General features: G+C 65.3%; 50 protein-coding genes, 1 other RNA gene and 1 pseudogene (1 of these 52 only partly in view). 19 read left to right on the top strand and 33 right to left on the bottom strand.

The genetic code is table 11. The features are described from left to right. Nucleotides 1-46 precede the first annotated feature (46 nt). Both AC1VNY_RS23460 and AC1VNY_RS23465 read left to right on the top strand, forming a co-directional pair. Complete coding sequence (locus tag AC1VNY_RS23460; RefSeq protein WP_225643686.1) at nt 47-970, top strand: ABC transporter ATP-binding protein; 924 nt, start codon at nt 47-49, stop codon at nt 968-970. Continuing rightward, nucleotides 967-1728 carry an ABC transporter permease gene (locus AC1VNY_RS23465; RefSeq protein ID WP_028342160.1) on the top strand — a complete coding sequence of 254 codons (762 nt, stop codon included), beginning with the start codon at nt 967-969 and terminating at the stop codon, nt 1726-1728. Before AC1VNY_RS23460 ends, AC1VNY_RS23465 begins: the two co-directional genes overlap by 4 nt. A gap of 109 nt (nt 1729-1837) precedes the next feature. On the opposite strand, the gene AC1VNY_RS23470 is transcribed toward AC1VNY_RS23465, so the two are convergent. Beyond that, nucleotides 1838-2167: a hypothetical protein gene (locus AC1VNY_RS23470; RefSeq protein ID WP_304496414.1), complete on the bottom strand. Its 330-nt coding sequence runs from the start codon at nt 2165-2167 to the stop codon at nt 1838-1840. A 302-nt stretch (nt 2168-2469) separates the two neighbouring features. On the opposite strand from AC1VNY_RS23470, the gene AC1VNY_RS23475 reads away from it, so the two are divergent. Further along, nucleotides 2470-3267: a L,D-transpeptidase gene (locus AC1VNY_RS23475; protein WP_482406956.1), complete on the top strand. Its 798-nt coding sequence runs from the start codon at nt 2470-2472 to the stop codon at nt 3265-3267. A 315-nt stretch (nt 3268-3582) separates the two neighbouring features. Further along, a complete protein-coding gene (locus AC1VNY_RS23480) occupies nt 3583-4431 on the top strand; it encodes an alpha/beta fold hydrolase (protein WP_482406957.1) in 849 nt (282 codons plus the stop codon). Between the two features lie 110 nt (nt 4432-4541). Here AC1VNY_RS23480 and AC1VNY_RS23485 read toward each other — a convergent pair whose 3' ends face one another. After that, on the bottom strand, nt 4542-5099 hold the full coding sequence (locus tag AC1VNY_RS23485; protein ID WP_482406958.1) for a DUF308 domain-containing protein: 558 nt from the start codon (nt 5097-5099) through the stop codon (nt 4542-4544). 133 nt (nt 5100-5232) lie between these two features. Between AC1VNY_RS23485 and AC1VNY_RS23490 the strand changes: the two genes are divergently transcribed. Beyond that, nucleotides 5233-5820: a TetR/AcrR family transcriptional regulator gene (locus tag AC1VNY_RS23490; RefSeq protein WP_482406959.1), complete on the top strand. Its 588-nt coding sequence runs from the start codon at nt 5233-5235 to the stop codon at nt 5818-5820. Nucleotides 5821-5866: 46 nt separating this feature from the next. On the opposite strand, the gene AC1VNY_RS23495 is transcribed toward AC1VNY_RS23490, so the two are convergent. Next, nucleotides 5867-8131 carry a spermidine synthase gene (locus tag AC1VNY_RS23495; RefSeq protein WP_482406960.1) on the bottom strand — a complete coding sequence of 755 codons (2265 nt, stop codon included), beginning with the start codon at nt 8129-8131 and terminating at the stop codon, nt 5867-5869. Between the two features lie 179 nt (nt 8132-8310). On the opposite strand from AC1VNY_RS23495, the gene AC1VNY_RS23500 reads away from it, so the two are divergent. Beyond that, nucleotides 8311-9912, top strand: coding sequence for a phytoene desaturase family protein (locus tag AC1VNY_RS23500; RefSeq protein ID WP_482406961.1), 1602 nt, complete (start codon nt 8311-8313; stop codon nt 9910-9912). Between the two features lie 275 nt (nt 9913-10187). On the opposite strand, the gene AC1VNY_RS23505 is transcribed toward AC1VNY_RS23500, so the two are convergent. Then, nucleotides 10188-10352 carry a Flp family type IVb pilin gene (locus AC1VNY_RS23505; RefSeq protein WP_016841571.1) on the bottom strand — a complete coding sequence of 55 codons (165 nt, stop codon included), beginning with the start codon at nt 10350-10352 and terminating at the stop codon, nt 10188-10190. A gap of 170 nt (nt 10353-10522) precedes the next feature. Between AC1VNY_RS23505 and AC1VNY_RS23510 the strand changes: the two genes are divergently transcribed. Together AC1VNY_RS23510 and AC1VNY_RS23515 are read left to right on the top strand one after the other, a co-directional pair. Further along, nucleotides 10523-11407: a 50S ribosomal protein L11 methyltransferase gene (locus AC1VNY_RS23510; RefSeq protein WP_482406962.1), complete on the top strand. Its 885-nt coding sequence runs from the start codon at nt 10523-10525 to the stop codon at nt 11405-11407. Further along, nucleotides 11404-11910: a hypothetical protein gene (locus AC1VNY_RS23515; RefSeq protein ID WP_482406963.1), complete on the top strand. Its 507-nt coding sequence runs from the start codon at nt 11404-11406 to the stop codon at nt 11908-11910. The genes AC1VNY_RS23510 and AC1VNY_RS23515 overlap by 4 nt, the downstream gene beginning before the upstream one ends. 18 nt (nt 11911-11928) lie before the next feature. On the opposite strand, the gene AC1VNY_RS23520 is transcribed toward AC1VNY_RS23515, so the two are convergent. Next, complete coding sequence (locus tag AC1VNY_RS23520; protein ID WP_069277987.1) at nt 11929-12114, bottom strand: hypothetical protein; 186 nt, start codon at nt 12112-12114, stop codon at nt 11929-11931. A 191-nt stretch (nt 12115-12305) separates the two neighbouring features. Here AC1VNY_RS23520 and AC1VNY_RS23525 point away from each other — a divergent pair, with 191 nt between their 5' ends. Together AC1VNY_RS23525 and AC1VNY_RS23530 are read left to right on the top strand one after the other, a co-directional pair. Beyond that, entirely contained in the window at nt 12306-14135 is a 1830-nt protein-coding gene (locus tag AC1VNY_RS23525; RefSeq protein WP_482407006.1) for an aminopeptidase P family protein, read from the top strand. 300 nt (nt 14136-14435) lie between these two features. After that, nucleotides 14436-15713, top strand: a complete 1278-nt coding sequence (locus tag AC1VNY_RS23530; protein ID WP_482406964.1) for a multidrug effflux MFS transporter — start codon at nt 14436-14438, stop codon at nt 15711-15713. 154 nt (nt 15714-15867) lie between these two features. Here AC1VNY_RS23530 and ligA read toward each other — a convergent pair whose 3' ends face one another. The 10 genes and pseudogenes from ligA to murB form a co-directional block, all read right to left on the bottom strand. Then, nucleotides 15868-18015 carry an NAD-dependent DNA ligase LigA gene (gene ligA, locus AC1VNY_RS23535; protein WP_482406965.1) on the bottom strand — a complete coding sequence of 716 codons (2148 nt, stop codon included), beginning with the start codon at nt 18013-18015 and terminating at the stop codon, nt 15868-15870. Nucleotides 18016-18022: 7 nt separating this feature from the next. Then, nucleotides 18023-19693 carry a DNA repair protein RecN gene (recN, locus tag AC1VNY_RS23540; protein WP_482406966.1) on the bottom strand — a complete coding sequence of 557 codons (1671 nt, stop codon included), beginning with the start codon at nt 19691-19693 and terminating at the stop codon, nt 18023-18025. A 13-nt stretch (nt 19694-19706) separates the two neighbouring features. Then, a complete protein-coding gene (locus tag AC1VNY_RS23545) occupies nt 19707-20615 on the bottom strand; it encodes an outer membrane protein assembly factor BamD (RefSeq protein ID WP_028332540.1) in 909 nt (302 codons plus the stop codon). A gap of 259 nt (nt 20616-20874) precedes the next feature. Continuing rightward, nucleotides 20875-21837, bottom strand: coding sequence for a UDP-3-O-acyl-N-acetylglucosamine deacetylase (lpxC, locus tag AC1VNY_RS23550; protein WP_028342176.1), 963 nt, complete (start codon nt 21835-21837; stop codon nt 20875-20877). Nucleotides 21838-22187: 350 nt separating this feature from the next. Then, the gene (gene ftsZ / locus AC1VNY_RS23555; protein WP_482406967.1) at nt 22188-23981 is read right to left on the bottom strand and encodes a cell division protein FtsZ; all 1794 of its coding nucleotides are present in this window, start codon (nt 23979-23981) and stop codon (nt 22188-22190) included. Nucleotides 23982-24070: 89 nt separating this feature from the next. Beyond that, nucleotides 24071-25387 (bottom strand): cell division protein FtsA, encoded by a 1317-nt coding sequence (gene ftsA, locus AC1VNY_RS23560; RefSeq protein WP_028332543.1) that lies wholly within the window; start codon nt 25385-25387, stop codon nt 24071-24073. Continuing rightward, complete coding sequence (locus AC1VNY_RS23565; RefSeq protein WP_482406968.1) at nt 25384-26394, bottom strand: cell division protein FtsQ/DivIB; 1011 nt, start codon at nt 26392-26394, stop codon at nt 25384-25386. Before AC1VNY_RS23565 ends, ftsA begins: the two co-directional genes overlap by 4 nt. Next, nucleotides 26334-26628 (bottom strand): annotated as a pseudogene (locus tag AC1VNY_RS23570) (D-alanine--D-alanine ligase); the annotation flags it as partial. The pseudogene AC1VNY_RS23570 and the gene AC1VNY_RS23565, both read right to left, overlap by 61 nt. A gap of 98 nt (nt 26629-26726) precedes the next feature. Further along, nucleotides 26727-27713 (bottom strand): D-alanine--D-alanine ligase family protein, encoded by a 987-nt coding sequence (locus AC1VNY_RS23575; RefSeq protein WP_212053753.1) that lies wholly within the window; start codon nt 27711-27713, stop codon nt 26727-26729. Then, nucleotides 27713-28630, bottom strand: coding sequence for a UDP-N-acetylmuramate dehydrogenase (gene murB / locus AC1VNY_RS23580; RefSeq protein WP_482406969.1), 918 nt, complete (start codon nt 28628-28630; stop codon nt 27713-27715). Before murB ends, AC1VNY_RS23575 begins: the two co-directional genes overlap by 1 nt. 20 nt (nt 28631-28650) lie before the next feature. Here murB and AC1VNY_RS23585 point away from each other — a divergent pair, with 20 nt between their 5' ends. Next, nucleotides 28651-28986 carry a GIY-YIG nuclease family protein gene (locus tag AC1VNY_RS23585; RefSeq protein WP_253609924.1) on the top strand — a complete coding sequence of 112 codons (336 nt, stop codon included), beginning with the start codon at nt 28651-28653 and terminating at the stop codon, nt 28984-28986. A gap of 56 nt (nt 28987-29042) precedes the next feature. Here AC1VNY_RS23585 and murC read toward each other — a convergent pair whose 3' ends face one another. The 11 genes from murC to rsmH form a co-directional block, all read right to left on the bottom strand. Next, on the bottom strand, nt 29043-30446 hold the full coding sequence (murC, locus tag AC1VNY_RS23590; protein ID WP_482406970.1) for a UDP-N-acetylmuramate--L-alanine ligase: 1404 nt from the start codon (nt 30444-30446) through the stop codon (nt 29043-29045). 228 nt (nt 30447-30674) lie between these two features. Beyond that, nucleotides 30675-31514 (bottom strand): class I SAM-dependent methyltransferase, encoded by an 840-nt coding sequence (locus AC1VNY_RS23595; RefSeq protein ID WP_482406971.1) that lies wholly within the window; start codon nt 31512-31514, stop codon nt 30675-30677. 37 nt (nt 31515-31551) lie between these two features. Beyond that, a complete protein-coding gene (gene murG, locus AC1VNY_RS23600; RefSeq protein ID WP_482406972.1) occupies nt 31552-32652 on the bottom strand; it encodes an undecaprenyldiphospho-muramoylpentapeptide beta-N-acetylglucosaminyltransferase in 1101 nt (366 codons plus the stop codon). A 35-nt stretch (nt 32653-32687) separates the two neighbouring features. Continuing rightward, nucleotides 32688-33839: a putative lipid II flippase FtsW gene (gene ftsW, locus AC1VNY_RS23605; RefSeq protein WP_028342184.1), complete on the bottom strand. Its 1152-nt coding sequence runs from the start codon at nt 33837-33839 to the stop codon at nt 32688-32690. A 470-nt stretch (nt 33840-34309) separates the two neighbouring features. Beyond that, the gene (gene murD, locus AC1VNY_RS23610; RefSeq protein ID WP_482406973.1) at nt 34310-35710 is read right to left on the bottom strand and encodes a UDP-N-acetylmuramoyl-L-alanine--D-glutamate ligase; all 1401 of its coding nucleotides are present in this window, start codon (nt 35708-35710) and stop codon (nt 34310-34312) included. An 8-nt stretch (nt 35711-35718) separates the two neighbouring features. After that, nucleotides 35719-36825, bottom strand: coding sequence for a phospho-N-acetylmuramoyl-pentapeptide-transferase (gene mraY, locus AC1VNY_RS23615; RefSeq protein WP_016846578.1), 1107 nt, complete (start codon nt 36823-36825; stop codon nt 35719-35721). Between the two features lie 10 nt (nt 36826-36835). Beyond that, nucleotides 36836-38269, bottom strand: a complete 1434-nt coding sequence (locus AC1VNY_RS23620; protein WP_482406974.1) for a UDP-N-acetylmuramoylalanyl-D-glutamyl-2,6-diaminopimelate--D-alanyl-D-alanine ligase — start codon at nt 38267-38269, stop codon at nt 36836-36838. Further along, nucleotides 38266-39723 (bottom strand): UDP-N-acetylmuramoyl-L-alanyl-D-glutamate--2,6-diaminopimelate ligase, encoded by a 1458-nt coding sequence (locus AC1VNY_RS23625; RefSeq protein WP_482406975.1) that lies wholly within the window; start codon nt 39721-39723, stop codon nt 38266-38268. The genes AC1VNY_RS23620 and AC1VNY_RS23625 overlap by 4 nt, the downstream gene beginning before the upstream one ends. Before the next feature lie 123 nt (nt 39724-39846). Beyond that, on the bottom strand, nt 39847-41604 hold the full coding sequence (locus AC1VNY_RS23630; protein ID WP_050385389.1) for a peptidoglycan D,D-transpeptidase FtsI family protein: 1758 nt from the start codon (nt 41602-41604) through the stop codon (nt 39847-39849). A gap of 11 nt (nt 41605-41615) precedes the next feature. After that, nucleotides 41616-42065: a cell division protein FtsL gene (ftsL, locus tag AC1VNY_RS23635; RefSeq protein WP_253625833.1), complete on the bottom strand. Its 450-nt coding sequence runs from the start codon at nt 42063-42065 to the stop codon at nt 41616-41618. Nucleotides 42066-42067: 2 nt separating this feature from the next. Continuing rightward, nucleotides 42068-43063, bottom strand: a complete 996-nt coding sequence (gene rsmH / locus AC1VNY_RS23640) for a 16S rRNA (cytosine(1402)-N(4))-methyltransferase RsmH (RefSeq protein WP_482406976.1) — start codon at nt 43061-43063, stop codon at nt 42068-42070. A 580-nt stretch (nt 43064-43643) separates the two neighbouring features. On the opposite strand from rsmH, the gene AC1VNY_RS23645 reads away from it, so the two are divergent. Beyond that, entirely contained in the window at nt 43644-44510 is an 867-nt protein-coding gene (locus AC1VNY_RS23645) for an N-acetylmuramoyl-L-alanine amidase (RefSeq protein WP_304496442.1), read from the top strand. Between the two features lie 120 nt (nt 44511-44630). After that, nucleotides 44631-44861, top strand: a complete 231-nt coding sequence (locus AC1VNY_RS23650) for a hypothetical protein (protein WP_038383083.1) — start codon at nt 44631-44633, stop codon at nt 44859-44861. 80 nt (nt 44862-44941) lie between these two features. Here the strand turns inward: AC1VNY_RS23650 and AC1VNY_RS23655 are convergent, their stop codons facing one another. Further along, nucleotides 44942-46177 carry an RNA polymerase sigma factor gene (locus AC1VNY_RS23655; protein ID WP_038383091.1) on the bottom strand — a complete coding sequence of 412 codons (1236 nt, stop codon included), beginning with the start codon at nt 46175-46177 and terminating at the stop codon, nt 44942-44944. Between the two features lie 69 nt (nt 46178-46246). Beyond that, nucleotides 46247-46606 (bottom strand): YciI family protein, encoded by a 360-nt coding sequence (locus AC1VNY_RS23660; RefSeq protein WP_028332558.1) that lies wholly within the window; start codon nt 46604-46606, stop codon nt 46247-46249. Between the two features lie 233 nt (nt 46607-46839). Between AC1VNY_RS23660 and AC1VNY_RS23665 the strand changes: the two genes are divergently transcribed. Together AC1VNY_RS23665 and AC1VNY_RS23670 are read left to right on the top strand one after the other, a co-directional pair. Then, complete coding sequence (locus tag AC1VNY_RS23665; RefSeq protein WP_157787882.1) at nt 46840-46995, top strand: hypothetical protein; 156 nt, start codon at nt 46840-46842, stop codon at nt 46993-46995. Between the two features lie 7 nt (nt 46996-47002). Next, nucleotides 47003-47203, top strand: a complete 201-nt coding sequence (locus AC1VNY_RS23670) for a hypothetical protein (RefSeq protein ID WP_038383082.1) — start codon at nt 47003-47005, stop codon at nt 47201-47203. 20 nt (nt 47204-47223) lie between these two features. On the opposite strand, the gene AC1VNY_RS23675 is transcribed toward AC1VNY_RS23670, so the two are convergent. Both AC1VNY_RS23675 and AC1VNY_RS23680 read right to left on the bottom strand, forming a co-directional pair. After that, nucleotides 47224-47658, bottom strand: coding sequence for a PAS domain S-box protein (locus AC1VNY_RS23675; protein ID WP_482406977.1), 435 nt, complete (start codon nt 47656-47658; stop codon nt 47224-47226). A gap of 105 nt (nt 47659-47763) precedes the next feature. Then, nucleotides 47764-48663 (bottom strand): LysR family transcriptional regulator, encoded by a 900-nt coding sequence (locus tag AC1VNY_RS23680; protein ID WP_482406978.1) that lies wholly within the window; start codon nt 48661-48663, stop codon nt 47764-47766. A 146-nt stretch (nt 48664-48809) separates the two neighbouring features. Here AC1VNY_RS23680 and rnpB point away from each other — a divergent pair. Continuing rightward, nucleotides 48810-49224: RNase P RNA component class A (rnpB, locus tag AC1VNY_RS23685), an RNA gene on the top strand. Between the two features lie 171 nt (nt 49225-49395). Here the strand turns inward: rnpB and AC1VNY_RS23690 are convergent. Both AC1VNY_RS23690 and AC1VNY_RS23695 read right to left on the bottom strand, forming a co-directional pair. Further along, nucleotides 49396-50847, bottom strand: coding sequence for a GntP family permease (locus tag AC1VNY_RS23690; protein WP_482406979.1), 1452 nt, complete (start codon nt 50845-50847; stop codon nt 49396-49398). 4 nt (nt 50848-50851) lie between these two features. After that, nucleotides 50852-51871: a patatin-like phospholipase family protein gene (locus AC1VNY_RS23695; RefSeq protein ID WP_026193140.1), complete on the bottom strand. Its 1020-nt coding sequence runs from the start codon at nt 51869-51871 to the stop codon at nt 50852-50854. Nucleotides 51872-52098: 227 nt separating this feature from the next. On the opposite strand from AC1VNY_RS23695, the gene AC1VNY_RS23700 reads away from it, so the two are divergent. The 3 genes from AC1VNY_RS23700 to AC1VNY_RS23710 all read left to right on the top strand — a co-directional run bounded on the left by AC1VNY_RS23700 (nt 52099) and on the right by AC1VNY_RS23710 (nt 55739). Continuing rightward, nucleotides 52099-52278, top strand: a complete 180-nt coding sequence (locus AC1VNY_RS23700; protein WP_016840044.1) for a hypothetical protein — start codon at nt 52099-52101, stop codon at nt 52276-52278. 171 nt (nt 52279-52449) lie between these two features. Next, entirely contained in the window at nt 52450-52977 is a 528-nt protein-coding gene (locus tag AC1VNY_RS23705; RefSeq protein ID WP_482406980.1) for a hypothetical protein, read from the top strand. A gap of 254 nt (nt 52978-53231) precedes the next feature. Then, nucleotides 53232-55739 carry an arylsulfatase gene (locus tag AC1VNY_RS23710; protein ID WP_482406981.1) on the top strand — a complete coding sequence of 836 codons (2508 nt, stop codon included), beginning with the start codon at nt 53232-53234 and terminating at the stop codon, nt 55737-55739. A 215-nt stretch (nt 55740-55954) separates the two neighbouring features. Here the strand turns inward: AC1VNY_RS23710 and AC1VNY_RS23715 are convergent, their stop codons facing one another. After that, nucleotides 55955-56064: the 3' end of a GlsB/YeaQ/YmgE family stress response membrane protein gene (locus AC1VNY_RS23715; protein WP_461192068.1), read on the bottom strand. The gene runs 154 nt beyond the window's last position; the window shows 110 of its 264 coding nt (coding positions 155-264); its start codon lies off the right edge, out of view; the stop codon is at nt 55955-55957.

Here is a 56064-nt window from a genome sequence, read left to right on the forward strand (position 1 = left end):
GGCCCCAATCCGCGCGCACCCCCTCCCTCACGCTCACCGACTCTTCATGTCGCCGATCATCTCCGTTTCCAATCTTTCGAAAACCTATGGCTCCGGCTTCAAGGCGCTGAAGGGCATCAATCTCGATATCGTCAAGGGCGAGATCTTCGCGCTGCTCGGGCCGAACGGCGCCGGCAAGACCACGCTGATAAGCATTATTTGCGGCATCGCCAATCCGAGCGAGGGCCGCATCACGATCGGCGGGCACGACATCATCGCCGACTATCGCGCGGCGCGGTCGATGATCGGGCTGGTTCCGCAGGAACTGCACACCGACGCGTTCGAGTCGGTATGGGCGACCGTCAGCTTCAGCCGCGGCCTGTTCGGCAAGCCGAAGAACCCCGCCCATATCGAGAAGGTGCTGCGCGACCTGTCGCTGTGGGACAAGAAGGACGACAAGATCATCACGCTGTCCGGCGGCATGAAGCGCCGCGTGATGATCGCCAAGGCGCTATCGCACGAGCCGCAGATCCTGTTCCTCGACGAGCCGACCGCCGGGGTCGACGTCGAATTGCGCAAGGGCATGTGGGAGGTGGTCCGCACGCTGCAGGCTTCCGGCGTCACCATCATCCTGACCACGCACTACATCGAGGAAGCCGAGGAGATGGCCGACCGCATCGGCGTCATCAACAAGGGCGAGATCATCCTGATCGAGGACAAGGCGACCTTGATGCAGAAGCTCGGCAAGAAGGAGCTGACGCTGCAATTGCAGAACAAGCTCGAGGCCATTCCCGATGTTCTGTCTGCCTACAATCTCGAATTGTCCGACGATGGCCGCACCGTGACCTATGACTACGATACCAAGGGCGATCGCACCGGCATCACCAGCCTGCTCAATGATCTCCGCAATGCCGGCATCCGCATCTCGGACCTCGATACCAGGCAGTCGTCGCTCGAGGATATCTTCGTCAGCCTCGTGAGGGCGCCATGAACTACCGCGCAATCCGGGCCATCTATCTGTTCGAAATGGCGCGCACCTGGCGCACGCTGCTGCAGAGCATCGTCTCGCCCGTGGTGTCGACCTCGCTGTATTTCGTGGTGTTCGGCGCCGCGATCGGCTCGCGCATCACCGAGGTCGAGGGCGTCAGCTACGGCACCTTCATCGTACCGGGACTCGTGATGCTGTCGGTGCTGACCCAGAGCATCTCCAACGCCTCGTTCGGCATCTACTTCCCGAAATTCGTCGGCACGATCTACGAGATCCTGTCGGCGCCGATCTCCTATTTCGAGATCGTCATCGGCTATGTCGGCGCCGCCGCCACCAAGTCGATCATCCTCGGCCTGATCATCCTGGCGACGGCCGGGCTTTTCGTACCCTTGCATATCCAGCATCCGGTGTGGATGCTGACGTTCCTGGTGCTGACGGCGGTCACCTTCAGCCTGTTCGGCTTCATCATCGGCATCTGGGCCGACGGCTTCGAGAAGCTGCAGATGATCCCGATGCTGGTGGTAACACCGCTGACCTTCCTCGGCGGCAGCTTCTATTCGGTAAACATGCTGCCGTCGGGCTGGCGCACCATCACGCTGCTCAATCCCGTGGTCTATCTGATCTCCGGCTTCCGCTGGAGCTTCTACGAGATCGCCGATGTCAGCGTGCCGCTGAGCCTCGGCATGACCGTGGGATTCCTCGTGGCCTGCATGGCCATCGTGGCGTGGATCTTCAGGACCGGCTACCGGCTGAAGAACTGAATAAGCTTCAGTAGCCCGGATGGAGCGAAGCGCAATCCGGGACCTTATCGCCAAGCCTGCAGAACCCGGATTTCGCTTCGCTCCATCCGGGCTACAGGTTCTTCAACGATCAATAGCAATGGAAATGGCCGTGGCGGTAATAGCCGCGGCAGCGGTGGCCACGGCGGTAGCCGCGATCCGGGATGCCGAACACGCCCTTGACCGCGCCCATGGCGCCACCAACGCCGGCGCCGACGGCACCGCCAACCACGCCGCCGACCGGGCCTGCGACCCGGTTGCCCTCATAGGCGCCCTCATGAGCGCCGCGGACGATGCCCTGGGCATGGCCGGCATGGGGGACTGCGACCAGCGTCAAAGCGAGGGCTGCGGCCGCAAGCAGGAGCCGCGCGGAGAGGCCGGCTGAGACGACGGCCGCGGTCTTCACCTTGGTGTTGTTCATCTGGATTCCTTGATGCGCGGCGCGAACGCGCCGCCGAGCGGGGATTGTGAAACGCCCATGCGGCCAAATGGTTGCGTGCCGGAGACCAATTGGGGCCGCCGTCGCGGCCTGCTCGCGAAAAAGTCAGCCCGCCGTGACAGGCAGGCCCGGCTTCGGCCTTGTTTGCGCCGCGCGCGGGATTAACCATGGCGATTGATCACGGCCTTGGCCCGCCACTGGAACCAAGTTCGGATTCCGTGCATATTGATTGCCGGGGACGGAGAGCCGCGGCTTCGCGAGCAGGCCTGGAGGCCAAAGGTAAAATGCGTTCGTTCCTCATTGCGTTCACTTCCGTGATGCTCTTCACCGCCGGCGCCGCACAGGCCAAGGTCGATATCACCATCGACAAGGACAACCAGCAGATGACCGTCGCGGTCGACGGCGTCGCGCGCTATCACTGGCCGGTCTCGACCGGCATCCCGTCGCGCGAAACGCCGAACGGCAGCTTCCGCGCCTTCCGCATGGAAGAGGATCACTATTCCAAGGAATTCGACGACGCACCGATGCCGCACTCGATCTTCTTCACCAAGATCGGGCACGCGATTCACGGCACCGACTCGGTGAACCGCCTCGGCTCGCCGGCCTCGCATGGCTGCGTGCGGCTGTCGCGCGACAACGCAACGACGCTCTACGCGCTGGTCCAGAAGGAAGGCGTGCTCAACACCACCGTGACGCTCACCGGCTCGTCGCAGGTCGCGCTGGCGCGCAATCCGCGTGGACGCAACGGCACCGCGGTCGCCCGCCGCGCGCCGCAGCAATATGACGAGCAGTACGGCACCGCCGCCGCTGGCGACCCGGTCGTGCTGACGCCGCAGCCGCGTGACTATCCGGCGCAGGCCCGCGCCGATGACGGCTACATCTATCCGGCCGACGGCAGCTCGACCGATCGCCGCTATCCGGCACCGCCGTCAAGTCGCCGCGTCTACGATGCGCAGGCCTATGGCCAGCAGCAGCAGCAGTACTACGGCAATCAGGGCTACGCGCCGGCGCCGCAGGGCTACTACCAGCCGCGCCCCGCCTATCAGCCGCGCGGCTTCTACGGCAACACCTATCAGGACTAGAGCGTTTTCGAACGAAGTGGGCGCCGGTTCGCGCGAAGAAAACGCATCAAAAATCTGTCGCACGTTCCTGGTCCACTGACGGCGCCGCAGGCAGCGCGCCGTCAGTTCACGCTCCCCTCACCCGCTTGTGACCGTCGCAAAACGCCCACGTCATCGTGCGCCGGGGCCCGTCGTCGCGTCGTCATCTGATTGTAAAACTAGCCCGATATTCGGCGGCACAAGCGCCCGCCTGGCCCCTGGAGGCCGATTCACGCGACATGCCCGATGAAACCAGGGCGAGAAGCGCGGGTCACGTAGGCAAGATCAGAGGTCGACATGAAACGGGGCATCATTGTCCTTTGCCTGTGCATCGTGGCGATGGCCGCTTATTTCACGACGGACAGATGGGCCATCCGTCACACGACGCTGACGTTCCACGACGTTCTGCGCGACGACCGCAACGTCACGGTCGAGGTTGCGGTGCGCCGCGACCAGCAAATGCAGGCGATGGCCGAGATGATCGAGCTGCCGGTCGCGATCCTGAGCCACGGCAACACCGTCAAGAACACCGAGTACTCGTTCCTCACCAATTTGTTCGCGTCGCGCGGCTACCTCGTGGTCAGCATTCAGCATGATCTCGACACCGACGCGCCGATGGTCACCAAGGTCGGCGAGGAATATGTCGGGCGACGCATGCAGTACAATCGCGGCGTCTTCAACATCATGTATGCGATGGACGAGCTCAAGAAGCTCTATCCGAACGCAAACTATCGCCAGCTGACATTGATCGGCCATTCCAACGGCGGCGACATCTCGATGTTCTTCGCCAAGCAGCATCCCGACCTGGTCAAGAAGGTCGTCACGCTGGACAATCTGCGCGTCCCCTTCATCACCGACGGCAGGATCAAGATCCTCTCGTTCCGCTCCAGGGATCCGGTGTTCAAGGCCGATCCGGGCGTCGTGCCCGACGACGAGACCTGCGCGAGACTCGGCATCAAGGTGGTCAGAACCGAATTCCAGCACAACGATCTCAGCGACCGCGGCCCGGACAGCGCGAAGTCGTCGATCCAGGCCGGCGTGGAGCAATTCCTCGACGAGGACGCCGGCGAGAGCACGCCGACGATGCCGCTGCTCGCCGCCTCGACGCCCGCTTCCGCGAGTGCGGCGCCGCCAGAGAACAAATAATCGCGTCGCGGCTGAAGGCGAGCTCGCGCTCTCCGGTGCTGCCGGACAGCGCTTGGAGCCCGCTCCGTTCCGATTGAATCGGAACGGAGCTCCAGATTGTTGCTTTGGCTCTAAGCGCGCGCGTGGCGATAGCCGGTGGCAACGAGCCAGATTGCGGAAAGCAGGAAATAGAACGCGCCGAAGCCCGCATAGGGAGCGACGTCGAGAATGGTCGGCGCAACGGTGCCGATGGACTGGCTGATCATGTAGCCGCCCGCGAGTGCCGACTGCGCGCCGCTCAGGATCATCGCCCATTGCGCGCCATAATGACGCCAGCGCCTGACGCCCGTGTACAATTGCAGCATGCCCGCGAGGATCGCCCAAACCCCGAACACGGCCAGGACGGCATAGTTGCTGTGGCCGAGCGCCACGATCACGGCGAGCGTCGTGATCGTGCTGACCGCGACATTCAGGGCCTGGGACGGGTTGGCCTTCAGGCCGCCATTGACCCGGGCGTCAGCCAGATTGGCGATGCCGTCCCACGCCGGGTAGATCACGAGCAGAACCGCGGCAGGGCCGGCTAGGCCGCTGAACAGAACGGCGGCAGCGACCCAGGCGACCGAGAAGATGGCGCGCCCTAGATAATATGATCGCAGCCAGGCGGATTGGGTCGAAAGGTGGCTTTGCATTGACAGGCTCCTTGTTGTCTTCCTACTAGTAGGTAGATGACAAGTCCGAGTCAATCTGGCCCTCCGACGTCGTGTGAGGAGAGGAAAGCCTTGATTTGTCTCTGGAATTTACCTACTGGAAGGTAGGCATGACGTGAACGTGATGATCTCGACTTCTGAAAAAATTCTCGATGTCGCACAGCCCCTCGTCGTCGCCGGGGGCTATAACGGATTCAGCTATGCTGACATCTCGGATGCCATCGGCATCCGGAAGGCGAGCATCCACCATCACTTCCCGACCAAGGCCGAGCTGGTCTCGGTGCTGGTAGATCGCTACCGGCAACAGACCGAGCTGGGCCTGAAGTCGCTTCAGGAGCAGTTCGCAAGCCCGGCCGAGCAACTACAGGCTTACGTGAACTTCTGGCAGGCGTGCATCGGCGATGCCTCGCTACCATTCTGCGTCTGCGCGATGCTTGCCGGCGAGATGCCGATGTTGCCGAACGAGGTCGCATCGCGCGTCCGCGCCCATTTCCATCATCTTGCGGGATGGCTCACCTCGGTGCTGCAGGCCGGTGCGGAACAGCATCTGGTCCGGCTGGACCAGCGGCCGCACGAGGAGGCCCAGATGCTGATGGCATCGGTTCATGGGGCAATGCTCTCGGCGAGGGCTTTCGACGATCCCGGAATGTTTGCCGCGATCGTCAAGCCCCAGCTCGCCAGACTTCTGGTAGCTGATCGCTAGAGAATGATCGCGCGGAAGCCGCCGCGACTGGCTCGGCTTGCAGGTCCTATTGCTCGCCGTCGCGCAGGCGGCGGTACACCGCGCCCAGCACGTTCGAATAGTCGTCGGTCCAGACCCGCTGCTTCTCGTCGGCTTCGGTCTCGGTCCAGACATCAGACGATGCGAGCTTGCCGACGTCCTCCTCCTCGCGCGCGGACACCACGACCGAGGTCGAGAAGATGTACTCGTTATCGCGGCCGGAATCCTCGCTGTAGACCCAGCTCTTCATGTCGTTGGCGTCTGCGATGCCGACCACGACGCTGGCAAGCTCGAGATGGCGGTTGGAGACGTGCATCACGACCGCGCCCTGCGGCGCCAGCTTCTCCTTGTAGATCGCCATCGCCTCCTCGGTCGCGAGATGGATCGGGATCGCGTCCGACGAATAGGCGTCGACGATGATCAGATCGTAGACGCCGTCCGGCTCCTTGGCGAAGGTCAGCCGCGCGTCGCCGATGACAGGCTTGAGGTTCGGCTCGCAGTTCTGGATGTAGGTGAAGTATTTCGGATCGCGCGCGGTATCGACCATCGACTGGTCGATCTCGAAGAAGCGCCAGTCCTCGCCGGGGGCCGACGCGCAGGTCAGCGTCCCTGAACCTAGCCCGATCACCGCCACCTTCAGCGGCGCGCCCTTGCGCTCGCGGATCGCGGTAATCGCCCGCCCGATGCCGCCGTCCTTGTGATAATAGCTGATCGGCTCGGGCGTTCCGGCGACCGGCGTGCCGTCATCGTTCTTGAACTTCTCGGCGCCATGGATCGTGGTGCCGTGCATCAGCACGTGATACTGCCCGTTCGGCGTCACCACGATCTTGTGCACGCCGAAGAAGCTGCGGACGGTTTCGACGCGGCCGTCGTCGGATGGATAGGCGCGCAGCACCACCAACGCGACCACGACGGTGGCGAAGATCTTCCAGCGATTGGCGTTCAGCGCGAGCGCGAGCAGCGCCGAGAGCACGCCGACCGCGCCGATCACCCAGACCCGGTGCACGTCGAACCAGTTGAAGATGTCGCCGGCCGAATAGCTCGGCGCGATCAGCGCCACCGCCAGCACCGCGAGGAACGGCCAGTACCAGGCGCTCCAGCGCGGCAGCCGCTCCGCGCCGCCGGGCGGACGGCACAGCGCCGCGAGCGCCAGCAGGATCGGATATTCGGCAACCCACGAGAAAGTAAAAGGCGCAATGAGCCCCGCGAACAGGCCGCCGACCATGCCGCCGAACGACAGCGCGACGTAGAAGCCGGTGAGATATTTCGCCGCCGGGCGGGTGCGCGCAAGCTCGCCATGACAGGCCATCGCGATGATGAAGAAGCAGAGCTGATGGCCGCCGAGCGTGAGCAGCAGGTTCTGCTCGCCGCCGACCGCAAGCAGGATCACGACGCCGGCGATCGCCAGTGGCTGCGCCAGCAGCATCCATTTGTGCGGCAATAGCGGCCGCGACTGGAACACCAGCACCCAGGTCAAGAGATACAGCGACAGCGGCAGCACCCACAGCAAGGGCGCGGCGGCGACGTCGGTCGAGATATGCGCCGTCACCGCGATCAAGAGGCCGGACGGCACCGCGGCGAGGAAGATCCAGCGCGCCCGCAGCGGCCAGGACGGCGCCGGCGCATTGGCGTCATCGACCTGCATGTTGAGTTCGGCGGCATTGGCCGGCGACCGCAACAGCAGCACGCCGCACCCCGCGATCAGCACGATCAGGAGACCATAGCCGCCGGTCCAGATCAGGTTCTGGGTGCGCAGCGTGAACATCGGCTCGAGCAGCACCGGATAGGACAAGAGCGCCAGGAAGCTGCCGATGTTCGAGGATGCGTAGAGGAAATACGGATCGGGACCGTTGGGATGTCCGGTGCGCACGAACCAGGCCTGCAGCAACGGATTGTTGGCGGCGAGCGCAAAGAACGGCAGGCCGATCGAAACCGCGAACAGGCCGAGCAGCCAGACCGCATAGCCGGAGGTCGGCGGCTCGCCCCAGCCGCTCCTGATCGCCAGCGGCAAGGTCACGAGCGCGACGACGAGCAGCACCAGATGCACCACGACCGGCACGATGCGGCCGTTCAGCTTCATCAGGAGATGCGCATAGGCGTAGCCGCCGAGCAGCAGCGACTGGAAGAACACCATCGCCACCGACCACACCGCCGGCGAGCCGCCGAGCCGCGGCAGCACCATCTTGGTGAACAGCGGTTGCACCGAGAACAGCAACAGGGCACTGACGAAGATCGCGGCGGTGTAGACAACCAGCACCAGCCGGTTGCGCGAGGCGGTCGGCTCAGACGTCATGAAAGCTCCGGCATGGACCCGGCGGGCGCCGGAGGCGGACGGTCCGGTGGCATCCCACCGGAGGATTTCAGTTGAGCATACGGCACTATCACGGACAAGAAACGGCGGTCACGCGGACTTGACGACGCGGCGCTGCGGCGCCACAGCACATGCTCTAATCACTGCTTCTTGAAGCGGACATGAACGAAACTGACGTCGTCATCATCGGTGCGGGGCACAACGGCCTCACCTGCGCGGCCTATCTTGCGATGGCCGGGCTGCGGGTGAAGGTCGTGGAACGCCGCAAGGTGGTCGGCGGCGCCGCGGTCACCGAAGAATTTTGCCCGGGCTTCCGCAACTCCGTCGCCGCCTACACGGTGAGCCTGCTCAATCCGCAGATCATGTCTGACCTGAAACTTGCCGATCACGGCCTCAGGATCGTCGAGCGGCGCGCGCAGAACTTCCTTCCCGCGCCCGACGGCAGTTATCTTTTGACCGGCGAAGGCCGGACCCGGGAGTCGGTCGCAAAGCTCAACCGGCAGGACGCGGCCGCAATCGACGCGTTCTCAGGGGAACTCGAAGCCATCGCCGACGTGCTGCGGCAATTCGTGCTGCGCGCGCCGCCGAACGTCGTCGAGGGCTTTGGCATCGCCGCGGTCAGCGAAGCCTTCAACGCGCTCGGCACCGCCAACATCCTGCGCCGGCTGTCGCTGGAACAGCAGCGCAACCTGCTCGACCTGTTCACGCGATCGGCCGGCGAGATGCTCGACGAGCGTTTCGAGAACGACCTCGTCAAGGCGCTGTTCGGCTTCGATGCCATCGTCGGCAACTATGCCAGCCCCTACGCGGCGGGCTCGGCCTATGTGATGCTGCATCATGCGTTCGGCGAAGTGAACGGCAAGAAGGGCGTCTGGGGCCACGCGATCGGCGGCATGGGCGCGATCACGCAGGCGATGGCGCGTGCCGCGCGCAGCCATGGTGTCGAGATCGAAACCGATGCGCCCGTCCGCGAGGTGATCGTCGAGAAGGAGCGCGCTGTCGGCGTCATCCTCGACGATGGCAAGACCGTGCGCGCCAAATACGTCGTCTCGAACGTCAATCCGAAGCTGCTGTACACGCGTCTGGTGCCGGGAGGCGCATTGGCGCCCGAGTTTCGCGCGCGCATCTCACGATGGCAGAACGGGTCCGGCACGTTCAGGATGAATGTGGCGCTCAGCGCCCTGCCCTCGTTCACCGCACTACCCGGCCGAGGGGATCACCTCACGGCGGGCATCATCATCGCCCCGAGCCTCGGCTACATGGATCGCGCCTGGCACGATGCGCGCGAATTCGGCTGGAGCCGCGCGCCGGTCGTCGAGGTGCTGATCCCCTCGACACTCGACGACAGCCTGAGCCCGCCGGGTCAGCATGTCGCGAGCCTGTTCTGCCAGCACGTCGCGCCGCAACTGCCCGACGGCAGATCGTGGGACGATCATCGCGACGAGGTCGCCGATCTGATGATCGCAACGGTCGACCAATATGCCCCCGGGTTCGCAGGCAGCGTGATCGGCCGCCAGGTCCTGTCGCCGCTCGACCTCGAGCGGCAGTTCGGCCTGCTCGGCGGCGACATCTTTCACGGCGCGCTGACTTTGAACCAATTGTTCTCGGCGCGACCGATGCTCGGCCATGCCGACTATCGCGGACCTCTGAAGGGCCTCTACCATTGCGGCTCCGGCGCCCATCCCGGCGGCGGCGTCACCGGCGCTCCCGGCCACAATGCCGCGCGGGCGATTTTGGCCGACCATCGGGCGCTATTCACGTAGAGCGGATGAGACACCACGCGGCACGCTCATCGCGCGGCAAGCTGTGGACAGGCGTGTTGAGAAGCTGTGGGTCTGCGGTGGACAGAGACCTTATCTCGACACGGGATAACCGGTGGACGCCGCTGTGGACCGGCTGTGCGACGGACGCTGACAATCCCTGGAGAACGCGGTTGATGTCTGGTCGACGAGCTGGGTGTGGCTCTGTGGACAACCGGTCAAAAAGAAAACACCGGGCGTCGCCGCCCGGTGCTTCCCTGAGAACGCCGTTCGAGAGATTACTTCAGCGAGCCGCTGATCGAGTTGAAGGTCCCGCTCAGTGCCGTGCCGACGCCATTCACCGCAGCGATGATGGCGATGGCGATACCGGTTGCGATCAGTCCGTATTCGATGGCGGTCGCGCCGGATTCATTCCGCAAAAACTTAACGATAAAAGCCTTCATTGCAGCCCTGCCCTTGGTTGTGATGCCTTGGAACGAAGGGTGTTCCCAGTTCCGCCACCGTACTAGTACGGCAACATCTAAGGTTGTCTGAACCGGGAACCTCTCAATTCTCGCGATATTCGAATGAATCCGGCTTGAAATTTTAACAAAAATCGCGCTACCGGCCTCCGATGACCCCGTCCACACACCGCGCCAGCGTCACCCTTCCAGATGAATCGACCGCAAAGCGCGTGGTAGACGCGCTTTCCGAGCTGTTTTTCGAGGATCAGGCGGCGTTTGCGGCCTTCGAGCGGCCGGATGGCCGCTGGGACGTCACCGTCCATTTTGCCGAGCTGCCGGACCAAAATTTACTGCGCGAGCTGGTCGGCCAAGTGGTGCGGCAGGATGTCGCATCGACTTTAGTTTTTGATACCGTGGAGGCGAAGGACTGGGTCAAGGCCAGCCTGGAGGATCTCGTCCCGGTCGCGGCCGGCCGCTTTATCGTCCACGGCCAGCATGACCGGCACCGGATACCCCCCAACAAGCTCGGGATCGAGATCGAGGCGGCGCTGGCCTTCGGCACCGGCCATCACGGCACCACGCGCGGCTGCCTGCTGCTGCTCGACCACGTGTTGAAGGCGTATCAGCCCCGCCGCGTGCTGGATCTCGGTACCGGGACCGGCGTGCTGGCGATCGCCGCCGCCAAGGCGCTGCACGGCAAGGTGCTGGCGAGCGACATCGACCCGCCGTCGGTCAGGGTCGCCGAGGAGAATGCCCGGTTGAACGGAACAGGCGATCTGGTGGACGTGATCCGCGCCACCGGCTTTGCGTCGCCGCGCTTTGCCGAGGACGGTCCGTTCGACCTGGTGCTTGCCAACATCCTCGCCAATCCGCTGCGGCAGCTGGCCGGCCCGATGGCGCGCCACCTCGCCTCGTCGGCGCAGGTCATTCTCTCGGGCCTGCTGACGCACCAGGCGCCGGCGGTCATCGCCGCCTACCGTGCCCGCGGGCTGGTGCCGCTGCGGCATCTGAAGATCGAGGGCTGGAGCAGCCTGCTGCTGCGTTCCGTGAAGTGACCGCGACCGGCAGACAGTGCGGCGACTGCACGCTCTGCTGCAAGGTGATGGCGATCGAGGAACTGGCCAAGCCCGCCAACACGTGGTGCCCGCATTGCAAACCGGGGCGCGGCTGCCGGACCTATCCGGGCAGGCCGGCGGAATGCCGCTCGTTCAGCTGCGTCTGGCTGGCGAACGAGCTGCTCGAGGAGCACTGGAAGCCTTCCAGGTCGAAGCTCGTCCTGACCACGTCGGAAGATGGTCTTGAGGTCAGATGCGATCCGGGCTTCCCCGACGCCTGGCGCAGGGAGCCGTTTCGCAACGAGCTCAGGGAATGGGCGATCTCCGGCGAGACGCTCGATATGACCGTCGTCGTGATCGCCGGCCAGCGCATGACGCTGCTGACGCCCGATCGCGAATTCGATCTCGGCATCGTCGGCCCCGATGAGCGGATCGTGCGCGAGCTCGAGGACGGCAAGGTCGTCAATGTGACCGTGGCCAAGGCGTCGGATCTGGAACGGTAGCCGCGATCCGTGGATTAGCTATTCGGGTGCAGGAGAATCGCTGCGGATGGTCTCGACCTTGTCCTGGCCAGCCGCACGCCTGGCTCGCGCCTCGACCAGACGGTCCAGCATCTGGACGATGACGCCGCGCTGCTTCTGTTCGACCGGCGCAATCGGGCCGCGGCGGACCGGCGGCGAGATCTTCTCAAACGTGAATGCAGGCATCGTGCATCTCCTCACCGTTGAGTTGAGACACTCCTGGACACTCCCCGTACGCTTGACCGTTGACGTGCAGTGGACATCGTCCGGTCAATTCCACTATGCCATATTCAAGCATAAGTTATGCCAAAAATATGGTCATGCTTGACCGCGCTCGAGCGAAGGTCATGCTTCCATCCGAAGAGAGTACGACGGCGATGTTCGAAGCCCATTTCCAGACGTTCGAAGAGCCCGAAGGCGGCGTGGCGCTGACTGCACGCTTGAGCGCGCTGCGCGAGGAACTGGCGCGGCGCAAGCTGACCGGGTTCGTGATTCCGCGCGCCGACCAGCAGCAGAATGAATATGTCGCAGCCTCCGAGGAACGGCTCGCCTGGCTGACCGGCTTCACAGGATCGGCCGGGCTTGCGATCGTGCTGAGCAAGGAGGCCGCCCTGTTCGTCGACGGCCGCTACACGCTGCAGGCCGGCAAGCAGGTCGACCGCAAGGCCTGGCAGGTCGAGCCGCTGGTCGAGCCGCCGCCGGAGCACTGGCTGACCCGGCATCTGGCGGCCGGCGACCGCCTGGGATTTGACCCCTGGCTGCACACTTCTGCGGCAGCCGAACGGCTGGCGGCGGCCTGCGCCAAGGCCGGCGCGGAACTGGTCGCCGTCGACAGCAATCCGGTTGATGCGATCTGGCACGAGCGGCCGGCACCGCCGCTCGGCCCGGTCACGATCCACGGCGCGCAGTTTTCCGGGGAGATCGAAGCCGACAAGCTCAAGCGTATCCGCCTCGAGATCAACAAGCTCGGCGTCGACGCGCTGGTGCTGTCCGACAGCCACGCGGTGGCCTGGACCTTCAACATCCGCGGCGCCGACGTCTCGCATACGCCGCTGCCGCTGTCTTATGCGCTGGTGCCGAAGGAAGGCCGGCCGCTGGTGTTCATCGATCAGCGCAAGCTGTCCAACTCGACGCGCGACCATCTCGAGCAATCCGCCGATGTCGAGCAGCCGGCGGCGCTGGCGGCAAAACTCACCGAGCTCGCCAAGCGCGGCGCCTCGATCGCGCTCGACAGCGCGACCGCAGCCGACGCCTTGAGCCGCCTGATCGCGGGTGCCGGCGGCAAGCCGGTGCGCGGCAGCGATCCGGTCAGCCTCTTGAAGGCGGTCAAGAACATCACCGAGATCGAGGGCACGCGCACGGCGCATCAGCGCGACGCGGTCGCGCTCGTGCGTTTCCTCGCCTGGATCGACCGCGAGGCGCCCTCCGGCAGCCTCACCGAGATCGACACCGTCGAGGCGCTGGAGACGTTCCGCCGCCAGACCGGCGCGCTGAAGGACGTCTCGTTCCCGACCATCGCCGGCACCGGGCCGAACGGCGCCATCGTGCACTACCGCGTGACGCGCAAGAGCAACCGCCGCATCGAGCCCGGCGACCTCCTGCTGATCGATTCCGGCGCGCAATATGAGGACGGCACCACCGACGTCACCCGCACCATCGCGATCGGCAAGCCGACCGACGAGATGCGCGACCGCTTCACCCGCGTACTGCGCGGCCATATCGCGATCGCCCGCGCGATCTTCCCCGACGGCACCACCGGCGCGCAGCTCGACACGCTGGCGCGGCAATACCTCTGGCAGGCCGGGATCGATTTCGAGCACGGCACCGGCCACGGCGTCGGCAGCTATCTCAGCGTCCATGAAGGGCCGGCGCGGATTTCCAAGCTCGGCTCCACGCCGCTCAAGCGCGGCATGATCCTGTCGAACGAGCCCGGCTACTACAAGACCGACGCCTACGGCATAAGGATCGAGAACCTCGAGCTCGTGATCGGCACCGACATTGCCGGCGCCGAGAAGCCGATCAATGCATTCGAGACGCTCACGCTGGCGCCGATCGATCACCGTCTGATCGAGGTCGGCTTGCTGAGCCCGGACGAACTGGCCTGGCTCAACGACTACCACGCCCGCGTCGCGCATGTGGTGCGCCCGCATCTCGACGACAACGCCACCAAGCTGTGGCTGGACGAGGCGACGGCGGCGCTGAGGTAGCGGCGCGCTCCAGGCATCCGCACACTCGACGTCGTCTCCACACTCGGTGTCATCCCCCGCGAAAGCGGGAGATTCAGTACGCCGCGGCCTCTCCTTCTCATACTGATCTCTCTGGAATATTGGGTCCCCCGCTTTCGCGGAGGACGACAGCGGAATTCGCGGCTGACGACAGCTGTCTTATTGCGCGAGACGAAACATCGTCGCTGCGTCTCCTGAAATCGCATGGGCGTATGCCGAAACGCCCGTATTCCGCGCGGACGGGCACGCTACAGTCTTTCCACAATGCTGGATCGGACCTGAATGCACGGCGTGATGGGCAAGCCGCCCGGCGCGGCTAAAGACAACATCGCGACATCGAAGGTCATGCTGCTGATGCTCGTCGTGATGACGGGCGTGGCGCCGATCTCACTCTACATGCTGGTGCCGGCGCTACCGGTGCTGGCGACCACATTCGGCCGCGACATCGGGGTCGCGCAGATGACCGTGTCGCTCTACATGGTCGGCATCGCGCTTTCACAGCTGATCATGGGGCCGCTGTCCGACAGGTTCGGCCGCCGGCCGGTGCTGCTCGCGGGCCTCGGCCTGATGGTCGTGGCCGGCGTCGGCTCGGTGTTCGCCGAGACCCTGCCGCAACTGATCGCGGCACGCTTCTTCCAGGCGCTCGGCGGCGCCAGCGGCATGGTGATCAGCCGTGCCATCATCCGCGACCTCTATCCGCGCGAGCGGGTCGGCGCCATGATCAGCCTCGTCGTCGCCGCGCTGATGATCGCGCAGATGGTGAGCCCGCTGACCGGCGGCCTGCTGGAGACCACATTCGGCTGGCGCGCGATCCTCTATCTCATCACCGCGGCGTCGCTGATCACCACGATCTTCATCGCGCTGGCGCTGCCGGAAACCCGCCGTGATCGCGCCGACAGCTCCAGCTTCCGCGGCGACCTCGGCAAGCTGATGACGAGCCGCGCCTTCGTCGGCTATCTGCTGTGTCAGGTGCTGGCGTCGCAGATCATCTTCGCCTTCGCCGGCGGCGGCCCCTACATCGTGGTGACCCAGATGGGGCGGACCAGTGCCGAGTATGGCGCGTGGTTCGCAATGACGGGGTTCGGCTACTTCGTCGGCAATCTCCTGTGCGTGCGCTTTGCGCCGCGGCACTCGCTGGAGAAACTGATCTGGTTCGGCCTCGCGCTGCAGGTCGGCGGCAGCCTGCTGAACCTGGTCTGGAGTTTTACTGGAGTAAACCAGGCCCCGCTCTGGCTGTTCGGCACCCAGATGATCGTGATGATCGCCAACGCCTTCGTGATGGCCAATTCCGCCGCCGGCGCCATCAGCATCCGGCCCGAAGCCGCCGGCACCGCCTCGGGCGCCATGGGGTTCCTGCAGCAGGGCATCGGCGCGCTGATCTCGCAATTCGGCGCCTATCTCGGCGGCCACTCCACCACGACGCTGCCGCTGACCGCGGCGATCTTCGCGATCTCGATCGCCTGCGCCTGCACCATGATCTTCGTCGTGCCGCGGCGGCAGGTGGTGGTGAGCGAGGAGCTGATCGCGCAGGCCGAGGAGGATGAGCAGGGGATGATGTGAGATCGGCGGTCGCGCCGCACCCTCCCATCGTCATCCCCGCGCATGCGGGGATCCAGTACGCCGCGGCCCATCGGCTCAACAATGGCTGTCTCTGGAATACTGGGTCCCCGCTTTCGCGGAGGACGACAGTGGAGAACGCGGCGCAGCTGCGCCCCTACTCCCCGATCAGCTTCAGCCACTCGTCCTCGGTCAGCACCTGGACGCCGTGCTTCTGCGCTTCGGCAAGCTTCGAGCCGGCGCCCGGCCCCGCGACGACATAGTCGGTTTTCTTCGACACCGAGCCGGCTGCCTTGGCGCCCAGCCGCTCGGCCGTCGCCTTGGCCTCATCACGTGTCATCTTTTCGAGCGATCCGGTGAACACCACGGTCTTGCCGGCCACCGCCGAATTGCTCTTCGGCTTCTCGGCATCGATGATCTCGTCGAGCTCCCCGGTCAGCCGCTCGACGATGCCGCGATTGTGGCTCTCGCCGAAATAGTCCGCGATGCTCTTGATCACGGTGTCGCCGATCTGATCGAGCGCATCCATCTCCGCCATCGCGTCCTCGTCGCCTTTGGCGACCTTGAGGCAGGCATCGTGGAACGCGTCCCACGAGCCATAGCCGCGCGCCAGCGCCAACGCGGTTGTCTCGCCGACATGGCGCATGCCGAGCGCGTAGATGAAGCGCTCCAGGCCGATCCTGCGGCGGCTGTCGATTGCGGCGAACAGATTGCGCACCGAAGTCTCGCCGTAGCCTTCGATGTCCTCCAGCTTCAGCTTCGCGTTGCGCTTCTGCAGCGTGAAGATATCAGCCGGCTCCTTGACCCATCCCTCGTCGAAAAAATATTGCAACTGCTTCACGCCGAGACCGTCGATATCGAAGGCACGGCGCGACACGAACAGAATGAGGTGCTCGACCTTCTGGAACGGACAGGCGAACTCGCCGGTACACCGGGCGCGCGAGCCCTCCTCGCCGGCCGCGGTCTCCTCGCGCACCACGTCGGTGTGCAGCGGGCACGGGCATTTCTTCGGGAAGTGGAATTCCTTCGCGTTCTTCGGCCGCTTGTCGATCACGACGTCGACGACCTGCGGGATCACGTCGCCGGCGCGCTGGATCACCACGGTGTCGCCGATCCTGATGTCGCGTCCCTCGCGCAGCACCTCGCCCTTGTTGCCGATGCCCTTGATGTAGTCTTCATTGTGCAGTGTGACGTTCTGCACGATCACGCCGCCGACACCGACCGGCTCGAGCTTGCCGACCGGCGTGAATGAGCCGGTGCGCCCGACCTGGATCTCGATGTCGCGCAGCACCGTCATGGCGCGCTCGGCCGGGAATTTGTGCGCGATCGCCCAGCGCGGCGTGCGCGACACGAAGCCGAGCCGCTCTTGCCAGTCGATGCGATCGACCTTGTAGACGACGCCGTCGATGTCGTAGTCGAGCTCGGCGCGCTGCTCCTCGATCTTGCGATGGAACGCGATCAGCTCCTCGACCGAGTGACACAATTTGGTCAGCGGATTGGTCTTGAAGCCGCACCGCTCGAACCAGCGGATCATGTCGGTTTGAGTATCCTCCGGCATCGCGCTCATCTCGCCCCAGGCATAGGCGAAGAAGCCGAGCGGCCGCGAGGCGGTGATGGTCGGATCCTTCTGCCGCAGCGAGCCGGCCGCCGAATTGCGCGGATTGGCGAAGATGGTGTCGCCGGCCGCCTTCTGCCGCTCGTTGAGCGCAAGGAACGCCTTCTTGGTCATGTAGACCTCGCCGCGCACCTCGCAGATGTCGGGCACGTTGCGGCCCTTCAGTTTCTGCGGCACGTCCTCGAGCGTGCGGATGTTGGCGGTGACGTCCTCACCCTCCGCGCCATCGCCGCGGGTTGCCGCGGTGACGAGCTCGCCGCCCTCATAGCGCAGCGACATCGAGAGCCCGTCGATCTTCGGCTCGGCCGAGAAATCGATCTTGTCATCCGGCAACTTGAGGAAGCGCGTGATGCGTCCGACGAAATCGACCACGTCGGCTTCCGCGAACGCGTTGTCGAGCGACAGCATCGGCAGCGAATGCCGGACCTTCCTGAAGCGCCCCGACGGCGCGGCGCCGACCTTCTGCGACGGCGATTCCGCGGTGACGAATTCAGGGAAGCGCTTCTCGATCGCATCGTAACGCTGCCGCAGCGCGTCGTATTCGGCATCGGTGACGCTCGGCGCGTCGTCCTGATAGTAACGCTTGTCGTGACCTTCGAGCTCGAGCGCAAGGCGCATCAACTCGACCTTGGCCTGGGCCTTGGTGAGTTTGTCGACGTCGACCAACGCTTTCTTGGCTTTGGTGGCCATCGGCGAACTAACTCGCCGCCCTGAGCAGCCGTTCCGCGGCCGCCCTCGCCTCCGCGGTGATCTCGGCGCCGGCCAGCATGCGCGCGATCTCTTCGCGGCGGTGATCGGCGGCGAGCGCGTTGACGCGGGTGGCGACCCGCTTGCCCTTGTCGAGCGCGTCCTTGGAGATCAGGAGATGCTGGCTGGCGCGCGCCGCGACCTGCGGCGCGTGAGTCACCGCCATCACCTGCACCTTGCCGGCAAGGCGCGCCAGCCGCGAGCCGATCGCATCGGCTACCGCGCCGCCGACGCCGGTGTCGATTTCGTCGAACACCAAAGTCGGCGCCGAGCCGCGATCGGCCAGCACGACCTTCAGCGCCAGCAGGAAGCGCGACAGCTCGCCGCCGGAGGCGACCTTCATCATCGGCCCCGGCTTGGTGCCGGGATTGGTCTGCACCCAGAACTCGACACGGTCGATGCCCTGCGGCCCCGTCGCGGCCGCGCTGCTCTCGACCTGGGTCATGAACTTCGCGCGCTCGAGCTTGAGCGGCGCAAGCTCGGCGTTGACGGCCTTGTTGAGCTTCTCTGCAGCCTTGGTGCGCGCCGCCGACAGTTTGGCGGCAGCCGCCGCATAGCGCTTGTCGGCTTCAGCAGCGGTCGCTTCCAGCTTCTTCAGCTGGTCGGCGCCGGCATCGATCAGCGCGACGTCGCCGGCATATTGCGCCGCCAGCGCGGCCAGCAGATCGACCGGCGTCGAATATTTACGCGAGGCCGCGCGCAGCGCGAACAGCCGCTCCTCGATGCGCTCCAGCTCGGCCGGATCGAAATCGGTCGCCGCCAGCGCGGCGTTGAGGTGCTGGTCGGCCTCTTCCAGCGCGTTGATCGCAATATCGATCGCCTTGACCGCAGGCTCGATCAGCGCAGGCGCATTGGCGGCGCGCCGCTCCAGCCGCCGGACCGCGGCCGACAGCGACGCCACCGGCGAATGCGAGCCGCCGATCGCCTCCTGCGCCTCGCGCAGATCGGTTGCGATCTTCTCGCCTTGCATCATGGTGGTGCGGCGACCCGCGAGCTCGGTCTCCTCGCCTTCCTTCGGCGCCAGCGTCTTCAATTCCTGCGAGGCATGGCGCAGATAGTCCGCCTCGCGCGCGGCGCGCTCCATGCCGGCGCGATGCTCGTCGAGATCAGCATTGGCGGTCCGCCTGATATCCCACAGCGCTTCCAGCGCCGCGACGTCCTTCTCGTGTCCGGCGAAGGCGTCCAGCAGCTGGCGATGGGTGGAGGCGTCGACCAGCGCGCGCTCGTCATGCTGGCCGTGGATCTCGACCAGCGTGGCGCCGACCGCCTTCAGAGTCTGCACGCTGATCGCCTGATCGTTGATGAAGGCGCGGGTGCGGCCGTCGGCGAGCTGCACGCGGCGCAGGATCATCTCACCGGTGTCGTCGAGGCCGTTCTCGGCCAGGATCCCGGCCGCCGGATGCCCCTTCGGGACATCGAACATGGCGGTGACCTGCCCCTGTTCGGCGCCGTGGCGCACCAGTCCGGCGTCGCCGCGGCCGCCGAGCGCCAGCGCAAAGGCATCGAGCAGGATGGATTTGCCTGCGCCGGTTTCGCCGGTCAGCACCGCGAGGCCACGGGAAAATTCGATATCGAGCCGTTCGATCAGGACGATGTCACGGATCGACAGACGCGCCAGCATGCGAGGACAATTCCTAGCCGAGACCTATCTTCTTGAAGGTCCTGCTGATCCAGGAACCCTGATTCTCGCTCGGCTCGAGACCGCCGGACTTTACTAGATTATATGCGTCCTTGTACCAGCGGCTGTCTGGAAAATTGTGGCCGAGCACCGCGGCCGCAGTCTGCGCCTCGCCGGCGATGCCGATCGCCATGTAGGCCTCGGTGAGGCGGTAGAGCGCCTCCTCGACGTGGCGCGTGGTCTGGTATTGCGTGACCACGGTCTTGAAGCGGTTGATCGCGGCGGTGAAGTCGCGCTTGCCCATGTAATAGCGCCCGACCGCCATTTCCTTGCCGGCGAGCTGGTCGCGCGCAGCCTGGATCTTGGACTTGGCCTGGGTGGCGTATTCCGAGGTCGGATATTTGCGGACCACCTCTTCGAGCGCCGCGATCGCCTTCTCGGTGCGGCTCTGGTCGCGCGAGATGTCCGGGATCTGATCGAAGTGCGATGCCGCGATCAGGTACTGGGCGTAGGACGCGTCCGGGCTGCCGGGATGCAGCGTGACGTAGCGGGTGGCAGAGCCGATGCAGCTGTCGTAGTCGCCCGCCTGGTAGAACGAATAGGCCGACATCAAGAGCGACTTGCGCGCCCAGTCGGAATAGGGATGCTGACGGTCGACTTCCTCGAATTTCTTCGAGGCGGCCTTCAGGTCCTTCTTCTCGTTCATCATGTACAAGCCCTCATTGTAGAGCTTGTCCGCGGGCTCATCGACGAACGTGTCGTCCTTGGCCATGAACTTGTCCCACAGCGCGCCGGTGCCGCAGCCGCTGAGCGGCATGGCCAGCACAATCAGGCCCGCCGCAAAACGCAGCGTGCGCGCGGCCTTGGTCAGGCCGGAGACGTCAGAAGAATTGCGTGATTCGAGCGCCATACGCATTGCCGACATGAATTGTAAAACCTGACGCCTTTGATGCGGTTAACGGCGACCCCACTCCACCCATGAACCGCGGTCATGGGTGCAATATTTCCAGTGCCATTGGCCGCCGTTACTCGCAACCGCAGGCCTGCTTAGCCGAAAAATGACCGTGGACCAACCGAATACGGAGCCATTCCGCCGGGAATAAGGCGACCCGGCGAAGCTCACAGCCTGCCGTGGCTATTACGGAAATTGGACCCGACCGGCCAGGCGATCAGGACTTGGGCGATCAGGACACGTCCGGGCCGTAGGCCGGGGCGACGAGGCCGCCTACGGTGCCTGCACCGGCTTCGACATGGCCGCGGAGCGGCCGCCGAGCGGTGTCCGATTCGACCACCCGCCAGGCGCTGCGGTCGGCGAGCAGAGCCTTCAGCACCGCGTTGTTGAGCTTGTGGCCGCCCCGTACCGAACGGTAGCTGCCGAGCAACGGCAGGCCGGCCAGCGCCAAGTCGCCGATCACGTCGAGCACCTTGTGGCGGGCGCATTCGTCGGCGTAGCGCAGGCCCTCGGCATTGAGCAGGCGGGCCTCGTCGAACACCACGGTGTTGTCGAAGGACGCGCCGAGCGCGAAGCCTGCGCCCCACAGCCGCGCCACGTCGCTCATGCAGCCGAACGTGCGGGCCCGTGCGACCTCGCGGCGGAAACCTTCCGGCGACAGATCGAAGGTGAAGGTCTGGCGGCCAATCACCTGGTTGGTGAAATCAATCTCGACTTCAGTGCGGAACCCGCCGGCGAACGGACGCAGCTCGCCAACCGATTCGCCGATCTTGACTTGCACCGGCTTCAAAACCTGGATGAAGCGGCGGACGCCGGGCTGGGTCACAATGCCGGCCTGATCGATGGCCGCGACGAACGCCGCAGCGCTGCCGTCCATGATCGGAACTTCGGCGCCGTCGACCTCGATGGTGGCGTTGTCGACGCCCATGCCGCGCAGCGCCGCGAGCACGTGCTCGGCGGTGGAAACCAGCGGCCCTTCGCGGTCACCCAGCACCGTCGCGAACTCGGTCGCGATCACTGCATCGGCGGTCGCCACGACTTCGCGGTCGGAACCGTCGAGACCGGTGCGGACAAAAATAAAACCCGCATCAACAGGTGCAGGTCCCAAGGTGAGACTGACAGGAAGACCGGAATGAACGCCTACGCCAGTCACGGTGGCTTGCGACCGAAGCGTGGTTTGACGGCTGAACTTCATTCGATAATGCCCACTACCCGACTTCACTCAATTCAAGTGGCCAAATTTCCCCAAGGCCGACTCGCTTGAGCTCCCCAAGTCACGGCAGACCATAGTCACAGCCCTAAACCGCGCCAACTCACGCTTCTTTACCGATTGTTACCCCATCTCCGCCGCATTCACGCCCAAGGTTAACCAAATTGCGGCAGCGAAAACGGCCCTCGGCGACGCGCCATCTGACCACCGAAAGAATAATTAATCATTTAAAATCAGTTGCTTGTTTATCCGGCGCAATCGCTCGCCCGCGACAAGGAAAAGGCCCCGGCGGTTCCCCGCCGAGGCCTTCTTCGTCGCCAAGCTTGTAACAAACTTCAGTTTGCCTGCCGGCGCAGGAAGGCCGGGATATCAAGATGGTCGTCGCCCTGTGGCGCCGGGGCAACAGGTGCTTGGCGGCCATGAGCGTCCAGCCCCTGCGGCGCGGGGCGCTTTGCATATTCGGATACCGGCGATTCGTTCGCCGAAATCTGCTGGGCGACGCTGCGGGCCGGCTTGCGCTCGGGCAGCGGCGGCATCGTCGGCATGGCCGGGCCGGAGGCGCGGGCCGCGATCGGCGGCTCGGTCTCTTCGTCGCGGCGGCCGAGGCCGACATTGGCCAGCCGCTGCAGCAGCGACAGCCGGGTCTTCTGTGGGTGCTCCACCTCGCCGTCACCGCTGGCCTGGCGGATTTCGGCCTGCGCCGGCATCGGCAGATCCTCGAACTTCGGCATCCGCGGAGCACGGACCGGCGACCGTTCCGCCGCCTGCGGGATGAAGGTCTCGGGCGGCATCGGCTCATGCTGCTCGGCCCGGGCGGCCTCGTGGTCCGGGAACAGCGAGGGCTTCTGGGCAATCGGCCGCACGGTGACGTCACCGTACGAGGCCGGCTGCATCGGCGCCTGGGCAGCCGGCGCGCTGTCGGGAGCAACCGCGGCGGCGATCGCCGCGAGCGCAGCGCGCTCGACGGCGGGACGTCCCTGGGGCACGGCGGGCGGAGCCGCAATCGGCGCGACCGTCACGCCGGTCGGCGGTTCCATCTTCTGGGCACGCTCGGCCATGCGCTGATTGTCGGCACGCAGGCGTGCGGTCAGATCGGCCAGCCGGCTCTCCGGCGAACCGCCCGACTGCTGCGCGGCAGGAGCCTGGGCGCGGGAGGCGATGGCGGCCTGCTCGATACCGGTTGCGACCACCGAGACGCGAATGACGCCGTCGAGCGATTCGTCGAAGGTGGCGCCGACGATGATGTTGGCGTCGGCGTCGACCTCTTCGCGGATGCGGGTGGCGGCTTCGTCGACCTCGAACAGGGTCAGGTCCTTGCCGCCCGTGATCGAGATCAGGAGGCCGCGGGCGCCCTTCATCGAGCTGTCGTCGATCAGCGGGTTGGCGATCGCGGCTTCCGCGGCGGTCAGCGCGCGCTTCTCGCCGGTGGCTTCGCCGGTGCCCATCATCGCCTTGCCCATTTCACGCATCACGGCGCGGACGTCGGCGAAGTCGAGGTTGATCAGGCCTTCCTTGACCATCAGGTCGGTGATGCAGGCGACGCCCGAGTAGAGCACCTGGTCGGCCATCGCGAAGGCGTCGGCGAAGGTGGTCTTCTCGTTGGCGACCCGGAACAGGTTCTGGTTCGGGATGATCAGCAGCGTGTCGACCACCTTGTGCAGCTCGGCAATGCCGTGCTCGGCGGTGCGCATGCGGCGCTGACCTTCGAAGTGGAACGGCTTGGTCACCACGCCGACGGTGAGGATTCCCATCTCGCGAGCGGCCTTGGCGATCACGGGTGCAGCACCGGTGCCGGTGCCGCCGCCCATGCCGGCGGTGACGAACACCATGTTGGCGCCGGTGAGGTGATCGCGCAGCTCGTCCATGACCTCCTGCGCGGCCGCAGCGCCGACGTCGGGCTGCGAACCGGCGCCGAGGCCCTGGGTGACCTGGGTGCCCATCTGCACGATGCGCTGCGCCTTCGACATGGTCAGCGCCTGCGCGTCGGTGTTGGCGACGACGAAGTCGACGCCCTGCAACCCGGCGGTGATCATGTTGTTGACGGCATTACCACCCGCGCCGCCGACGCCGAAGACGGTGATCCGCGGTTTCAGCTCGCTGATGTCAGGGGGTGTCAGATTGAGTGCCATGGTTGCCTCTCTCGATTATGCGCGCGTTGGTTCGTCCCGGCCGCTGGCCGCCGGAGCTGGTGAAAATGCTGTGAGCCGGGGTGCGGTCATCAGAAGCCCTCGCGAAGCCATCGTCCGACCTTTCCGAAGTAACCGTCTGTCCCTGTCCTGAGCTGCCGCGTGCGCCGCGGTTCGACATGTTCAAGATGTGCGTATTGCGGATAGACCAGGAGGCCCGTCGGCACCGAGAACGAGGCGCCCTTCGCCTCGTTCGGCAGCCGGCCGAAGCCGAGCGGACGGCCGATGCGGACCTGACGGTTCAGGATGCGGGTCGCAAGCTCGACGGTGCCGGTGAGCTGCGAGGCGCCGCCGCTCAACACGACGCGCGCCCTCGGCTCCGCCGCAAAGGGGGAATCCGCGAGCCGGTCACGGACCATTTCGAAAATCTCCTCGGCGCGATGCCGGACAATGTTCGCAATCGTGGCGCGGGACACGATTTGCGGTGTCTCCCGATCATCGCCTGCGGTGGGAACGGACATCAGCTCGCGCGAGTCCGAACCGCCGGTCAGCACCGTGCCGTATAAGGTCTTGATTCGCTCGGCATCCGCAATGCACGCGCCGATGCCGCGCGCAAGATCCATCGTGATGTGTTGCCCGCCGAGCGCAAATCCGGATGCGTGCACGAGACGTCCGCCGGAGTATGTCGCGATCGTGGTCGATCCCGCGCCCATCTCGACGACGGCAGCGCCGAGATCGGCTTCGTCATCGGTCAGAACCGATAGACCCGCGACATAGGGGCTCGACGCCATGGCTTCGACGTTGAGATGGCAGCGCTCGACCACCAGCATCAGGTTCTTGGCGACCGTCGCGTCCGACGTCACCACATTCATGTCGACGCCGAACTGTCGCGCCACCATGCCTCTGGGATCGCGGATGCCCTTGACGCCGTCGAGCGCGTAGCCGACCGGCAGCGCGTGCAGCACGGTGCGGCCCGCGCCGGCGGCGTGGCGCATGCCGGCGGACGTGACGCGGCTGATATCGTCCGAGGTGACCGAGCCGCCGCGGATATCGGCCGCGGCTTCGACCAGCTGGCCATGCTGCCGGCCGCCGGAGACCGACAGCAGGACGGATTCGACACGGACCTTGGCCATGCGTTCGGCCAGCGCCACCGCGTGGCGCACCGCCTTCTCGCATTCGGCGAGATCGACGACGGAGCCGGCCTTGACGCCGCGCGACTGGATCTGGCTGTAGCCGATCAATTCGACCGCGTGGGTGCGTCCGCGCAGCGCCTCGTTCGGCGGCGACGGCCTGAGCCGCGCGATCATGCAGGCGATCTTGCTGGAGCCGACATCGAGCGAAGCCACCATCGCGGTGCGCTTCTGCATCGGGCGGGTCTTCGGGGTCAAATTGCGATCGAGGCCGGTCATGCGGAGTCACCGGCCTTCTTCTTGGACTTCTTGTCCTTGAACAGTTCGTCGCGCGCCTTGCCGGCGTCCTCGGACAATTGCACGATCAGCCGATCGGGCAGGCGCATGTCGACGGCGACAATGTCGCGCGAGAACAGCTTCTCATCCTTGTCGAGCCTGGAGAGCGCAGCGAGCGCGTTGCCGATGTCGTTCTCCGGCAGGCGGACGTCGAGACCGTCCTTGAGGCGCAGGTTCCAGCGCCGCTCGCCGACGAAGATCGCGGCCTTGGTCACCGAGCGCACCTGCGGGTAACGGTCGAGCAGCGCCAGGAAGTCGTGGGCTCTGACGTCGGCGCCTTTGCCGACCACGAGCGGCAGATTGAGGAAGCGGCGCGAGACGTAGGGCTCGAGCACCGCGCCGTCGGAAGCGATCACCGACAGGCGGCCGTTCTGCTGCCACAGCGCGAAGGCGGTGCGCTCGACGATGTCGATCTGCAGCCGGCCCGGATAGAGCTTCAGGATCGTGGCATCCGCGATCCAGGGATTGGCCTTCAGCTTGGCGCGCACGGTGTCGGCGTCGAGGAACAGCAGCGAGGAGCGGCCATTGACGCCGCCGATCGCGAGCACCTCGTCCTGGCTCAGCTGCTTGCGGCCGTTGATGCCGACGGTGGTGATGCGGAAGCCGGCGGTGTTGGCGAGCGCGTTGCGGGTGTCGCTGAGCGCGGTGGTGAATTCCTCGACATGGCCGCCCTTGACGATGCCGAGGCCAAGGCTGCCGAACAGGATCGCGAGCGTCGCGACCAGCCCGATGCGGCGCGGCAGATAGCGCTCGACCATCAGGATGTAGCGGTTCGGCGGCTTGCGATCGATGATGACTTGCGGCCGCCTGGCGGGGCGCCGCCTGCGCCGCGCGAGATGGGCGCCGACATATTCGCGCAGCAGCACCGCCGCTCCAATAGCGGCTGCTCTCAGGTCAGCTTGAGGCCCCAGCGATCGCAGCGATCGGGTGAGGCGTCCTGCACCATCCATTGCACGAGCTCGTCACATGTTGTGCCCGCAAACCCCGCGGGTCCCGGCACAAGTCACGTCTCGGCTAGACCGGTGGGATTAGAGTGGCCCCCTGTTCCCTGGTTGCGATCCTCGAAGCGGTAATCCGCGACAGCTCACGCCCCGGCAGCCAAGCGCTACATGCGCCGCCAGCGTTAACCTTCGGGCTTCCTGGTAAACAAACGGTAAACGACTTCGGCCTGGAGCGTGTTTTGATCAACGCTCTGAGTACTTTGCCGCGAACTCGTTAGCATTTTAGCAACAGCACCCGGGTTCCATCCGGCCGACCAGGCGGGTTCCCGCCCGGCCGGGCATTAACCTCGGACGCGGCGGCGGGCGAGCTCGATCTGGTCGTTGAGGAAGTCGGCAAAGGCGATACCCTGTGCTTTCAAGGCCTTAGGGTACAGTGATGCCGCGGTGAGCCCCGGCAGGGTGTTGGTCTCGAGGTAGACCGGGCCATTGGCCGAGACGATGAAATCGCTGCGCGAGTAGCCGGTACAGGACAACGCGCGGTGCGCCCGCAGCGCATGGTCCATGATCGCGGCGCTGACCTCGGGCGCGAAACGGCCAGGACAGATCTCCTGGGTCGACTTCAGCAGGTATTTGGCTGTGTAGTCGAAGGTTCCCTCCCCCGGCACGATCTCGATCGGCGGCAGCGCGAACACGGAGCCGTCGGACTGCTCGAGCACGCCGCAGGTCGCCTCCACGCCCGACACGAACGGCTCGATCAGATATTCTTCATGCTTCGCGGCATTGCGGACCGCGACAAGGTCCTGCTTCGCGTTGACGAAGATCAGCCCGTAGCTCGATCCGTCCTTGGCGGGCTTTGCAATCAGTCTGCCGTGTTTCGCGAAGGCGTCATCGATCTGCTCGACTGTGATGCCCTGCGGCGCGTTGAGACCTGCGATCGCGGCGAAACGCTTCGCTGACGGCTTGTCGAACGCCAGATGCGACGACGCTGAGCCGGAGCCGGTGAACGCGACACCACGCAGCTCGCACATCGCCTGCAATTCGCCATTCTCGGCGCGGCCGCCATGCAAACCGAACACCAGCACACGCTGCTCGGCGCTTGCCTTGTCGAGCGCCTGATCGAGCGCGATGCCGCGACCGTCGGGTTTGAAGTCGACCTCGAACGGACGCGTGTGGCCGAGCAGTTTTTCCGACGTCACCGCGTGCACGGTGTCGTCGACATCCCAGAACCAGAGGTCCGCGTCGGGCAGCGCACGGTGCAGCGCCTGCGTGCTCGCCACCGAGACCAGCCGCTCCTTGTTGGTGCCGCCGAACAGAATGGTCACCTGCATCAGCTTTTCCCGATCCGCTTGATTTCCCAGTGTAGCTCAATTCCGCTGCTTTGCTTGACCCGTTCGCGCACCGTCTCGCCGAGCGTCTCGATGTCATGCCCGGTGGCGTTGCCGGTGTTGATCAGGAAATTGCAGTGCATCTCCGACACCTGCGCGCCGCCGACCTTGAGGCCGCGGCAGCCGGCGGCGTCGATCAGCTTCCAGGCGCTGTTGCCAGGCGGATTCTTGAAGGTCGAGCCGCCGGTCTTCTCGCGGATCGGTTGCGCGGTCTCGCGATGGGTCTGCACCTCGTTCATGCGGGCCCGGATCACCTCAGTATCGGTGATCCTGCCGCGGAAGCGCGCCGAGGTGAACACGATGGACGGATCGACGCCGCTGTTGCGATAGATGAACTTCATGTCGGCATTACCGAACGTATGCTTCGTTCCGTCGCGGCCGATGCCGGTGGCCTCGATCAGCACGTCCTTGGTCTCGCCGCCATTGGCGCCGGCATTCATGCGCAGCGCGCCGCCGACCGTGCCGGGAATGCCGAAGAAGAATTCCATGCCGCCGATATTGGCGGCCGCAGCCGTCTCGGCGACGCGCTTGTCGAGCGCCGCAGCACCAGCGGTGACGACATCGCCGGCCGCGCTGGTCTCTCCGAAGGCGCGCGGCGCGAGCCGGATCACGACGCCGGGCATGCCGCCATCGCGCACGATCAGATTGGAGCCGACGCCAACGACATAGACCGGCAGCCCCGGCGGCAGGCGCGTCAGGAAATAGGCGAGGTCATCTTCATCTGCCGGCGTGAACAACACCTGCGCCGGCCCGCCGACGCGAAACCACGTCAGCTCCGCCAGCGACTGGTTCGCCAGCAGCCGCCCGCGCAGCTCCGGCATCGCGGCTTTCAGGTCCGGCGTGATGTCGGGAAAGGTCATGGGTGACCTCTCCATCCGTCATGGCCGGGCTTGTCCCGGCCATCCACGTCTTGCAGTATCTCCACATGGCAGGGGGATACGTCTATTTTCTGACCAACCGTCCGAACGGCGTGCTCTACGTCGGGGTAACGAGCGATCTCGTCCGCCGGATATTCGAGCACCGTTCCGGCTTCGTCGATGGCTTCACCAAGCGATACGGACTGAAGCGACTCGTCTACTTTGAGCACTTTGACGACATCCGTACAGCCATCCAGCGCGAACACACCATCAAGCATTGGCCGCGCGCTTGGAAGATCCGCAAGATCATCGCAGCGAACCCGAACTGGGACGACCTGTACGACACGATAGTTCAGTGAAGACGTGGATGGCCGGGACAAGCCCGGCCATGACGTGGATGGATACGAGGCCATCATCACCCCAGCGCCTTCAATTCGTCGGGCAGCGCGTAGGCCCATTGCGTGATGTTGCCGGCGCCGAGGCAGACGACGAGGTCACCGGGCTTGGCAAGACCGTGCACGATCTTCGCGAGCTCGCCCGCGTTAGGCAGTGGGACAACGTTGCGATGGCCGTGGGCGCGCAGGCCGGCGGCGAAATGGTCGCGGTCGATGCCGGCGATCGGCGCCTCGCCCGCCGGATAGACCTCGGCGACGACGACCGCATCGGCATCGTTGAAGCAGGTGCAGAACTCCTCGAACAGCGATTGCAGGCGGGTGTAGCGATGCGGCTGCACCACGGCGACGATCTTGCCGTTGACGGATTCCCGCGCCGCCTTCAGCACCGCTGCGATCTCGACCGGATGATGACCGTAGTCGTCGATCACGGTGATGCCGTTGGTCTCGCCGGTTTTGGTGAAGCGCCGCTTGACGCCGCCGAAGCCGGCCATGGCCTGGCGGATGACCTCGTCGGACACGCCGAGCTCGTGCGCGACCGCGATCGCCGCCGTCGCATTCGATGCGTTGTGGCGCCCCGGCATCGGCAGCATGATATCGGCGATCTCATGGACCGTGCCGGATTTGCGATCGCGGATCGCGACCGAGAATTTCGAGCCGCCGCCTATCGGCGTCAGATCCTTGAGCTGCGCATCGGCCTGCGGGTTCTGGCCGTAGGTGATGATGCGGCGGTCTTCGATCTTGCCGACGAGTGTCTGCACGACTGGATGATCGGTGCACATCACGGCAAAGCCGTAGAACGGGACGTTCTCGACGAAATTGCGGAACGCGTCCTGGATCGCCTCGAAGGTCTTGAAGTGATCGAGATGCTCGGGGTCGATATTGGTGACGATGACGACATCGGACGGCAGCTTCAGGAAGGTGCCGTCGCTCTCGTCCGCCTCGACCACCATCCAGTCGCCGGCCCCGAGCCGCGCGTTGGAGCCGTAGGCATTGATGATGCCGCCATTGATCACGGTCGGATCGAGTCCACCGGCGTCGAGCAGGGTCGCCACCATCGTCGTTGTGGTGGTCTTGCCATGGGTGCCGGCGATCGCGACGCAGCTCCTCAGCCGCATCAGTTCCGCCAGCATCTCGGCGCGCCGCACCACCGGAATGCGCCGCGCGCGCGCCGCCATCAGTTCGGGATTGTCGCGCTTGATCGCAGTCGAGACCACGACGACATCAGCGCCGTCGACATTCTCGGCGGTATGGCCGACCGAGACCTTGGCGCCCTTCTTGCGCAACCGGTCGAGGTTGTAATTGTCCGAAGCATCGGAACCCTGCACGGTGTAGCCGAGATTGATCAGCACCTCGGCGATGCCGCTCATGCCGATGCCGCCGATCCCGACGAAGTGAATGGGTCCGATCTCGCGCGGCAGTCTCATGATCCAGTTCCTGACATCATCATCCGCCCTGTGCAAACTTCGCTGCGGAGCGGACGATTTGGCTTCTCTATGCGCGTCATGGCGACGGCGCGGACTACTGGATGCCCCGCTTTTCCCATGCGTGACAAGGGCTTTTTCCACCCCGCGGCCGTGGAAATGTCGCCGTTGTCAGCTACCGGCCGGCGGTTGCGATCTGACATCACGGACATCTCCATGGCGGCCCGGCGGCTACGCCGCTCCCTGCCGCACAGCGCGCGCCGCGAACTCGTCCTGCATCTCGACGACGCGAAGGTAATTGCGCAGCCGGTTGGTCTCGAGCGCGCGCAGCAGCTTGTTCTGGTGATAGGGCAGCACGAGCTCGGCAAGCTGCGCGCTCCAGGCGGCGTCCATGTCGAACAGCACCCCCAAGCCGAACACGGCGGGGATCTCGGCGAAGCCGAACTCCCTGCCCTGCGCGAGTTCTTCAGCCAGGAAGTCATCGATCGCGGTCATCACACCGTTGCGCGCGCCGCCGGCAATGTTGGCGAATGCGGCGAGGCCCGCGCCGCGAAATCCACGGCCTTCGACCAGCGCCGGGCGATCCAGCGTGGCGCCGGCATCGTAACTGTGCGGATGGCGATACGCGGCCGGAATCTGCTCGGGCGCGTAATACATGTCGCGCCGCCCGCAGGGCCAGCCAACATCGTGCAGGAAGACCAGAACCGGCTTGCCGGCGCGACGGCTGATCGCATTGATCTGACGCAGCTCGTGATAGACGGTGTACCAGTTGTGGTCGCCGTCGACGATCCAGGCATCGGCGGCATCAAGTTCGCCGAACGCCTCGAGGCTGGGCTTCGCGACGTGACGCACATCCGGATTGCCGCTCACCCAATCGATGAATTCACGCTTCGGCGCGGGATCGACGCTGGTGAGCCGACCGCCGCGCGCCCGGCAGTGATCGGCGAGCAGCGCCGACATGCCGCCATACTCGGCGCCGATCTCGACGATATCCAGCGCGTCCGCCAGCCGCAGCGCCTCCAGGATCAGCTCCGAGAATTCCGAGACGGAATGAATCAAGAGCCCCGTCATGATCAAGTCTCCCCCGGCGTCCTGCCGGATTGGCGCATCAAATCCCGGCCACTTTCGCAACCAGATCGGCGAGCCGTTCGGCGGCATCGAGCCGGCCGACGCCGCGCGCCGACGCCGCCATCGCGGCCAGCTTCGCGGGCTCGGCGGCGAAGGCCGAAATGTCGGCGGCCAGCCGCTCCGGCGTGAAGTCGCTCTGCGCGATGCGCAGCGCGCCGCTCGCCTGCGACAGCACACCGGCATTGGCGAACTGGTCCTGATCGATCGCGCCCGGCAGCGGCACCAGGATCGAGGGCCGGCCGATCGCGGCGAGCTCGGCGACCGTGCCGGCGCCGGAACGCGAGATCACGAGCTGGCTCGAGGCGAGGCGCGCCGGCAGGTCGGCGAAGAACGGCGCGAGCTCGGCGTTGATCTCGAGCCGATCATAGACCTCGCGCACCCGATTCATGTCCTCTTCGCGCACCTGCTGGGTGATGATCAGACGGCTCCACAGCGCGGGCGCGAGCTGCTCGATCGCCGGCGGCACGATATCGCTCATCACCCGCGCGCCCTGGCTGCCGCCGACGACGAGCAGGCGCAGCGGCCCGTTCGCCTCGGGCGGCGTGTACTTCACTGCCGCAGCCGCAAGGATCGCCGGCCGCATCGGCGTGCCGACCGTGGTTGCCTTGCCCGCGAGCGCGGGATCGCGATCGAGCACGCCGGGCAGCGAGGTCGCGATCGCGTTGACGCGGCCGGAGAGGAAACGATTGGCACGGCCGAGCACCGCATTGGCGTCATGGATGATGCCGGGCACGCCGAGCAGCCGAGCCGCCATCAACGGCGGCAAGGTCGGGTAACCGCCGAAGCCGACCACGGCCGCGGGCTTCAGCCGCCGCACCAGATTGGCAGCGACCAGCGTGCCGTAGCCGAGCATCAGCGCGGTCCGCGCCAGCGAGATCGGGTTGCGGCTGCGCACGGTCGCGCTCGGCACGAGGTCGATGCTCTCCCGGCCGAACAGGCCGGAATAGCGCAGCGCGCGGCCGTCGGTGGCGAGCCGGACGCGCAGGCCACGCCTGATCAATTCCACGGCGAGCGCTTCGGCCGGGAACAGATGGCCGCCGGTGCCACCGGCCGCCAGCAGAATCAGGGGCGCGTTGTCCATGGCTTCCAGATAACCGACACGACCGTCACAGTCACCTACGCGTAGGCGCGCTGAGCGCTGGCGCCTTCCATCGATTCGATCTCGGTGCGCGGTCGCTGCCGCGTCAGCGCCAGCATCATGCCGACGCCATAGGCGAGCGACACGAACGAGGAGCCGCCATAGGAGATGAACGGCAGCGTCATGCCCTTGGCCGGGATCAGTTGCAGATTGACCGCCATATTGATCGTCGCCTGCACGCCGAACAGGATCGCAAGCCCCGAGGCTGCGAAGCGCGAGAACATATCCTCGGTGGCATAGGCGCGGGTCAGCGTGCGGATCACGATGAAACCGAACAGCGCGACCAGCATCAAGCAGAGGATGATGCCGAACTCTTCCGCCGCGACCGCGAACACAAAGTCGGTGTGGCTGTCCGGCAGGCTGCGCTTGGCGATGCCCTCGCCCGGCCCCAAGCCGAACCAGCCGCCGTTCCAGAACGCCTCCATCGCGGTGTCGACCTGGAAGGTGTCGCCGGAGGCGGGATTCATGAAGCGCTTGATGCGGCCGGCGACGTGCGGCACCAGCAGGTAGGCGCCGAACAGGCCCGCGCCCGCCGCGCCGGCGAGCCCGAACACCCAGATCATCCGCATGCCCGCGATGAAGAACAGCGCGCCCCACACGGTGAGGATCAGCATGGTCTGACCGAAGTCGGGCTCCATCACCAGGAGCGTGACCAGCGTCAGCAACAGCACCAGCGCCATCGAGGTCGCCGGCATCTCCGGCCGCTTGGTCGATTCCGCGAACAGCCAGGCCGCGACGATGACGAAGGAGGGTTTTGCGGCTTCGGAGGCCTGGATGTTGACGCCGAGCAGCGTGATCCAGCGCCGCGAGCCCTTGACCTCGGGTCCGATCAGCAGCGTCAGCACGATCAGCGCGATCGAGACCGCGAACACGATCAGCGCGGTGCGCCGGATCTGCCGCGGCGTCATGAACGAGACGCCGATCAGCACCATCAGCGACGGCACCAGGAACATGACGTGGCGGTTGAAGAAGTGGAACGGATCGAGCCCGATCCGGGTCGCCACCGGCGGACTCGCCGCCAGCGACAGGATGACGCCGGCCAGCATCAACGCGGCGATCGCGACAAGCAGCAGCTTGTCGACGGTCCACCACCAGTCCGAGAACGGGGTGCGTTGGTCACGGGCGAGCATGGGCGTCCCCAGATGGCAGAGATAACGTCCATTCGTGGCGCAGGATGGTTTCCAAGGGGTTAACGGGATGGGTAACTTTTGAGGGAGGTGGAGCGGCGCCTCAAGCACAGCTGTCTGGATGCCAGCATGGGCGCGGCATGACACCGGAGAGAATGATAGCCCACGGCTCATTCCACGCGTCGTCCCTGCGAAAGCAGGGACCCATACTCCGCGGCGGATGTTGTTGAAGCGACTCGTCGTTCCAACATCGCGCAACGATCAGCGTCGGTGGTTATGGGTCCCTGCTTTCGCAGGGACGACACCGAGTGTTTGGCACGATCTATAGCATTGAGTTGCGCTTCTGATAAAGCGAAATACTTTTGCGCGCGGGAATTGACAGGTTTTTGCTGAGTTGCCCGTCGTGTCGATTATGCAACAGGTGCGATGGGTTTCGCCGCGCTCTACCCATCCTGCGATTCTACGACGTGACGTCACACGACCGGCTTGACGCCGGGCAGTGCCTGGACGATGTCGCGAAACGCCGTGCCGCGGATTTCGAAATTGCGGTACTGGTCGAACGAGGCGCAGGCCGGCGACAGCAGCACGACGGCCTCCGCGAGCCCCGACGCCTCGGCATCGCGCGCGGCGCTGGCGATCGCGACGTCGAGCGTGCCGGACATGTCGTGCGGGACGCGCTCGCCGAGCGTGCCGGAGAATTCGGCCGCCGCCTCGCCGATCAGATAGGCCTTGCGGATGCGCGGGAAGTAGCCGGTCAGGCTGGTGATGCCGCCGGCCTTCGGCTTGCCGCCGGCGATCCAGTAGATGTCGGCGAACGAGGATAGCGCATGCGCGGCCGCATCCGCGTTGGTGCCCTTGGAGTCGTTGACGAACAGCACGTTGCCGCGGCGGCCGACCTGCTCCATGCGATGGGCGAGACCCGGGAAGCTGCGCAGGCCGTTCTGCAAGACGTCGGTCGCGATCCCCATCGCCAGCGCGCAGGCCGAGGCGCAGGCGGCGTTCTGCGCATTGTGCAGGCCGCGCAGCGAGCCGATGCCCCCTAGCCGCGCGATCTCGCTGCGCGCCGCGCCGGAGGCACGCACGATGGTCTCGTGCTCGACATAGAGGCCGTCGGGCAGCGGGTTCTTCACCGAGATGCGCACCACGCGCTTGCCGGCGCGATCGAGCCGGTCGGCGATGTTGCGGCACCAGATGTCGTCGACGCCTGTTATCGCGGTGCCGCCGGCCTGCACGCCGGCGACCAGCCGCTCCTTGACCGCAGCGTAATGCTCGAGCGTGCCGTGGCGATCGATGTGATCCTCGCTGATGTTGATCAGGATGCCGACCGACGGATCGAGCGACGGTGCGAGGTCGATCTGGTAGGACGACATCTCGATCACGTGGACACGCCCCATGCGCGGCGGCTCCAGCGACAGGATCGCGGTGCCGATATTGCCGCCCATCTGGGTATCGTAGCCGGCGACATCAATCAGATGCGCGATCAGCGCGGTGGTGGTCGACTTGCCGTTGGTGCCGGTGATGGCGACGAAAGGCGCGTTCGGCGCGTGACGGCGGCGCTCGCGGCAGAACAGTTCGACGTCGCCGATCACCTCGCAGCCCGCCTCGCGCGCCTTCAGCACGCTCCAATGCGGCGCCGGATGGGTCAGCGGCGCGCCGGGGGTCAGGATCAGCGCGGCGAAATTCGCCCACGACACGGTGCGCAGATCGGCGGTGGTGAAGCCGGCCTGCGCCGCCTTGACGACGTTGTCGGCATTGTCGTCGGCAGCGATCACCTCGGCGCCGCCGGCCTTCAGCGCGTGGCAGCTCGCGAGCCCGGAGCCGCCGAGACCGAATACCGCGACCGTCTTGCCGGAGAAGGAGGTGACCGGGATCATGGCGGCGCTCAGCGCAGCTTGAGGGTGGAGAGGCCGGCGAGCGCCAGCATCACCGAGATGATCCAGAACCGGATCACGATCTGCGGTTCGGTCCAGCCCTTCTGCTCGAAATGATGGTGCAGCGGCGCCATCCGGAACACGCGCTTGCCGGTGAGCTTGAACGAGGTGACCTGGACGATGACCGAGACCGCCTCCAGTACGAACAGGCCGCCGATCACAGCGAGCACGATCTCGTGCTTCACCGCAACCGCCGTCGCGCCCAGCATGCCGCCGAGCGCCAACGAGCCGGTGTCGCCCATGAAGATCGAGGCCGGCGGCGCGTTGAACCAGAGGAAGCCGAGGCCCGCGCCAAGCACCGCGCCGCAGAGCACCGCCAGTTCGCCGGTGCCGGCGACGTAATTGATCTGCAGGTAATCCGAGAACACCGCGTTGCCGGTCAGGTACGAGATCATGCCGAAGCTCGCGGCGGCAATCATCACGGGCACGATCGCAAGACCGTCGAGACCGTCGGTGAGATTGACCGCATTGCCGGCGCCGACCATCACGAAGGCGCCGAAGATCACGAAGAACCAGCCGAAATTGATCACGAGGTCCTTGAAGAACGGAATCACGAGCGAGGTCGACGACACGTCGCGGCCGAGCCGGACCAGCGCGTAGGTGGCGGCGAGCCCGATCGCCGCTTCGATCAGCAGCCGCAGCTTGCCAGCGAAGCCAGAGTGTGACTGCTTTGTGACCTTCAAATAGTCGTCATAGAACCCGACGAAGCCGAAGCCGAGCGTCACCGCCAGCACGATCCAGACATAGGGATTGAGCGGGTTGGCCCAGAGCAGCGTCGAAACCACGAGCCCGGACAGGATCATCAGCCCGCCCATGGTGGGCGTGCCCTTCTTCGAGATCAGATGCGACTGCGGACCATCGGTCCGGATCGGCTGGCCCTTGCCCTGCCGCAACCGCAGATGATCGATGATCCAGGGCCCGAACAGGAATACGAACAGCGCGCCGGTCACCATCGCACCGCCGGTGCGGAACGTGATGTAGCGGAACACGTTCAGCGCGCTGCGGAATGCCCCAAACCCCGGAACGGTGTTGGACAGTTCGATCAACCAGTAGAACATTCGAGGAGTCCTATACCGCTTCTTCGTGCGCGGCCTTGTCGGGGAAGCGTTTTTCCAGCGCGCTGACAATGAGCTTCATCTTCGATCCCAGCGAGCCCTTCACCATGATCACGTCACCGGCACGGACCGCGGCGACCGCCTGCGCTTCGAGCGCCGCCGAGCTCTCGGCATAGCCTCCCCGCTTGCCGGTGGAAAGGGCATCCCACAGATTCCGCATCAGCGGACCACAACAATATACGAGGTCGATGCGGTTGGCGGTCACGGCCTCGTTGAGGCTGCGGTGCAAATCGGGCCCGGTCGGCCCGAGTTCGAGCATGTCGCCGAGCACGGCGATGCGCCGGCCATGCGGCCCGGTCTGGGCCTGGCCGAGCACGTTGAGCGCGGCCCCCATCGAGGCCGGGTTGGCGTTGTAGCTCTCGTCGATCAGCATCGCCTCGCCATGGCCGACCTCGAGGGTACGACGGAAGCCGCGGCCGGTCGGCGCCTCGAGCTGCGACAGCGACAGCGCCGCGCGCGCGATATCGGCGCCGAGCAGCGAAGCGCCGGCGAGCACCGCGAGCGAGTTCATCGCCATGTGCCGGCCGGGCATGCCGATCTTGTAGGTGATGTCGTGATCCAGAATATCCGCATGCACCGCCGAGCAGGTCGCGTGCAGCGACAGGTCGAGCAGCCGCGCCTCGGCGCGCTTGTCGGCGCCGAACGAGACGATGCGCGAGATGCCGGCCTGCTTTGCCTGCTTCTGCAGCCGCGCGAATTGTCCGTTGTCGCGGTTGAGCACGACCGCGCCATCGGGCTCGAGCCCTGCGAAGATCTCCGCCTTGGCGTCGGCGATCGCCTCGATGCCGGCGAAGAATTCCAGATGCACCGGCTCGATCGTGGTGATGATTGCGACGTGCGGGCGCACCATCTTCACCAGTGGCGTGATCTCGCCGGCATGGTTCATGCCGATCTCGAACACCGCAAAGCGCGTGCTGGCCGGGCAACGCGCCAGCGACAGCGGCACACCCCAATGATTGTTGAACGACGCCACCGACGCATGGGTCTCGCCCTGCGCCGACAGCACGCGGCGCAGCGCCTCTTTCGTCGAGGTCTTGCCGACCGAGCCGGTCACCGCGATGATCTGCGCGTTGAGCCGCGCGCGCGAGGCATGGGCGAGCTCGACGAGAGCGGCGAGCACGTCGTCGACCACCAGCAGCGGCGCATCAGCGGGAAACTTTGCCCGTTGCGCGGTCTCGACCACCGCGAGCCCGGCGCCGGCCTTCAGCGCCGCCTCGACGAAGGCATGGCCGTCATGGACGTCGCCCTTGATCGCGAAATACGCCTCGCCCTTTGCAATGGTGCGGCTGTCGATCGAGAGACCGCTGACGCCGTCCGGCAGCGCGCCTTGCGTGGCGGCGCGCATCGCCGTCGCCATCGCATCCGAGGTCCACAACATCGTGCTCATGCGCCCTCCGCAGCCAGTGCACTGGCGACCGCTTCATGATCGCTGAACGGCAGCGTCGTGTTGCCGACGATCTGCCCGACCTCGTGGCCCTTGCCGGCAACGACCAGCGCATCGCCCGGCGCGAGGCCGGCAATTCCGGCGCGGATCGCCGCGGCGCGGTCGCCGATCTCGCGCGCGCCCTTCGCCGTCGCCATGATCGCGGCGCGGATCGCCTCCGGCTTCTCGCTGCGCGGATTGTCGTCGGTGACAATGACCTGATCGGCATTCTCGGCCGCGATCGCGCCCATGATCGGACGCTTGCCGGCGTCACGGTCGCCGCCGGCGCCGAAGATCACGACGAGCTTGCGCTTGGCATAGGGCCGCAGCGCCTGCAGCGCCTTGGCGAGCGCGTCGGGCTTGTGGGCGTAGTCGACGAAGATCGGCGCGCCGTTGTGCTCGCCGACGAATTCCAGCCGGCCCTTGGCGCCTTCGAGATGTTCGAGGCAGCCGAACACGTCGGCGGCGGCGCTGCCGGTGCCGATCGCAAGCCCGGCCGCGACCAGCGCGTTCTCGATCTGGAATTCGCCGACCAGCGGCAGCCGGATCGCGTGCTTGCGCCCGCGGTGCTCGATCGTAAGCCGCTGGGCAAAGCCTTCGATGGCGGCATCGAGGAGCTTGATGCCATCGCCTGCATCGGCGTTGCGCCCGACCGCGATGATGCGCAGGCTGCGCGAGCGCGCCGCATCGATCACCGCGCCCGAACAGTCATGGTCGGCCGAGATCACCGCGGCGCCGCCAGGCGCGACGAGATCGCGGAACAGCCGGAGTTTTGCGTTGAGGTAATGCGCGACATCGGGATGATAATCCATGTGGTCGCGCGACAGATTGGTGAAGCCGCCGGCGGCGATGCGCACCCCATCGAGACGAAACTGGTCGAGGCCGTGCGAGGACGCCTCGAACGCCAGATGCGTGACGCCGTCGCTCGCGATCTCGTCGAGCTGGCGATGCAGCGCGATCGGATCCGGCGTGGTCAGCGAGCCGTAGACCGTGCGCTTGTCCGAGACGAGGCCGATGGTGCCGATGCTGGCGGAGGAATGACCGAGCCGCTGCCAGATCTGGCGCGTGAACGCTGCGACCGAGGTCTTGCCGCTGGTGCCGGTCACCGCCGCGATCGTCGCCGGTTGGCGGGAAAAGAATTTGGCCGCGGCGAGCGCCAGCGCGCGGCGCGGATTCGGCGTGATGACGAAGGGGGCGCGAGCGTGACCTTGCGGCAGATGGTCGCTGACGACCGCGACCGCGCCGGCGGCGATTGCCGCATCGACGAAGCGCGCGCCGTCGGTCCTGCTGCCGGCCAGCGCGAAGAACAGGTCGCCCGGCTTCACCGCCCGGCTGTCGACCGCAAGCCCTCCGACGACGATGGTGTCGGCACTTGGATCGATCGTGGCATCGGCGTCGAAGAGGTCGCGAAGTCTCATGATCTTCCAGTCTGGCCGGCGCCGTTCTGGCGCCGTCGCTTGAGCATGATCTATCCGGAAAACCGCATCGCATTTTTCGCTAACGCGGCCGTTCCGGTCCGGATCATGCCGTGAATGTACGCCTTACTGGGTTGTTCTGGATGCCGCAAGAATAAGGCGGTCGGACGGCGGCAGGTCGAATCGCGGTTCAACGCCCAAAAGCGGCGCAATTCGGGCGATCACATTGCCGCCGGTCGGCACCGCATTCCAGCCCGAGGTGATGAACCCGTAGGTCTCCTTCAGGGGCTGCGGCTCGTCGAGCATGATCAGGAGCTGGTATTTCGGATTGTCGGCGGGCAGGATCGCGGTGAAGGCGTTGAGCACGCGCTTCTTGGCGTAGCGGCCGTTGATCACCTTCTCCGCGGTGCCGGTCTTGCCGCCGATATAGTAGCCCTTGACGTCGGCCTTCTTCGCGGTGCCGATCTCGGCATTGAGCCGCATCAGATAGCGCATCTTGTCCGAGGTCTCGGGCTTGATGACGCGCTTGGCGAGCGCCATCGCCTCCTGCTCGGTGCGCTTCAGGAAGGTCGGCGGGATCAGGTAGCCGCCATTGACCAGCGCATCGATGCCCATCACCGCCTGCAGCGGCGCCACCGCGATGCCGTGACCGAACGAGATGGTGACGGTGTTCAACTCTCCCCACTTCTTCGGCACGATCGGCGACGCGCTCTCCGGCAGTTCGGTGCGCAGCCGCTCGAGCTGCCCCATCTTGCGCAGGAAGGCCTTGTGCGCGTCGACGCCCATCGCCAGCGCAATGCGCCCGGCGCCGATGTTGGAGGAATAGTAGAACACCTCCTTCATGTTGATCATGCGGCCCATGTTGTGATCGTCATGGATCGCGAACTTGCCGTAGTGCAGCGGGCCGCGCGCATCCCACATCGAATTGAGGTCGAACCGGCCGCTATCCAGCGCCATCGCCAGCGTGAACGCCTTGAAGGTCGAGCCCATCTCGTAGACGCCGGTGGTCAGGCGGTTGATGCGGTCGGGATCGTGCGCCTCCTTCGGATTGTTCGGATCGAAATCCGGCAGCGAAACCATCGCCACGATCTCGCCGGTGCGCACGTTGGAAACGAGGCCGGAGGCGGCCTTGGCCTTGAACTTCTCCTTTGCCTTGAGCAGTTCGTCACGCAGCGCATGCTCGACGCGCAGGTCGACCGACAGCTCAACCGGCTTCTGCAGCCGGTCGGTGGCGAAGCCCGCACGATGCAGATCGGCCAGACCGTTGCTGTCCAGCCACTTCTCCATGCCGGCGATGCCCTGGTTGTCGATATTGACGAGGCCGATCAGGTGGGCGACCTCGTTGCCGGTCGGATAGACGCGCTTGTTCTCGCGCAGGAAGCCGACGCCGGGAAGGCCGAGGCGATGGATGTCGCTCTGCTGCTTCGGCGTGATCTCGCGCTTCAACCAGACGAAGCCCTTGCGCGACGACAGACGGTCGCGCACCTCGCTGGTGTCGAGATCGGGCAAGGCTCCGGTCAAGAGCTCGATCGCCTCGTCCTTGTCGATGAGGCGGCGCGGCTCGGCGAACAGGCTCGGCGCCTTGACGTCGGTGGCGAGGATTTCGCCGTTGCGGTCGGTGATGTCGGGCCTCGCGGTCGCGATCGCGTCCTGCGAGGCGGTGCGGCGCGCGCCGTGGCTGTCGGCGCCGACGGCGAACAGCACCAGCCTCCCCGCCAGCACGCAATAGACCGCGGCGAAAGCGAGGATGGCGAGGCCAACGCGCGCGCGCGCCTTGGCGGCGCGGTCGACATTGCTGCCATAGAGCAGCGTGCGGATCAGCCGCTGGTTCCAGGGCTCGGCGGGCTTCACGGCCGGCGTGTTGGCGGGTGCCGGATCGGTCATGGCTGGTCCCGTCATTGCTGGTCTCCCCCGCCCTGCCCGGAGTCTTCGGGCGCAGGCTGGTCGGCGGCCGGCTGGTCGGTCGCCGCCTTGTCGATCGATCCGGTCGTGCTGTCGGGCGCCGCGGCGGCCTCGATGGTGTCGATCATCGCGCCGATCGGATCGCGCGAACCGGGCCGCGTGAAGCTCGGCGGCCGCTCCGGCAGGTTCTTCAGGGAATCGTACTGGTTGGCGTTGACCGGCTTCAGCGGCAGATGGCGCTCGGCGAGGCCCTGCAGCCGGAGCGGCGCATCGAGCTTGGCCCATTCGGCGCGCAACGCGGCGATCGCGTTGCGCTGCTCGCGGATCTCGGCGTTGAGCTGCAGCACGCGTTCGACGCGCGCGGTCGATTCCATCTTGATGCGGTAGACATAGGACGCCGCGAAGATCAGCATGCCGATGACGAGGAGATGGAGAAGGCGCATCGTCACCCTCCCCGCTTCAGGTCGGACAGGCGCGGCCATGACGGCAGGTCGTCGTCGGCGTGCACCGGCGCCGCGGTGCGTTCGGCGGCACGCAGCTTGGCCGATCGCGCGCGCGGATTGGCGGCAAGCTCGGCCTCATCGGGCGTCACCGGACGCTTGGTCAGGATCTGAAAGCTCGGCGCCGCTTGCGCCACCTCGGGCAAATGCCGCGAGCCGGCGGAGACCTTGCCGCGTTCCGTGAGGAAATTCTTGACGATTCGGTCTTCCAGCGAATGGAACGAAACCACGACGAGCCGGCCGCCCGGCTTCAGCACGCGCTCGGCGGCTGCGAGCGCCAGATAGAGCTCATCGAGCTCTTCATTGACGAAGATGCGCAGCGCCTGAAAGGTCCGCGTCGCCGGATGGATCTCGTTCGGCTTGGCGCGCACGACTTTCGCGACGATATCGGCGAGCGCGTCGGTCGTCGTGATCGGCGCGTCCTTGCGCGCGGCGACGATGGCACGGGCGACGCCGCGCGAATGGCGCTCCTCGCCGAAGATATAGATGATGTCGGCGAGCTGTTTCTCGGAAGCCGACGCGACCACATCGGCCGCGGTCGGGCCGCTCTGGGCCATCCGCATGTCGAGCGGACCGCCGAGGCGGAACGAGAAGCCGCGCTCGGCCTGGTCGAGTTGCATCGAGGAGACGCCGACATCCATCACGACGCCGTCGACCGCATCCACCCCCTGCGACGCGCAGACCTCGGCGAGGTTGGAGAAGCGATCCTCGACCAGCGTCAGCCGACCGCCCGCGCCGTCGACCAGATCGAAGCCGCCGGTTATCGCGGTGCGGTCGCGGTCGATACCGATCACGCGGGTCTCGGCGACATCGAGGATCGCCCGGCTGTAGCCGCCGGCACCGAAGGTCGCGTCGACATAGATGCCGCCGGCGCGCGGATCGAGATACGCGACCGCCTCGCGGCCCAGCACCGAAATGTGACGCGGCGCACGCTCGCTCATGCGCCGCTCCCCGGCGGGGCCGCGTAACTGGCATACAAGCTGGGTGCGCGCCGACTCATTGCGCCTCGAATCCTCGCGCCCAGAGCCTTCTTCGTTCCGATTCGATCGGAACGGAGCTCTGGATTCCTGTCTTGACGCGTCTTCTTCACGCGAACCGGTATCCACTTCGCTCGAAAACGCGTGAAAAAGCCGCTGCGTGACGCCAGCGCCAACTCCCGTCCTCGGCCGCAAATCCTGATATCCGACCGGAATTGGGAGGGTTTCCATGGGATTTCGCGCAAACAGCGGGGCTCAGCGTCCTTTGGCCGTCCCCCGAAACCGGTTCGGCACTTCACCTCTCAGTAACGGCACTTAACGTTAAGAAAACGTTGATGATCGGTTAGCGGAACCGCGCGCCTTTGATCCGCATTCGAATGATACCCTCAAGACTCACTTCGGGCACAATGACGCGGCGCATCGTGCGGATCGTGGAACCGGCAGGGGTCGATTGCGCGGCCCGGACGGTAAAGGAATAGTAAACGCCTATTTGTTTATCCATATGTCAAAATGCTTTCTCCTGGTTCGGGTTTGAGTGATTCGTATGGCTTCAAGTTCGTCTTCGTCCGGCAACGCTGATCCGAAGCGTCAGCGCGCCCTCCCTGTTCCAAAGGGGGTGGCGGACGCGAAGACGTTCACGCCGGATTCCTCGATCGCCTCCGACGTGATCCCGTCGGCGAACTTCGGCGATCGCGCCAATGGCCGGCAACCCGACATGATCGTGCTGCACTACACCGGCATGCCCGACGTCGAGGGTGCGATCACCCAGCTCTGCACGGCCGGGACCGAGGTCTCGGCGCACTACATCGTGCTCGAGGACGGCCGCATCGTGCAGTGCGTGCCGGAGAGCAAGCGCGCCTGGCACGCCGGCGTGTCGGCGTGGGCCGGCGATGACGACATCAACTCCTGCTCGATCGGCGTCGAGATCGTCAATCGCGGTCACGATTGGGGCTATCCGGACTTTCCGCTGCGCCAGATCGCGGCCGTCATCGCGCTGTGCCGCGGCATCATGCTTCGCCGCAAGATCGTCTCGCATCGCGTGCTCGGCCATTCCGACGTGGCGCCGGCGCGCAAGAAGGATCCCGGCGAGAAATTCCCGTGGCACTCGCTGGCCAATTCCGGCGTCGGGCACTGGGTCCAGCCGGCGCCGGTCGTGCGCGGCGACGCGCTGCAGCTCGGTGCGATCAGCGACAGCGTCTCCAACATGCAGGCCGCGTTCCGGCGCTACGGCTACAACATCCCGACTAACGGCAAGTTCGACGGCCCGACCATGGAGGTCGTCACCGCCTTCCAGCGTCACTTCCGCCCGGAGCGCATCGACGGGATCGCCGACCGCTCCACCATGGCGACGCTGCACGCGCTGCTCGAGAGCCTGCCGCCGGATGCGGCGACGGTGGTCGCGTCGAGCTAGGCTCGCCTCCGTCCGTCATTGCGAGGAGCGGAGCATTTTCCGGCCAAGTGTTCGTGCACATTGGAACTTTTCGGCAAATGCCGTCTTTCTAGCTGGGGCGGTCCGAGTGGAGATTCGTCCATGTTCAAAGCACTCATCGCCGGAGCTGTCGCCGTCGGCCTCATCGTCGCTCCGACAGCCGCAAGCGCTATGTCGACCCAGGACAAGACCATGTCGACCAAGCACAAGACCCAAAAAGTCCATCATGCGCAGAAAAAGACAAAGATGGCACCCGGCACCACGACCGGCATGTCGAGTGGGGCGACGACCGGGCAGTCGAGCACCGGCGCCAAGGCAAAGACAGGGTACTGAGCAAGCTCAACGCCGCACGGCGCGCTGACGATCGTGGATGAATCGCGCGCCGTCACAGGCCACGCACGAGATGGGGTGCGTCACCCCATCTCGGCGATCCGCCGCGCATAGAGCCGCCGCAGCGGTTCGAGTTGCGTGGCTGCCGTTGCGGCGAGATAGGCCCGCCGCGCTTCGTCCTTGCGACCGAGGCGGCGCAGCAGATCGGCGCGCACCGCAGGCAGTTGGTCGTATCCCTTCAACGTGCCGCGCGCGTCCAGCGCGTCGATCAGGTCGAGCGCGCGCGCCGGGCCGTCGACCATCGACACCGCGGCCGCGTGATTGAGCTCGATCACCGGCGACGGGCTGATGCGCAGCAGCACCTCATAGAGACCGGCGATCTGCGGCCAGTCGGTGTCCTTGTAACTCGGCGCCCGCGCGTGCAGCGCGGCGATCGCGGCCTGCACGGCGTAGGACTGCGGCCGGCCCGGCATCCGCAGCGCCTCCTCGACCAGTTCGAGGCCTTCGGCGATCTGCTGGAAATCCCACAGCGAACGGTCCTGCTCCTCGAGCAGCACGATATCGCCGCCGGCGGTCTGGCGGCCGGCGCGGCGCGCATCATGCAGCAGCATCAGCGCCAAGAGCCCCTTGATCTCGCCGCGCGCCGGTATCAGCGCATCGATCAGCCGCGCCAGCCGGATCGCCTCGCGCGCAAGATCGGGCCGCATCAGATCCTCGCCGGCGGTCGCCGCGTAACCTTCGGTGAAGACGAGGTAGATCACGGCGAGCACGCCGGTGAGGCGCGGCTCCAGCGCCTCGCGCTCGGGCACCTCATAGGGAATGCCGGCGAGTTTTATCTTTTGCTTGGCGCGCAAGAGGCGTTGCGCCATGGCGTCCTCGCTCACCAGGAAGGCGCGCGCGACCTCGACCGTCGTCAGCCCGCACACCGTGCGCAAGGTCAGCGCGACCTGGACCTCGGCTGCAAAGGACGGATGGCAGCAGGTGAAGATCAGCCGCAGCATGTCGTCGTCGAGCGTTGCATCGGCCGGCTCGGGCGAGGACTCCGCATCGAGCAGGATCTGATGCGTCAGCTCCTGCTGCTTGCCGCGAAACGTCGCCGCGCGGCGGACGCGGTCGATCGCCTTGTTGCGGCCGACATTGACCAGCCAGGCACGCGGATTGGAGGGGAATTCGCCGATCGGCCAGCGCTGCAGCGCCACCGCAAAGGCATCCTGAAGCGAATCCTCGGCCAGATCGAAATCGCCGACGAGCCGGATCAGCGTTGCGAGCGCCCGGCCCGCCTCGTCGCGAAACACTTTTTCGATCTGACTGGGGGTCATGGCGATCAATCGTTGCTCGGCGGCCGCGCCGGGCGACGCGGCCGCTACATCCATCTGGCGACGATGCCGCTATCGCGGGTTGTCGTAGATCATCACCGGCCTGACTTCGATCGAGCCGGTCTTGGCGCCGGGAATCCGCGCCGCAAGGCCGAGCGCCGTGTCGAGATCCTTGGCATCGACGAGATAGTAGCCGCCGAGCTGTTCGCGGGTTTCCGCAAACGGCCCGTCGGTCGTCAGCGTCTTGCCGTCGCGCACCCGCACGGTGGTCGCGGTCGATACCGGCTGCAGCCCGTCTCCCGCCTTGAAGTGTCCGCTCTGGATAATGGACTGGGTGTATACGGCATATTCCGCCGACAGGGCCTTGCGGTCGTCGGCATTCATGCCGCCATATTCCGCGTCGCTCCGGTAGATCAGCAACAGATATTGCATCTTGAGAACTCCTCTTGATCGGCTGGATCGCCGACACCCAGTCGAACGGGCGACACGCAGGACGACATCGTCAGGATAAATTATTTTGGCCGCCCGGCGTGAATGCCACGCCTGCCCGGCGGGCCGCGGAGCGGACTTATATCGGATAGTCCGATAGTAATCGCCAGTATTATTCGTTTGTTAAATTTATGGCAGCGCGTAGCCTTTGGGTCGGAATGCCCGGAGGACCCGCCATGACACCACTGCCGCAGACAGCAACGCGCCTTTCCCGGCTGCTGCTGTCGATGCTGTACCGAATCCTGCGCAGCCGGATCGTGGCAAAACCGCGCCACCACGCCAGTCAGGTCGCCTCGACCATCGCTGCGGGCGGCCATCCGCTCGGCGTGTGAGCAGGCAATGCAACGGGGCACCACGCGCCTGAAGGCGCTGCGTCAGCTGATCGCCGACGAAGGGCTGACCATCGCGATCCTTGCGGCGGTTGCCGCAGCGACGGTGATCGCATTTGGTTTCGGCGCGGAAGCCGACATCGTCGCCTCGATGCTGGTCATCGGCCTCGTGACCGCGCTCGCGGAAACCCGCCTGCGATCGGGAAAATAGCGGTCACCCCACGGCGGGCGTCATGACGATGTCCCGGCCTGCTGCGCGGCGCGGCGCCGCAACTCCTTGAGCTCCTCGAAACGCTTGGTCACGTCGCGCATCACGGCGACGGTGCCGGCGACCTTGCGCGCCGCATCGTGCAGCATCTCGATGGTGAATTCGACCGAGATGCGCGTGCCGTGCCTGGTCAGCGCCGGCACCGACAGCAGATCGCCCTGACCGTAGCGGCTCATCCCGGTCGCCATCGTGTGCCGGAAGCCGGCCCAGTGACGCGCGCGCAGATTCTCCGGAATGATCAAATCGAGCGATTGTCCGATCGCCTCCTCGGCGCTGAAGCCGAACATCCTGACCGCGCCGGGATTCCACAAGGTGATGCGGCCTTCGGCATCGGTCGCAACGATCGCGTCGGAGGCGCCCTTGAGCAACGCGTCTGCCACTTCTGCCGCGATATCCATCGTCTGACCTCCTGCTGATGCCCATCCAGCTGTGAACGCGGAGGTTTGCGCTGACAAGCGAAGAAACCCGATGGAACTGATCGGTGATGCCGATAGCAATCGCGGTCAGCGCCGCCGCCGCGTGGCGGGCTTCGCCCGCGGGAGGTCCGCACTCGTATTGACATGCGACGCGGCGAGCCGATGCATGGTCTCGACCGCGCGCGCCAGATGATCGTCCTGGCTGTCAGCCGGATAGGCGACATAGGCCGGCATCGCAAAGCCAGGTGCGCCGGCGACGGCGTGCAGCCGCCGCGCCTTCAGGAGCGGCGCCACGATACGGCGCGCAAAGAATCCGGAGCCGCCATTCTCCAAGAGATGCTGCAAGCCGAGCCAGCCGATGTTCACCGTCAGCGCGGGGCCGGCGAAATTCGGAAACAGCGTGGCGTGACGCGCGTAGAATTCGGGTCCCCAATCGACATAGACATAGCCCGGCCCCGGCTCCGGCGCGCTCTTCGGATCGGTCGACACCAGGATGAGCTGCTCCTCGAACAGCTGCTCGACCTTGAGGCCGGGGCGGCTCTGCGGCGTGTACATGACGCCGATATCGATGCGTCCCTCGACCAGCCCCTGCATCAGCTCGGTCTCGAGCGCGCTCTCGGCGCGGATCGAGATGTCGGGATGCGCCCGCGTCATCAGCGGCAGCCAACGCAGCAGATACTCTTCCCAAAGGCCGATGCGGCCGCCGACCACCAGCGTCGCGGAAAATCCCTTGGGGATTCCGACATCATGGCGCGCCTGCTCGACGGTGCGGACCAGCACCGAGGCGTGGCGCTGAAACTGCCGGCCCGCCGGCGTCAGCGTGGTGCCGGCCTTGTTGCGCACGAACAGCACGCAGCCGAGCTGCTGCTCGAGCGTGTGGATGCGGGTGCTGACGGTCGACTGGCTGACATGCAGCCGCTCTGCCGCGGTGATGAAGTTGCCGGCGCTCACCACCGTCAGGAACGTCCGGGCCAGTTCGGTATCCATGGCGCCTCGACCTTTGAATCGATCAAATCGATATCAAAGGCTCCTCCTCTGCGAATGTCAAAATCGAGGACCGGCCGGGCGCCAAGCCAAGGGTTAACCATCGCAATCGCTTGACGCGGACGGCCAAAGCCCGCATGCGTACGCCGTCAGTCGGCCGGACGGCCGCTCCCGCAAGCGCCGAAAGGCCGCGGGGGAGGAAAGTCCGGGCTCCATCGACATGCGGTGCCGGATAACATCCGGCGGGGGCGACCCCAGGGAAAGTGCCACAGAGAACGAACCGCTCCCTCCTCGGAGGAAGTAAGGGTGAAAAGGTGCGGTAAGAGCGCACCGCGTTTCCGGCAACGGAGACGGCATGGCAAACCACACCGGGAGCAAAACCGAATAGGGACGGCAACGCGGTTAGTTCGCGCATGCGCGATAACACCGCAGGGCGATGTCAGGCCCGCTGTCCGGGTAGGTTGCCCGAGGCAAGGTGCGAACCTTGTCCCAGAGGAATGGCCGTCGCGCATCATTCGCAAGAATGGTGCCCTACAGAACCCGGCTTACAGGCCGGCTGATATTCTAAAGCGTTTTCGAGCGAAGTGGAGTTCCGGTTAGCATCAAGAAAACGCGTCTTGCTTAGATGGACCATGAGGGGCTCGGCGCAACACGCCGGGCCCTTCGCCATTTTCAGATCAACGTCGCTCCAGCTACGCGCGCCGGCGGGAAGCAGAGCCAACCCATCGTCTTGCGTCAGAACGACCCGAAAGCGGTGCCGATCGCAATCACCGCTACGAGCGCGATAACGGAACTCGCAATGCCGACCATGACAATGTCGAGATAGCTGTCGCGATGCTTGAGCCCGCAGATCGCAAGCAGGCTAACGACCGCGCCGTTGTGAGGCAAAATGTCCAGCGTTCCCGAGCCGATCACCGCGACGCGATGCAAAAGGCCGGGGTCGATACCCGCCTCCGCGGCAAGGTGCATATAAGTCTGGCCCAACGCATCGAGCGCGATCGTCAAGCCGCCGGAAGCCGACCCCGTCAGCGCGGCAAGGATGTTCGTCGCGACCGCGAGCGACACCAATGGGCCGCCCTCAATTCTCAGCACCCAGTCCCGCACCACGCCGAAAGCGGGAAGCGAGGCGATAACGGCGCCGAATCCGACAAGGCTTGCGACGCTCAGGGCCGGCAAGACCGACGCGTTGGCACCCGCATCCATGGTTCGTCGTAGTGCGGGCAGCCGCGTCCAGTTGCAGAGGATGACCGTCACGATCGCTCCCGCCAACGCCACGACAACCGACCAGACACCAGCCACGGCAGCCAGCGATGTATTGCCCCACCGCTGTTCGGCCAGGAACGAGAAATCAAGCCGAGGCAGCACAACGAGCGACATCACCAGATTGACGGCGACGACGACGATCAGCGGAAGGATCGCGTTGAAAATCGGGACGGCGGCGCTGCTATGATATCCGTGGCGGAGCTCCGCCGGGTCGAATTCTCGCGCCGTCGTAGCCCGCTCGCGCAACAGCTCATCGTCGGCGGCATCCGCCGGAACCGGCGGCTCGTCGCCATAACCCTCTTTTGCCCGACGCGCTGCTTTCTCCGCGCGAAGAAGCCACCACAGCCCGACGCCCAGCATGATGATCGATGCGACAACGCCGAGGCCCGGTGCGGCAAAGGGGGTCGTGCCGAAGAAAGGCATCGGTATCGCATTCTGTATCGACGGCGTGCCCGGCAGCGCCGACATGGTGAAGGTCGAAGTCCCGAGAATGACCGCCGCCGGTACCAGACGACGTGGAATCCCCGCCGTGCGAAACAGCGACTGCGCCATCGGAACGATGACGAAGAAGGCGACGAACAGGCTGACGCCGCCGTAGGTGACAAGCGCGCCTGCGAGCACGACCGCGAGGATGATCCGGCGTTCGCCCAGGCACCGGGAGATGAAGCCCGCGACCGCAGCGACCGCGCCGCTGTCATCCATGAGCTTTCCGAACACGGCGCCAAGCAGAAAAATGGGAAAGAACTGCGCGAGAAACCCCGACGCACTACCCATGAAGGTCTGCGTCCAGTTGGCAAGCAGCGGTTCGCCACCGAAGGCTGCGGCCACCAGCGCGCAGAGCGGCGCGAGCAGCAGCACGCTCCAACCGCGGAAAGCAAGACAGACCAGCAGTCCAAGCCCGACGAGAATGCCGAGAAGACCCATCGTCTCAGCACTCCGCCAGCAGAATATCGAGATCCGCCGTCGAACGCTCACCGAGATCGGCGCCATGCGCGTCGAGGAATTCGCCGGCGGCTCGCCGCCCTTCCTCGTGCAGCTTGGCCACGAACGCCCATTCGGCATTAAGCTTGGATGATGAACCGAACGTCGCAAGCATGTCGCTCTTGATCCGGTGCGTCTTCATCTGCGCCCAGCGGGCGCCCTCCCCGGTACCGGGGTCGGCGACCTGGCGAAGCAACGCGATCATCCGCAGCTCCTTTGCCAGCGGCGAGTTGAATGAGATCTCGTTAAGCCGGTTGAGAATGTCAGCGGCCGTGCGCGGCTGCTCCGGCCGCTCGGTCGGGTTGATCTGGACGACGACGGTGTCGCGCGCGTCGGTCTCGCGAACGAGCGGCGTAATCGTGGGATTACCGGCATAGCCGCCGTCCCAATAGGGCTCGCCATCGATCTCGATCGCGCGAAACATCGTTGGCAGGCAAGCCGACGCAAGCAGGACATCCGCGGTAATCTCCGCGTTGCGAAAAATCCGTCCACGGCCCGTACGCACGCGCGTGGCGGTTATGAAGAGCTTGATCGGCGCGCGTGCAAGACGTTCGAAATCGATACTGTCGTTCAATATGTCGCGGAGCGGATTGAAGCCAAGAGGATTGAGGTCGTAGGGTGAAAGCATCCGCGACATCAAATCGGTGAAGAGATAGGCCGGGGAGCTGTCAAGCGACCAGCGTCCCATCAGGCGGTCGAGCGGCGACCGTTGCAACGGACTGAATGCGGCGGCGCGCGAGACGCTTCGCCAATATTTTTCAAGCGCTTCGCGTGCGCCGGCAGCGCCGCCCGCGGTCCAACCATCCGCCAGCACGGCTGCGTTCATCGCTCCGGCCGATGTCCCGGATATGCCCGCAATCTGAAACCATGGCTCTTCGAGAAGGCGATCCAGGACACCCCACGTGAACGCACCGTGCGATCCCCCACCTTGAAGCGCCAGGTCTACGAGCACGGGGCTGCGGTTCATGAATCCATGCTCACCAGCACGCGAGACATGGATTATGTCGCAGTTTAACCGAACATGCGAGACAAAGTTGCGGTCGCTGCCCAATTCCGATGGCGAACTTCGAACGAAATTGTCTCAACTCGAAGTGAAGCGAACCGATCCTTCAGTGCAGCCACAGGCCCACGTTTCTTAGAAGGCGACATGCATGGGTGGCGAGCGTAGAGTATGTCCCTCGCGGAGGAACACAGATGGACCTTCAGAAGATCATGGCGAAGGCAAGAGACATCGCCAGGAGCAGCGGCACGATCACAACCGAGCAACTGAACGGGATGTGCCCCAACAATATGGAGCCTGAAGATATCGCGGCTCTCTTTGCGGCTCTGCGGACTGAGGGGATTCGTCTCAAGGACGACGAAGCAGAAAAGTAGGAGCCACTATGCCTTGACGCCATGGCAAGGCAATCGATCCCTGCGATCGAAGCGCCGGCCAAGTCTGCATAGTGGCAGATTAGCTATCCGGCGGCATTGCAGCTATGATCCGCCAGAGCTGGACGTGTCCTTCTGCCCCGAGATTCAAGAAGATCAAAAGGAGGAATAGGAATGTCGGTCGCCTGCAAGTTCGAACGCAGCATCCTCAGCCATGAAGAATATGAGGCGATCCGCCTGACGCATCATCCCGCCATCTACAGCGCCGAGGTGGCTGAGCTCGAGGCCATGCGACCCCGCTTGCGCAAGATGCGCGACAAGGAGCGAACGGTCGGCCGACAAAAGCAACGAGAGAGCCGCGGAAAGGCCGAGGCTCGCGGGACGAGCTTTCCGGGAACCGCCAAGCATGCTTCAGAGCGAAAACAGGTGTTTGCGGCGGCACTGAAACGGGTGAACACGGAGCTCCGGCGTCAGCACAATTTGGCAGCCCGGACCGCACATGTCGAAGCGGCGCGAAAGGCCCTCGCACTGCACCGGGCCGCGAACTTCACAACGCGTCCCTCGGCTGGAGCCACCGCGGGCGAAGGCATGGCGCCGAAGCCAAGCGAACGCCGACGAAAGATCATTGCAGGCGCGAAGATCGGACGAGTATCGCAGGCGACAAAGGTCGCTCAGGCCGTGCGCGACGCACGCGGTGCATGACCTAGACAACAAGCGCATCTGATTGATTTCGACGCGGCCTCGGCATCGGCGGGATGCGCCAGCCGTCGCGGTTGCGCGCGGCCTGCCGCATGCTGAAGCGGACAGCGCGGCGTTTCACTGGCATTGGTCAATGCCGCTGACCTGGTCGGGATCGCTCCAATCCTCGCCCGCGCTTTCCGGCTTGATGTACATCAATGTTCCCGCCGGCATGACAGGCGACGCTGCCCATATTTTTTTATTTTGGGAGCGTCGCCATGCATTGCCCGAAAGCTGTGTCGGCTCTTACCCTTGGATTGCTCATCTCCACTTCGGCGCTAGCCCAGCAAAACACCGCTGCGCCCGGCTCGCCCAGCGCCACGACAGCAATCGACGGAAGGCAGCTTCCGCCACCCGATCCCAAGTTCGGCGGCGTTATCAAGGACGGCGCCCTGCAATCGAAACCCTGGTGGCCGTCGCGTGTCGTCCCGCCGAAGGACGCACCGAACGTGCTCCTGATCATCACCGACGACGCCGGTTTCGGCGTACCGAGCACCTTTGGCGGCGTCATCCCGACGCCGTCGATGGACCGCATCGCCAATGAGGGCCTGCGCTACAACCGCGTCTTCTCCACCGCCCTATGCTCGCCGACCCGCGCGGCTCTGATCACCGGACGCAATCACCATTCCGCCGGCTTCGGCGTAATCTCGGAGCAGTCGACTGGCTTCCCGGGTTACAACAGCATCATTGGCAAGGACAAGGCGACGATCGGACGGATCCTGCTCGACAATGGCTACGGCACGTCCTGGTTCGGCAAGGACCACAACACGCCGGTCTACACGGCGAGCCAGGTCGGCCCGTTCGACCAATGGCCGATCGGCATGGGCTTCGAGTATTTCTATGGCTTCGTCGGCGGCGACGCCAACCAGTGGGAGCCAAATCTCTTCCGCAACACGACGCAGATCTATCCGTTCCAGGGCAAGCCCCCGGGCACCTGGAACCTCGTCACCGCGATGGCGGACGACGCCATCGATTGGATGACACGGATGCACCAGACCGATCCGTCGAAGCCGCTCTTCATCAAATATGCGCCGGGCGCGACGCATGCGCCGCATCACCCGACCAAGGAGTGGGTGGACAAGATCAGCGCGATGCACCTGTTCGACGACGGCTACGAGAAGGTGCGCGAGCGCATCCTGGAGAACCAGAAGCGGCTCGGCGTGGTTCCGAAGGACACCAAGCTGGCACCATGGCCCAAGGAAATGCTGAAGCCGTGGGACCAGCTTAGCGCCGACGAGAAGAAACTCTTCCTCCGCCAGGTCGAGGTCTACGCCGCCTACCCGGCCTACAGCGACCACGAGATTGGCCGCGTGATCCAGCATTTCCAGGAACTTGGCCGGCTCGACAACACGCTCGTCATCTACATCAACGGCGACAACGGCACCAGTGCCGAGGGCGGTCCGCTCGGCACGCCCAACGAAGTGGCATTCTTCAATGGCCTCAATGAACTCCCGGTCGACGTACAGATGAAGTACTACGATGTCTGGGGCACCGAGCAGACGTACAACCACATGTCTGCCGGCTGGTCGTGGGCGTTTGATACTCCGTTCGACTGGTTCAAGCAGAACGCCTCGCGGCTCGGCGGTATCAACCAGAACATGGTGGTGTCATGGCCGGCCCGCATTAAGGACAAGGGCGCTTTGCGCGAGCAGTTTGTCCACATGATCGACGTCGTGCCGACGATCCTCGAAGCCGCCAGTATCCGACCGCCGGAAATGGTGGACGGCATCAAGCAGGCGCCGATCGAAGGCACAAGCTTTGCCTACACCTTCGACGCGGCGAACGCCAAGATCGCGTCCCGCCACAAGACCCAGTACTTCGAGATGTTCGGCCAATGGGCGCTCTATGACGACGGTTGGATGCTGTCCACCAAGGTCAACCGTGCGCCGTGGGAGGCGTTCGGTCCGGCGAACCCGGATCCGCTCAACAACCAGGTCTTCCAGCTCTACAACCTGAACAAGGACTTCAGCCAGACCGACGACATCGCGGCGCAGAACCCGCAAAAGGTAAAGGGGATGCGGCAGAAGTTCGTTGCGGAAGCCAAGAAGTACCAGGTCTTCCCGATGGATGCGTCGGTCGCGGCGCGCATGATCGCGCCGCGCCCGAACATCACAGCGGGCCGCAAGGAATTCGTGTACACGCGGCCGATGACGGGATTGCCGCAGGGTGACTCGCCCCTGCTGCTCAACGCCTCCTACACGATCACCGCCGACATCGACGTGCCGCAAGGCGGCGCCGAGGGCATGATCCTGACCTCCGGAGGCCGCTTCGCCGGCTATGGCTTCTACCTGCTGCAGGGCAAGCCTGTGTTCCTATGGAACATGGTCGACCTCGAACGCATCAAATGGGAAGGTCCGGATGCACTGTCGCCAGGCCGACACACGGTCGAGTTTGATTTCAAATACGAAGGCATCGGTGCTGGCACGCTGCAGTACAACAATTTCAGCGGCCTGGCACAGCCCGGCACCGGCACGCTGAAGGTAGACGGCAAGGAAGTCGCCACGAAGCGAATGCAGAAGACCCTGCCGATGATCCTGCAATGGGATGAGAGCTTCGACGTCGGCTCCGACACGCTCACCGGCGTGAACGACGCAGACTACAAGCCGCCGTTCCCGCTGACCGCCAAGCTCAATAAGTTGACGATCAAGGTCGATCGTCCGCAACTCACGCCCGCGGACATCAAGAAACTGCAGGCGACGATGCAGGAAAAGGCCAGCGCCGACTGATCGCACGGCATGCGTGCGGGCCACGCCAGATGGCGGAGAGCCCGCACCTGCAGTCCATGGCGCGACCGCGGATCTGACCGAACGAGAAGTCGCCTCCCATCATCAACGGCCGCCGAACAGCGCCGCCGGCGCGGACGGCTTCGCCAATTCGCTCATCACAAAACGATCGGGTGCATTTGCGCGATCGCGCTCGCCGTCGGCAACGCTGGTCGCAATCAAGCACGCCCTTCGCGGCCCGTGAAAAGCCCGTATGCAAAAAGCAGGATGACTGCGCCGACGACACTGCCGATGAAGCCTGCACCCTCCCCGAACCGATACCATCCCA

It is taken from the genome of Bradyrhizobium ferriligni (assembly GCF_056837965.1).

What these genes read in the sequence shown, in the direction of transcription:
- AC1VNY_RS23510 (WP_482406962.1), top strand. Translation starts at nt 10,523, where the DNA reads ATGACCCCGTCCACACACCGCGCCAGCGTCACCCTTCCAGATGAATCG.
- AC1VNY_RS23665 (WP_157787882.1), top strand. Translation starts at nt 46,840, where the DNA reads ATGACACCACTGCCGCAGACAGCAACGCGCCTTTCCCGGCTGCTGCTG.
- AC1VNY_RS23475 (WP_482406956.1), top strand. Translation starts at nt 2,470, where the DNA reads ATGCGTTCGTTCCTCATTGCGTTCACTTCCGTGATGCTCTTCACCGCC.
- AC1VNY_RS23620 (WP_482406974.1), bottom strand. Translation starts at nt 38,269, where the DNA reads ATGAGCACGATGTTGTGGACCTCGGATGCGATGGCGACGGCGATGCGC.
- murD (WP_482406973.1), bottom strand. Translation starts at nt 35,710, where the DNA reads ATGATCCCGGTCACCTCCTTCTCCGGCAAGACGGTCGCGGTATTCGGT.
- AC1VNY_RS23660 (WP_028332558.1), bottom strand. Translation starts at nt 46,606, where the DNA reads ATGCAATATCTGTTGCTGATCTACCGGAGCGACGCGGAATATGGCGGC.
- lpxC (WP_028342176.1), bottom strand. Translation starts at nt 21,837, where the DNA reads ATGAAGTTCAGCCGTCAAACCACGCTTCGGTCGCAAGCCACCGTGACT.
- AC1VNY_RS23625 (WP_482406975.1), bottom strand. Translation starts at nt 39,723, where the DNA reads ATGAGACTTCGCGACCTCTTCGACGCCGATGCCACGATCGATCCAAGT.
- AC1VNY_RS23705 (WP_482406980.1), top strand. Translation starts at nt 52,450, where the DNA reads ATGTCGGTCGCCTGCAAGTTCGAACGCAGCATCCTCAGCCATGAAGAA.
- AC1VNY_RS23675 (WP_482406977.1), bottom strand. Translation starts at nt 47,658, where the DNA reads ATGGATATCGCGGCAGAAGTGGCAGACGCGTTGCTCAAGGGCGCCTCC.
- AC1VNY_RS23485 (WP_482406958.1), bottom strand. Translation starts at nt 5,099, where the DNA reads ATGCAAAGCCACCTTTCGACCCAATCCGCCTGGCTGCGATCATATTAT.
- ligA (WP_482406965.1), bottom strand. Translation starts at nt 18,015, where the DNA reads ATGGCCACCAAAGCCAAGAAAGCGTTGGTCGACGTCGACAAACTCACC.
- AC1VNY_RS23565 (WP_482406968.1), bottom strand. Translation starts at nt 26,394, where the DNA reads ATGGATGGTGCAGGACGCCTCACCCGATCGCTGCGATCGCTGGGGCCT.
- AC1VNY_RS23525 (WP_482407006.1), top strand. Translation starts at nt 12,306, where the DNA reads ATGTTCGAAGCCCATTTCCAGACGTTCGAAGAGCCCGAAGGCGGCGTG.
- AC1VNY_RS23520 (WP_069277987.1), bottom strand. Translation starts at nt 12,114, where the DNA reads ATGCCTGCATTCACGTTTGAGAAGATCTCGCCGCCGGTCCGCCGCGGC.
- AC1VNY_RS23585 (WP_253609924.1), top strand. Translation starts at nt 28,651, where the DNA reads ATGGCCGGGCTTGTCCCGGCCATCCACGTCTTGCAGTATCTCCACATG.
- AC1VNY_RS23655 (WP_038383091.1), bottom strand. Translation starts at nt 46,177, where the DNA reads ATGACCCCCAGTCAGATCGAAAAAGTGTTTCGCGACGAGGCGGGCCGG.
- AC1VNY_RS23530 (WP_482406964.1), top strand. Translation starts at nt 14,436, where the DNA reads ATGCACGGCGTGATGGGCAAGCCGCCCGGCGCGGCTAAAGACAACATC.
- AC1VNY_RS23495 (WP_482406960.1), bottom strand. Translation starts at nt 8,131, where the DNA reads ATGACGTCTGAGCCGACCGCCTCGCGCAACCGGCTGGTGCTGGTTGTC.
- AC1VNY_RS23500 (WP_482406961.1), top strand. Translation starts at nt 8,311, where the DNA reads ATGAACGAAACTGACGTCGTCATCATCGGTGCGGGGCACAACGGCCTC.
- ftsZ (WP_482406967.1), bottom strand. Translation starts at nt 23,981, where the DNA reads ATGGCACTCAATCTGACACCCCCTGACATCAGCGAGCTGAAACCGCGG.
- AC1VNY_RS23630 (WP_050385389.1), bottom strand. Translation starts at nt 41,604, where the DNA reads ATGACCGATCCGGCACCCGCCAACACGCCGGCCGTGAAGCCCGCCGAG.
- AC1VNY_RS23645 (WP_304496442.1), top strand. Translation starts at nt 43,644, where the DNA reads ATGGCTTCAAGTTCGTCTTCGTCCGGCAACGCTGATCCGAAGCGTCAG.
- ftsW (WP_028342184.1), bottom strand. Translation starts at nt 33,839, where the DNA reads ATGCTCGCCCGTGACCAACGCACCCCGTTCTCGGACTGGTGGTGGACC.
- AC1VNY_RS23545 (WP_028332540.1), bottom strand. Translation starts at nt 20,615, where the DNA reads ATGTCGGCAATGCGTATGGCGCTCGAATCACGCAATTCTTCTGACGTC.
- recN (WP_482406966.1), bottom strand. Translation starts at nt 19,693, where the DNA reads ATGCTGGCGCGTCTGTCGATCCGTGACATCGTCCTGATCGAACGGCTC.
- murG (WP_482406972.1), bottom strand. Translation starts at nt 32,652, where the DNA reads ATGGACAACGCGCCCCTGATTCTGCTGGCGGCCGGTGGCACCGGCGGC.
- AC1VNY_RS23595 (WP_482406971.1), bottom strand. Translation starts at nt 31,514, where the DNA reads ATGACGGGGCTCTTGATTCATTCCGTCTCGGAATTCTCGGAGCTGATC.
- ftsA (WP_028332543.1), bottom strand. Translation starts at nt 25,387, where the DNA reads ATGACCGGCCTCGATCGCAATTTGACCCCGAAGACCCGCCCGATGCAG.
- AC1VNY_RS23575 (WP_212053753.1), bottom strand. Translation starts at nt 27,713, where the DNA reads ATGCAGGTGACCATTCTGTTCGGCGGCACCAACAAGGAGCGGCTGGTC.
- AC1VNY_RS23670 (WP_038383082.1), top strand. Translation starts at nt 47,003, where the DNA reads ATGCAACGGGGCACCACGCGCCTGAAGGCGCTGCGTCAGCTGATCGCC.
- AC1VNY_RS23470 (WP_304496414.1), bottom strand. Translation starts at nt 2,167, where the DNA reads ATGAACAACACCAAGGTGAAGACCGCGGCCGTCGTCTCAGCCGGCCTC.
- AC1VNY_RS23505 (WP_016841571.1), bottom strand. Translation starts at nt 10,352, where the DNA reads ATGAAGGCTTTTATCGTTAAGTTTTTGCGGAATGAATCCGGCGCGACC.
- AC1VNY_RS23480 (WP_482406957.1), top strand. Translation starts at nt 3,583, where the DNA reads ATGAAACGGGGCATCATTGTCCTTTGCCTGTGCATCGTGGCGATGGCC.
- murB (WP_482406969.1), bottom strand. Translation starts at nt 28,630, where the DNA reads ATGACCTTTCCCGACATCACGCCGGACCTGAAAGCCGCGATGCCGGAG.
- AC1VNY_RS23700 (WP_016840044.1), top strand. Translation starts at nt 52,099, where the DNA reads ATGGACCTTCAGAAGATCATGGCGAAGGCAAGAGACATCGCCAGGAGC.
- ftsL (WP_253625833.1), bottom strand. Translation starts at nt 42,065, where the DNA reads ATGCGCCTTCTCCATCTCCTCGTCATCGGCATGCTGATCTTCGCGGCG.
- AC1VNY_RS23680 (WP_482406978.1), bottom strand. Translation starts at nt 48,663, where the DNA reads ATGGATACCGAACTGGCCCGGACGTTCCTGACGGTGGTGAGCGCCGGC.
- rsmH (WP_482406976.1), bottom strand. Translation starts at nt 43,063, where the DNA reads ATGAGCGAGCGTGCGCCGCGTCACATTTCGGTGCTGGGCCGCGAGGCG.
- AC1VNY_RS23460 (WP_225643686.1), top strand. Translation starts at nt 47, where the DNA reads ATGTCGCCGATCATCTCCGTTTCCAATCTTTCGAAAACCTATGGCTCC.
- AC1VNY_RS23465 (WP_028342160.1), top strand. Translation starts at nt 967, where the DNA reads ATGAACTACCGCGCAATCCGGGCCATCTATCTGTTCGAAATGGCGCGC.
- AC1VNY_RS23650 (WP_038383083.1), top strand. Translation starts at nt 44,631, where the DNA reads ATGTTCAAAGCACTCATCGCCGGAGCTGTCGCCGTCGGCCTCATCGTC.
- murC (WP_482406970.1), bottom strand. Translation starts at nt 30,446, where the DNA reads ATGAGACTGCCGCGCGAGATCGGACCCATTCACTTCGTCGGGATCGGC.
- AC1VNY_RS23695 (WP_026193140.1), bottom strand. Translation starts at nt 51,871, where the DNA reads ATGAACCGCAGCCCCGTGCTCGTAGACCTGGCGCTTCAAGGTGGGGGA.
- AC1VNY_RS23710 (WP_482406981.1), top strand. Translation starts at nt 53,232, where the DNA reads ATGCATTGCCCGAAAGCTGTGTCGGCTCTTACCCTTGGATTGCTCATC.
- mraY (WP_016846578.1), bottom strand. Translation starts at nt 36,825, where the DNA reads ATGTTCTACTGGTTGATCGAACTGTCCAACACCGTTCCGGGGTTTGGG.
- AC1VNY_RS23690 (WP_482406979.1), bottom strand. Translation starts at nt 50,847, where the DNA reads ATGGGTCTTCTCGGCATTCTCGTCGGGCTTGGACTGCTGGTCTGTCTT.